Origin of the sequence: Burkholderia sp. MSMB1078WGS, assembly GCF_001528895.1 — a bacterium.
Taxonomy (GTDB): Bacteria; Pseudomonadota; Gammaproteobacteria; order Burkholderiales; family Burkholderiaceae; genus Burkholderia.
This window is the reverse complement of sequence record NZ_LPDI01000016.1, coordinates 1-49,319: the sequence shown is the minus strand read 5'-3', so window position 1 is coordinate 49,319 and position 49,319 is coordinate 1. Positions and strand designations below refer to the sequence as shown.

Below are 49,319 nucleotides of genomic sequence, written 5' to 3'. Positions count from 1 at the left end.
CCGGCGGTAACCGACGGATCCTGCGCGCACGCGGCCAACAGCAACAGCAGCCCCGGTGCGAGTAAACGGCGATACATTGGTACTTTCCTCAAGTTTTATTGGCGCCGCAATTCTTCGAGCTATCCCATCCCCGCGAGCGTTTACCCGGTTGCGCGCGGCGCAGCGGATACAATCCGCGCACGCCGACACGCTGCCAAGGCTCTCTCAGGTTCTCTCAGGTTCTCTCAGGTTCTCTCTTCGAATCGTTCCGTCACTGCTTCATTGCTGCCGCTCTGCGCTGATCCGACTGTGCCGGCATCGATCTCCAAACATGACGCAGCAAACAATAGTGACGTGGTGAGCAATAATAATGGAGAAAAATGGCATGTCAAGGGCATTCGCGTGTTTGAAGTTTGCGTAGCGCGTCAGCTTTGATATGCTCTTCCTCGCCAAAACCCCTGGAGACCCCATCGAGATGTCCACCACCGAGCAGGCCAACGTTGATCTCATCACCGCCAACAAGGTGCGCGATCTCCTGAACCGGAACGGCATTCCGCCGCGAAGTCACAACACGACGATCGCGAACGTGCTCGGTCTGAGCTTCTCGGTCGTCACGCGCAAGATGAAAGGCCTGATCCCGTGGAACCTGTCGCAGTTGCAGGACATCGCGACGCACTTCGGCGTGCCGCCCGCGATCCTGCTCGACGACAAGGGCACGCAGCCGGCCGCGGCGGAGATGATCGACGCGACGTTCGTGATCGAATCGAAACGCTTGCGCTGCCGCGCAGCGATCTCGACGAAGGCCACCAGCCAGATCGAAACGGATTTCGTCGCGCTGCAATGGCAGGGCGAATGGATCGTCACCGAACGCGAGCATGCGCGCGAGGGCCGCACGTATCCGGTCGACGTGATCGAGCTGCGCTCGGCGCAGCCGAACGTGTATGCGGCGCGGATCGCCGTGGTCGACGATTCGCACGATGTCGCCGAAACGGTCTGCGAATATTTCATCGAGAAAGGCGTGAACGCGATTCCGTACTTCGACGGCGCGAGCTTCCGCAAGGCGCTGGAAGTCGAGGATTTCGACGGCTACATCCTCGACTGGATGCTCGGCGACCAGACGGCCGCCGAACTCGTGCGCAGCATCCGCTCGAGCGAGAACAGCGGCGCGCCGATCTTCCTGCTGACCGGCAAGATCTCGACCGGCGAAGCGAGCGAGGACGAGATCGCGCACATCGTGTCGCACTACAACGCGCGCTGCGAAGAAAAGCCGGTGCGCCTGCCGATCCTGTTCGCGGAAGTCGCCCGCGAACTGAAACTCACGCTGCCGGCCGCGGCGGCCACGAACTGAGAACCGGAAACCGACGCCGGGACGACAACCGGCTACACCAACCATCAGACCGAGGGGAAAGACATGCGCATTTCTACCATCTGGACCAAAAGCCTGCTGACGGCCTGCCTGCTCGGGATGGCCGCCGCGGCATGGGCCGCTTCGTCGTTCACGTTCACCGTCGACGGCAAGATCAGCAAGAGCAACCAGCAGGGGAAGACGACCTACGTCTTTTCCGAGCAGGCGCTGATGGCGCTGCCGCAGCATACGATCGTCACGTCGACGAGCTGGACGCCGAAGGCGACCTTCACCGGACCGCGCCTGTCCGACGTGCTGAAGACGGTCGGCGCGCAAGGCACGCAGATCGAATTCCGCTGCATCGACGAATACACGTTCACGATTCCCGTCTCCGACGCCGACAAGTACGGCGTGATCCTCGCGCGGACGATGAACGGCAAGGTGCTCGGCAACGACAACTACGGCCCGCTGTGGATCATGTATCCGCGCGACCAGTATCCCGACGAGCTGAAAACGCCGCTCGGCGAAGCCAAGTTCGCATGGCAGATCATCGGTCTGACCGTGAAGTGAAATGACGCGGCGGCGATGGAAAAATAGAAAAATCATCCTGGTCCTCGGCTCGCTGTGGATCATGGGATTCGCCGCGTGGGCGTTCCTGCTGTGGGATCTCCTCGCCACCTCGGTCAACGAGGGCGTGCTCGAGGGGCCGCGCGAAGGCGTGTTCTGGACCGCCGCGCAGTACCGCAACGTCTACACGCGCTTCGACCGGCAATTGATCCTGTACGCGACGCACGAGGACGAAGACTTCGATCACGTACAGGTGCAGCTCGACAGCCTGTCGGTGTCGTTCGGATTCCTGCAGCGGCCGTCCGAAGTGTCCGAATACTGGCTGCGCATTCCGCGCGCGCGCAACGAGATCGACGCGCTCGGCGAATTCATGATGCGCCTGAAGCGCGAGGTGCCGCAGCTGCGCGACGCGCCGACGCAGGCGCGGCAGGTAATCGACGAAGTCAATGCGTACTGGCCGAAGGTCAACGGCCTCGCGAACTACTTCCGCGCGATCGAAATGGCGCAGCGCGATTTCACGTTCCATCAATTGAAGGACAAGCAGCGCGCGATCCTGATCCTCGGCATCGTGCTCGGCGTGATTCTCTGCGCGTTGTTCCTGCTGCTGCTCTATACGATGCGCACGCGCGACGAGCTGCTCGAACGGCAACACGCGGCGCTCGACGCGGAACGCAAGGCGTCCGACCGCGCGTTCGAGATGATCGAGGCGAAGAACGCGTTCCTCGGAATGGTCAGCCACGAGCTGCGCACGCCGCTGCAGGCGATCTGCGGATCGATCGAGATCCTGCTCGCGCGAGCGCAGTCCGACGCGAACCTGAAGACGATCCGGCGGCTACAGAATTCGGCGCTGTCGCTCGAAGCGCTCGTCAAGGACCTCACCGACTACATCAAGCTGCGCTCGACGAAGCGCATCGCCGAACTGGATACCGTCGGCGTCGCGCCGCTGCTTGCCGAAGTGCTCGAACCGCTGCGCGAGAAGATCGTGGCGAAACGGATCTCGGTCACGCAGCTCGTCGAGCCGCCCGGCCTCGCGATCCGCTCCGATCGCAAGCTGCTGCGGCAGGTGCTGTCGAACCTGATCGAGAACTCGGTCAAGTACACGGTCGGCGGCTCGATCACGGTGGCGATCACGCTCGCCGATGCGCCGGCCGGCCAGCAGGTGAGGATCGCCGTACGCGACACCGGCGCCGGCATCGCGAAGCAGCATCTGTCGAAAATCTTCGAGCCGTTCTATCGTGCGAACGACGCGGTCGGACTGCACGTCGACGGGATCGGCATGGGGCTCGCGGTCGTGCGCGAAATCGTGACGACGCTGCGCGGGCATGTGGACGTGCGCAGCGTGGTCGGCGAAGGCAGCGAGTTCGTCGTGACGCTGCCCGTCGAAGTACCCGGCGTCGATACGGGCGCGGGCGGCAGCGCGGCCGACATGCCCGCGCTGCCGCCGGTGCTGGCGCACCTCGGGCGGCGCGCACTGGTGGTCGACGACAACGACAACGCGCGCGAAACGCTCGGCGCGATGCTGTCGGCGCTCGGCATCGAGGCCGATCTGTGCGGCACCGGACAGGAAGGTGTCGCGCGCTTCGGAACGGGCCGCTACGACCTCGTCGTGCTCGATCTCGAACTGCCGGACCTGAGCGGATTCGACGTGGCGCGGCGCATTCGCGCGGTGGCGGAACCCGACGACGACGGCCGGCATCCGGCGATCCTCGGCGTCAGCGCGTATGAATCGGCAGCGCTGCGCGAAAACCAGCGGGTGTTCGACGCGTTCCTGCCGAAGCCGGTTCACCTGCGCGAACTCGGCGCGCTCGTCGAGAAGCTGCTCGCCTGAGCCGCGCCAACGCGGCATCGCGCGTTCGCCGCTTTGCCCTGCTACGCGCCTACTCGCCGATCAGATGCAGCACGACGTCGCGCCGGTGCGCCGCGCGCCGATGTTCGAACAGATAGATCCCCTGCCACGTGCCGAGCACCATGCGCCCGTGCTCGACCGGAATCGACAGTTGCACTTGCGTGAGCGCCGTGCGCAGATGCGCGGGCATGTCGTCGGCGCCTTCGGTGTCGTGCTCGTATCGCGTGTCGTCCTCGGGCGCGAGCGTCGCGAAATAGCGTTCGATATCGCGCTGCACCGACGGATCCGCGTTCTCCTGGATCAGCAGCGACGCCGACGTGTGGCGACAGAACACGGTGAGCAGGCCGGTGCGGATCGCCTGCTGGTCGACGAATGCTCGTACCTGCGGCGTGATTTCGACGAGGCCGCTGCCGCGCGTATCGACGCCGACATGCGTGATGGCCTGTTGCATTGCCATGACCTCAGCCCAGCGCGGCGAAGCCTTCGGCTTCGATCTGCTTCGCGTCGGCGGGGCGCACGACCCGCGCGACTTCGACCCCGTCGCGCAGGAATACCAGCGTCGGCCACAGCTTCACGCCGAACGAGCGGCCGAGCGGACGGCCGGGGCCGTCCTCGATCTTCAGGTGCCGCACGGCAGGATGCTCGGAGAACGACGCCGTGATCGCGGGCTGCGCGCCTGCGCAGATTCCGCACCAGTTCGCGCCGAATTCGATGACGGTTGCGCCGCTCAGTGCGTCGACTTCCGCGCGGGTCGGCGCGTTGGCGGTATAGCGTTGCTCGGTGTCCATCGGGCCCTCGTGTGCGTTGGCGGAACGTGACTGCACGCGCCAGCCTGATGCGTGCAGCCTTCGATTTCCTACTGTAGCGGAAAAGCCCGCGCACTGCCGGCCGGTCCGGGCGGGCGCCACCGCGCCTTTGCGTACCTTTCGGAATGACACGACAAGATTCGGAGCGCCGCGCCGTCGCGACGGGATCAGCATGTGAACCGATCCCGTCAGCGAAGGACTCAACCATGAATGCGCCGCATTGCGTCACCGAACCAAACATTCTCTACTTCGGCACGCCCGTCGTGCTGGTCAGCACGCTGAACGAAAACGGCACGGCCAATCTCGCACCGATCTCGTCCGCGTTCTGGCTCGGCTGGCGCGGCGTGATCGGAATCGCCGCCAGCTCGCAGACCACCCGCAACCTGTTACGCACCGGCGAATGCGTGCTGAACCTGCCATCGTCGGCGCAGGCGGACGCGGTCGACCGTATCGCGCGCACGACGGGCACGTACCCGGTGCCCGATGGCAAGCGCGCGAAGGGGTACGTATTCGAACCCGACAAGTTCGGCACGGCTGGGCTGGCCGAAACGGCATCGCAAACCGTCGCGCCGCCGCGCGCGCTCGAATGTCCTGTGCATCTGGAGGCGGTCGTCGCGGCCACGCACGGGATCGGCGACGACATGCCCGACTTGCGCGGCCGCATCCGCGTGTTCGAGCTGCGCATCCAGCGCGTGCACGTGCATCCCGACCTGCTGATGGACGGTCATCCGGACCGCATCGATCCGGACAAGTGGTCGCCGCTGATCATGAGCTTCCAGAAGTTCTATGGGCTGGCACCGCGACAGGTGCATGCGTCGCGGCTCGCCGAGATTCCCGAACTCGCGTATCGCAGCCCCGACATCGAGCGCTCGCGCGACGCGGGCATGCTGACCGGTACTGGGCGGTAATGAAGCGCGCGCGCGAATTCCGGTGAATCCGACACGCCGCCCTGCTTCCGCACACGTGGCCGATACCGCTGCGCCGGCCCAGCACCCTTTCACACGGCCGACCCGATGCATCGCCGTGCTGATCGCGCAGATCGACACAGCGATCGTAATCTCGCGATCGAACCGATGGCACGCGTTCGGCGCCCGCGTCGGCGCGCTGCGACTTGGCGCGGCACCGCCCTACGCGCCGCCCTCCCGCACCGCTTCCGCATGGATGACATGACCCACCTGAAGCACTCGATTCGACGCGTACGGGCAGCGCACCGACACATCATGGATCGGAAACCGGCCAGCGCATGCAACGCCGGCTCTGAGCATCGGTTCAGCTGTAGCTGGCCACCGCGGCCGACGCCCTTGACATCCTGCGCCTTGTAGCTCAGGCGCCGGCAGGTATGCGCCGCTGCGGCCGAATCTGCCGGGAAGGCGGGCGCGGTGGACCTGGCCGACTTGCCGGTCAGCTACTCAACGAAGCGCAGGCCAAGGCGCTGTTCACCCGCGTTGGCATCATGTCCGTCCGCGAGCGCGTCGTCCGGACTACAACGCGATGGGTGTCACGCTCGGCCGGCATCCGCTCGCGCTGTTGCGCGTTCGCCCGACACGGTGCCGATGACCGCGACAGAGTTTTGCTAGCCGACTCTACACACCGGCTCGCCGGCATACACGTCAATGCTGGCGGCCATCTTTGCGTCTACGGCGCTGACGTGATGATGGCTCGACTACGGACGTCGATAAACGAGGTGAGTCCAAGCGGATTTTTAACGCCTATGCCGTGAGCCGGGCGCATACGTGGAACAAGCTTGTCATCGAACAAAACATCAGACAAATCAATAGCCTTGCAGCTACGCAACACTTGTTGACCTTCCTTTCCTTTCAAATGATAATGCGTCGCGTTACGGAATTACGAACTATTACATACGACAGGGTGGACGATGAGACGAGTATTGCAACCGGCACGACGCGCCGTTCTGGCCGCCGCCGCGTGCCAGCCGATCCTGGTGGGTGCGGTCTTCGCAAAGGAAAGCGCGCCGGCGCCGGCAAGCCCGGCCGCCGACGTGCTGCCGGCCGTGTCCGTCAGCGCGAGTTCGATTCGCGATCCGGGAGAAGGCTACAACCCGTCCAGCGCAGTCAGCGCGACCAGGATCGATGCGCCGCTGCGCGATATCCCGCAGACGGTCAACGTGGTCACGGCCGAAGTGATGCGCGATCAGCATGCAAACTCGTTGCAGGACGTCCTGAAGAACGTGGCCGGGGTTGGCTTCTCGACCGGCGACGGTCAGCGCGACCAGATGACCATTCGTGGCTTCTCCGCGATCGCCGACCAGTTCGTCGATGGCATTCGCGACGATGCACTGTATTTCCGCGATCTCTCGAACGTCGATCGGGTTGAGGTCGTCAAGGGCCCCGCCGCCGTTCTTTATGGCCGAGGTTCTTCAGGTGGACTAATTAATCGTGTGACGAAAAAGCCCGGAGTCGACGTCACCAATCTTGGCATCAGCTACGGTTCGTGGGCCGATCGCCGAGTCGAAGCCGATGTCGGACGGGTGCTCGCAAACGGCGCGGCCGCCTTCCGGATAACCGGCGCGCACGAAGAGGCCAAGAGCTATCGCTCGCAGCAGTTTCTGAATCGCACGGCGGTCGCACCGTCGTTCGAATTTCGCATCGCGCCCAAGACGACCGTGTTGCTGCAAGCCGACTACCTCGAAGATCGCCGTGTGACGGACTTCGGCATCCCGGCCTACAAGGGACGACCGGTCGACGTGCCGGCATCCGCCTATTACGGTGCGGCGAATGCCGGCGAGGTGGACTACACGCGGTCGCGTGTCTACTCGAGCACCGCCACGATCAAGCACGAGTTCAACGAGCAGTGGTCGATCCGCAACGCCACTCGCTACTACCACTATTCGCTCGACCGGAACAACACGCTCGTCGGCAGCGTCAACGAAGCGAACCGGACCTTTACGCTGAATCACGGCAACGTCTATCGTGAGGAACACGGCTGGTTCAACCAGACCGATCTCACGCAAAAGGCCACGCTGTTCGGCATGAAGCACGAGTTGCTGTACGGGATGGAATTCGGCCAGCAGAACAAGGATCTCGTCAATTATTCCGCTCCCGTCACCGGCGCGAACGGAAAGCCGATGAACTTCGACCTGTTCACGCCGGCCTTGCCGACGCTGCCGCTCCACACGTCGTCCACGCCGGCCGCCAACAACCTCGGCATCTTCAAGACGCTGGGGTTCTACACGCAGGACTTGATCAGCTTCAACGATCAGTGGAAGGCGCTGCTCGGCATCCGCTACGATCGCTTCGAGCAGGAAACGATCGACCGACGTCCCAAGCAGCCGGGGCTGTCGCGTACGGACACGGCATGGAGCCCACGCCTGGGCCTGGTTTGGCAGCCGACCACGACGCAGTCGTATTACGTGTCGTGGAGCCGCTCCTTCCAGCCTTCCGGCGAGGCGTTTTCGCTGGCGGCCAACAATGCGGAACTCGCTCCGGAAACCACGACCAACACCGAGATCGGCGCGAAGTACGACTGGCTTGGCGGCAAGGCCACCACGACGATATCCGTATTCCGGCTGGATCGCAGCAACATCAAGGTCGCCAATGCGACCAGCACGGCACTGATTCCGATCGGTGAGCAGCGGACCGACGGTATGGAACTCAGCGGGGCCGCGGAACTCGGCCACGGCTGGCGCGTTTTGGCAGGCTATGCGTACCTGGATGCGACCGTCACCAAGTCGACCGCGGCGTTGCAGGACAAACGCGCAACGCTCACTCCGCGCCACTCCGGCAACCTGTGGCTGACCAAGAATCTCGGCAGCGGCTTCGGCGTCGGCGGCGGCCTGAACTTCGTCGGCGCGCGCATGGCCGATCCGCAGAACACTGTGACCTTGCCGGGCTACGTGACGGCCGACATGATGGCTTGGTACGCGCACGGGCCGATGTCGCTCCAGTTGAACCTCTACAACCTGTTCAACAAGGGCTATATCGTTTCGGCACACGGCTCGAGCCCCAACCTCAACATGCCGGGGGCGCCGCGCAGCGTCATGGCAACGTTGCGGTACGAGATGTAGAACCCGAACGTGCCCAACGGGGAATGATGGTGCGGCTGGGCGCGACATCCGATCGCGAGCAAGCTCGTCGACCGAAACGAGCGCCTCGGGGGCGCTGCCTGCAACGTCGAGGGCGTTTTGTTGACGCGCTCTACACGCCGGCTCGCCACCGCGGCGACCGAGCCGGCTCAGCCGGGACGCATGCGATCAAGCTCCTCGACGGAAATTGAAACGACTTCGAGAAGGTGCCGGACAATGTCCTCGGCGGACATTCCGGCTTCGCCATATTCGCGAACGTCCATATGGCGGGGTTGATACGAGCCATGCTCTCCGTTCACGATGTAAATCGTAGCTTCCGCGTCACCCGGCGTAAAAACGACTTGAATCGTCGTATTGCTCACGATCGCTTGCATGCTTATGGTGCCCATCGTGTCCTCCGGTCGTGCCTCGGGTACGTAGTATGCTCCATCGTCCAGGAGATTATTTCGCGAATTGGGCTTGGCATTCGCAATGCGCTGCGAGCTCGGTGACGCCGAAGAGTGCACCGTAGCTGATCAGATAACATACGGTCGGTCACCTCGACCTATGATCAAACCCCCAACCGACCGAGTGCTTCAAGTGATTCGACCGACCCCAGTATTCAAGGACAACCTCGCGCAACTGCCGGCCATCGACGGCATCGCGCACATCGATCTCGTCGGCGCGAACGGCGACGTGGTCGCGACCATCGAGAACCAGCCGGGCAAGCAGGGCTCGCTCGCGGTGTACCACTATCTGAAGCAGGCATTCGGCTCCCTCGACGCGAAAGCGGCCGAACACGGCCTCGCGGTGTTCGCCGAGCATACGGCCGACGCGCGCAATCGTCCGGGCGCGCACCCGAACGTCGATCGGCTGCTGGCGATCGTCGGCGGCGGCGAAGCGCTGCGCATCGACATCGTCGCGAAAGGCTGAGCTACGCAGCGATCCGGCACGCCGCCGCTTCTTGCTGCGGGGCGCGCCGGACCGCTGCGCGCCCGGCTGTGCCACACGAAAGCAGCCCCACCGTGCCCGAGGCCGAGCGACACCGAGGCCCGACCGCATCACACCGGAATTGCCCGACTTCGGCCCTTCACCGGTCAGCAGTTCAACCGGCACACGATCCCGATGCCGTCACCCGGCGTTGCCGGGAATTCGCGCGATCCCCCTTCCGAAACCGGCCCGTCTCCGAGTCTCGACGCAGGCCCCACTAGGCGAGCGAACGTGATCGCCGGCGGGATCTCGCGCCGCACTTAATCCGTGCGCAGAGGATCCGCGTTCCGGGCAGCACGCCGCCAGTGCCGCCCCCTTTGTCGCGTCGAGCGCTGACGAACCTCTCCAATGCCGCGCCGAAGCAGGCCGGACACCGCATTCGCGGCATTTCGCGCGTGCTGGCATACATATTGCCAACAACGACCCTGACGCCGCGACGCGGCGCCTCGCGATGTTCCGACCGATCCCGCCGGTGTCCGACCGGCAATTCGCAGAGGTCTTCACCATGACGCGTTTGCGCACCTCCCTGCAGAGCGGCAACTGGCGCTCGCTGCTCGCGTGCTTCCTGTATTTCGATACCGGCTTCACGGTCTGGGTGCTGTACGGCCCGCTCGCGCCGTTCATTGGCAAGGACATCGCGATGTCCGCCGCACAACAGGGCTTTCTCGTCGCGGTGCCGGTGCTCGCGGCGGCCATCCTGCGTGTGACGCTCGGCAACCTGTACCAGTCCGCAAACGGGCGCAGCATCGCGCTGATGGGCGTCGTGCTGTCGGCGCTGCCGTCCGTCGTGTTGCCGTGCGTGCCCGGCACGCCGTCGTATGCGCTGCTGCTCGTCCTCGGCGTGTTCCTCGGCATGGGCGGCGCCAGTTTCGCGGTGGCGCTGCCGATGGCGGGCAGCAGCTATCCGCCGAAGGTGCAGGGGCTCGTGCTCGGCCTCGCCGCGGCGGGCAACATCGGCGCGGTCCTCGACGGCTTCATGTTTCCGCACATCGCGGCGGCAGTCGGCTGGAAGCTGTCGACGGCCGCCGCACTGCCGCTGCTCGCGATCGCGGGCGTCGCGATCGTCGCCTGGGCCGACGACCGCGGCGAGAAGTCCGGCAGCGTGCCACGCGCGCTCGGCGCATTCGCGATCACGCTCGTCGGCCTCGTCGCGCTCGTGCTGGCCGTGCACGGCGGGCTGTTCGGCGTCGGCAAGACCGGCGTCCTGCTGTTGCCGGTGATGGGCGCGCTGCTCGCGATCGCGATCCTGCCCGCCCGCTATCGCGCGGTGCTCGCCGAGCGCGACACGTGGGTCATCATGCTGATCTACAGCATCACGTTCGGCGGCTTCGTCGGCATGTCGTCGTATGTCACGCTGCTGCTGACGTCGCTGTACCAGATGCCGAAGATCGACGCCGGCCTGTTCATGTCGCTGCTCGCGTTCCTCGGCGCGATCGTGCGGCCGCTCGGCGGCTTCATCGCGGACCGCGTCAGCGGCGTGCGCGCGCTGATCGTGCTGCTCACCGCGATCGCCGTCGCCGATTTCGCGTTCGCAGCGCATGCGCCGCGCTCGTGTTGCTGCGCACGCAATGGCTCGCGTGGGCGATGCCCGCCGATGCGCGCGCGGCCGGCGTACCGGCCGTGCCGGCGCCCGGCATGACGCACGTCGCCGAGTGAGAGCCGCGGCCGGCGCGATCGCGAAGCCATACCGCGCCGGCCGTCTCTCGCGTCACGGTTGACTGCCCGCGACGGCGTTCCTAAACTGATCTCCCTTTCACGCCTCGTCGGCGAAAGGGTTTCCCGTGATCGATCTCTCCACGCTCGTGCTGTTCTCCGGCGCGTGTCTCGCGCTGACCGCCACACCCGGCCCCGACATGCTGCTGATCGCGTCCCGCAGCGTGAGCCAGGGCCGCCGCGCCGGCTTCGCGACGCTCGCGGGCATTCAGGCCGGCACCTACTGCCATGCGCTCGCGGCGGCGCTCGGGCTGTCGCAGCTCTTCGTCGCGGTGCCGCTCGCGTATGACGTCGTGCGCTTCGCGGGCGCTGCGTATCTGCTGTATCTCGCGTGGAAAACGTTCCGTTCGGATGCAACCACGCTGTCGCCCATCGCGTCGCAACGTCGCCGTTCGACCGCGGTGATCTTCCGCCAAGGGCTGACGACCAACCTGCTGAACCCGAAGATGGCGCTGTTCGTCCTCGCGCTGTTTCCGCAGTTCGTGCGGCCCGATCACGGCTCGATCGCCGTGCAGATTCTCGTGCTTGCGACCGTGCTCAACCTGATCGGGATCGTCGTGAACGGCGCGGTGATTCTCTCCGCGAGCCGGCTGAGCCGGCGGATCGGCGCGCGCCGCCGGCCATCGAAGGTGCCGCAATATCTGCTCGGCACGGTGTTCGTCGGTCTCGCCGCGCGGCTCGCGGTGGCGGGGCGCCACTGACGCAGGCAGCAGAGAGGTGATGACGCGGGCATATCAGCCGCCACCGTGCGCCGCCTCTGCTTCACGTGCGCGGGCGCGCAGGCACCGAAGCCTTCAGCGCGTCGCGCCCAGCGCCACGCGCAGCCGTTCCATCAGTTGCGTGTAATGGCGCAGCACGTCGTCCCTGGGCATGACATTCGCGGTCGAGAAACGCTCGGACCACGCCGGCTTCCATTCATACGAACCGTGCACACTGCGGTCGCCGTCGGGCGCGTGGATCAGCGAGCGGATCCGCGCGTCGCGGCCAGGCCCCGTATGCATCTCGAACAGCGCATGGATGAACGTGTGATACGCGTCGTATACATCGTCGTCGAACAGGTAGCGGTAGATGTGGAACGTGCGGTCGAGGTCGCGCTTCGCGCGGATCACGTCGTCCGGCGAGATGTCCTTCCAGTAGCCGATCCACGTATAGAAGCACAGCAGCGCATTGAGCTGCGGCGCGACCGTGTCGTACAGCGCGAGCCGCTTCTCGATCAGCCGCTGGTTGGTCCACTGTACGAGTTCGAGCCGCTTCAGCCGGCGCGCGACGAGCCAGCCGAGACACGCGACCGACAACGGTGTCAGCACGCCAAGCACGAGCTTGACGATTTCCAGCGAATTCCACGGCGTATTGAATGGCTGCATGTAAGGCTCGACAGGAAGAAACGCATTCGCTCCGACGTATGACCGGCGCGCCGCGCCGTTTGGCCGATCGCGTCGGCATTGACCGTTAGTTGCTTGCACATCGAACAATGCGCGGCCACACGAACAATCCGTGCGACGCGACTCACCCCATCAGTTTATCCGGCGATTGTCACCGCGCGATGACCGCGCTTCGACGCGCCGCCGCGTGGTCGCATAGAGTCAGGTCGGGAGCGCCGACGTGAGCTTGACCTTCTGCATCGGAATGTCGGTCTTCACGCTGAGCACGCCTGGAATGCGCGTCAGGTATTCCATCTGGAAACGCCGGTAATCGTCAATGTCGGCCGCGACGACGCGCAGCAGGAAATCGCAGTCGCCGGCCATCAGGTGGCATTCGACGACTTCCGGCATCTGCTGGACGGCCTCGGCGAAACGGTTCACCGATTCCGCGTCCTGTCCCTTCAGCCATACGCGCGTGAAGATCGTCAGCCCCTTGCCGACCTTCGCCGGGTTCAACACGGCCACGTATTTCTCGATCACGCCGGCTTCCTCGAGAAGCCGCACGCGCCGCAGGCACGGCGACGGCGACAACCCGACCTCGTGCGCCAGCTCCACGTTCTGCATGCGGCCGTCGCGCTGCAGCGCGCTCAGGATCCGGCGGTCGATGGCATCCAGTTTCATTTGGCATCTGATTCCAAAAAAATCATGTATCAAGCGTTCGATGCCAAATTCTGCGAAATATCTGGCGACAACGCAATCCGATTCGAGTCAAAAAAGCAGACAATCCCTCCCCCGAAGGAGGAGTGATGAGCAGTAGCGTTTCAACGTCGTCCGGGCTTCGCGACAAGCCCGCGTATCTTGCCGAGATGGGTCGCGGGTTGCGCGCGGCGCTGCCTGTCATGCTGGGTTTCGTGCCGTTCGCGCTCGTGCTGGGCGCACAGGCGGCGCAAAAGGAGCTGAGCCTGTTCGAGGTGCCGATGATGACGGGCCTGAACTTCGGCGGCGGCTCCGAATTCGCGGCGATCCATCTGTGGACATCGCCGCCGCACATCGCGCTGATCGTCGCGATGTCGTTCCTCGTCAATTCGCGCCACATCCTGATGGGCGCCGCGTTCGAGCCGTATATCCGGCGCCTGCCGCGCCGCCGTGCGTTCCTCGCGCTGTTCTTCATGTGCGACGAGAGCTGGGCGATGTCGCTCGCCGACGCGCGCTCGCGCTCGGCCGCGCACATCAGCGTCCCTTACTACGCGGGCGTGTGCTCGGGGCTCTACCTGACGTGGATCTCGATGACCACGCTCGGCGCGGCGGTCGGCCCGACGATCGGCAACGTCGAACAATACGGCTTCGACATGGCGTTCACGGCCGTGTTTCTGGTGCTGCTGCGCGGCATGTGGAAAGGCGTGCGCGCGAGCCGCCCATGGTTCGTGAGCCTCGTCGTCGCGGCGGCCACCCATCTCGCGCTGCCCGGCGCGTGGTATGTCGCCGCCGGCGCATGCGCGGGGCTGATCGCCGCGCTGCTGTGGGAGCCGCGCGATGCCTGAGCTTCCGGATTTCAGCACGGTCGCGACGATCGTGCTGATGGCGTCGACCACCTACCTGTCGCGCATCCTCGGCTACGTGCTGCTGCGCAACCGCACGCTGAGCCCGCGGATGGCGTCGGTCATGGAGAACGTGCCGGGCTGCGTGCTGATCTCGGTGATCGCGCCGGCCTTCGTGTCGACGCGCCCGGCCGATCTGCTCGCGCTCGCGATCACGCTCGTCGCGGCGACGCGCCTGTCGATCCTGCCGACCGTTATCGTCGGCGTCGTGTCGGCCGGCCTGCTGCGCCATCTGCTCGGCTGAGCGGGTCCGGCCGCCACACCGGCAACACACGCGATGCGCCCGTTTCACGTCCGCGCCGACCGGCGCCACGGGCGCGACACGACGATCCGCGCGCCGGAGTGCTAGCCTTGTGGCTTGCGCCATGCCGCACCCCCTCTCATTGCCCTTCGCGAGGATCGTCCCGATGCCAGAAACCCGCCCGCTGTTCGACCGTGTCCTGCTCCACCAACGACGACGGATTCGACGCTCCCGGCCTTGAAATACTCGAACAGGTCGCCACGCAACTCGCGCGCGAAGTGTGGATCGTCGCGCCGGCCGAAGATCAGAGCGGCACGTCGCACTCGCTGAGCCTGCACGAACCGCTGCGCGTGCATCGCAAGGGCGAGCACCGCTTCGCTGTGCGCGGCACGCCGGGCGATTGCGTCGCGATCGCGGTCAGCCATCTGATGAACGGTGCGCGGCCCGACGTCGTGCTGTCCGGCGTGAATCGCGGCGCGAACCTCGGCACCGAAACGGTGTTTTCCGGCACGGTCGGCGCGGCCATGACGAGCATGCTGGTCGGCGTGCCGGCCATCGCGCTGAGCCAGGCGTTCGCCGATCGCAACGCAGTGCCGTGGAACACGGCGCGCGCGCATGCGCCGGACGTCATCCGCCGGCTCGTCGCCGCCGGCTGGGACAGCGATGCGTGCCTCAACGTGAATTTCCCGGCGCGACCGGCCGGGGACGTACGCGGCCTGAAGGTGACGAGCCAGGGTGCGGGCACGCTGCAGGGCGTCGAGATCGTGTCGGGACGCGATCCGCGCGACATCGAATATCACTGGCTGAAGCTCGCGCGCGCACCGCGCGAGGACGATGCGAATTCGGAAACGGTCGCGCTGGGCGAAGGGTATATCGCGGTCACGCCGCTGAAGTTCGAGCGCACGCACGAGCAGGCGCTCGCGCGGCTGCGGTCGAACCTCGGCTGATCGCGCGCGCCTTCGAACGGCCTGGCGGTTGCGCGACATGCGTTGCCTGCGCGCCGCCGCATCCCCGCATCCCCGCATCGCCGCATCGCCGCATCACTGCATCACTGCATCACGTCAGATTCAACCCGCCGTCGAGCATCACGATCTCGCCCGTCACGTAGTCGGAGGCGACGAGCATCGCGACCGTCTGGGCGATATCGTCCGGCGTCGCCGCGCGGCGCATCGGCGCGTGCTCGCGCCAGAGCTGCTGCGCTTGCGTCCAGTCGGCGGTCAGCGGCGTATCGACGAGCCCCGGCGCGACCGCGTTGACGCGAATCGCCGGCGCGAGCGTACGCGCGAGCAGCCGCGTCGTGTGATTGAGCGCGGCCTTCGCGGCCGCATACGGAATCGACGCACCCTTCGGCCGCACACCCGCATGCGAACTGACGTTCACGACGCACCCGGCCCGCCCGTGCGACGCCGCCTCGCGCAGCGCGGCCTGCGCTTCGGCGACGAGCCTGAACGGCGCGATCACGTTGATCTCGTGCATCTCGCGCCACACGTCTGGCGTGGCCGCCGCGAGGTCGTCATGCGGAATCACGCGGCTGGCGCCCGCATTGTTGACGAGCACGTCGAGCCGCCCGTGCACGGCGAGCGCATCGCGGATCAGCCGCACGCGCTGCGCATCGTCTGCGAGATCGGCCTGCACATAGGCCGCGCCGAGTTCACGCGCCATCGCACGCCCGGCGTCGGCCGAACTGCGCGAATGCAGGATCACGGCGTAGCCGTCGGCCGCCAGGCGGCGGGCGACAGCCGCGCCGATCCCCGACGTCGAGCCGGTGACGAGCGCGACCGGCTGGTGCACACGCAACGCGCGCGGCTCGGCGGCAGCTTCGGTGTCGGGAGCCGTTTCGGCAATCGGGGAAGACATCGGCGGGAGCGGCGCGTCCATGGCGTGAACCCTGTCAGTGGCGTTCCCGCATCATAAGCGCGACGGGGCCGCGAGAAGCAAATTCGTCCTTTGGATCACTGCCAACGGTACATGAGCCAGAACACGAAGCCCGCCACGGCCCCCAGGCCCACGAACGCAAGAAACCCGAAAACGACCGCCAAGCCGCCTTTGAAAACATCGTCATCCCGGACGGCGGTGTAAATGAAATAGATGGCAATCCACGTCAACAACCCCGTGACGCTGCCGCACAGGCACGATGAAAACACGGACACGCGCCAGTATTTCATGACCAGCAGATATTGCGGGATCCCGAACGCTGCAGTACCGAGGTAGGCGATTGGAACAGAATATTTGAGCGACCCGGGATCGTGGGTCAAACGCGCCCACACCAGGCCGGGCACGAGCGCCGCGAGCGCAAAAGCAAGAAAAGGGATCTGACTCATCGAGGTAGGCGGCCTGCTGCTGCAACTCTTCCCCGGAGATGACGTGCAATCGGGCGTCACCGCTGTTTCGGCAGCTCGACGTACTCTTCGAGTTCGCCGGCGATATAAAGCCGCTTGCCGATGCGCGGGTATTCGCATACGTCGTGTTCGAGCCGCTGCCCGCCGACGAGCAACTCCAGCGGCGCATCGCCAGTGTTCTGCACCGTATGCGCTTCGCCGCCGCGCGGAAATCCCAGAAAATCGCCGGGACCGATCTCACTGGCGCGCTCGCCGATCGTCACCGTGCCGGTGCCGGACAGCACGTACACGAATTCTTCTTCGTACAGGTGGCGGTGATATTCGGCCGATTCGTGACCGGGCATCAGCGTGAGCAGATGAACGCCGAATTGCGTCAGGCCGGTCAAGTCGCTGAGTTGTCGCTTCAGACGAACGGCATTGGGATTGAGCGAATGCACCTCGCGCGTCGGTTCCATCTTCGCGATATCGGCGGCTTTCAGCAGTTCCCGGGGAAAAGGAGTCGACATGGGGATCTCGCAAGCGTGAATGCTTCGGTTGAACGCACCGCGCCGACGCGGCCGGTGCAGCGGCTATTGTCCGACATTTTCGCGCTTGCAGACATAACGCAGCCCCGCAGGCCGTGTCGCCCCTCATCGCATGCAGTAAAGTTGCATACGCAACCATTTCAACCGCGGACGAAGCGCGACACTCAACCCACGTGTACGCCGCGCAGCTTCGTCAGCAACGCGACGAGACGATCGATGTGTGCATCCTCGGTGCGCCACGACGACACGCTGATCCGGAACGCCGGCCGCCCCTGCCACACGGTCGTGCCGAACCACACGTCGCCCGACGCCTGCGCGGCTTCGACGATCGCCGCCGTTTCCTCGTCGGTGCCGGCGCGCACGAGCACCTGGTTCAGCACGACACGATTCAGCACGTCGTAGCCGGCCGCACGCAGGCCGTCCGCGACGCGTGCCGCCTGCGCGCAATGCCGCTCGACCATCGTCGCCACGCCGGCGCGGCCGAGCGAGCGCAGCGCGGCCCACACGGGAATGCCGCGCGCGCGCCGCGAGAATTCGAGGTTCAGGTTCTTCTGCGCATCCTGCGCGCCGCTCAGATAGACGGCGTCGCTGTTCATCGCGGTGGCGAGCGCGGCCGCATCGCGGCAGATCACCATCGCGCCGTCGTACGGCGTGTTGAGCCATTTGTGGCCGTCGGTCGTCCAGCTGTCGGCACCGTCGATGCCGTCCGTCAGCGTGCGCTTGGACGACGCCCGCGCCCACAGGCCGAACGCGCCGTCCACGTGCACCCACGCGCCGGCCGCCTTCGCGGGCGGAATCAATGCCGCGAACGGATCGAATTCGCCGGTGTTCACTTCGCCGGCCTGCACGCAGAGAATGGTCATGTCGTCGAGCGGCGGCAACTGCGCCGGGTCGATCCGGCCATGCGTATCGACCGGCGCGACGACGATGCGCTTCATCCCGAAGCCGAGTACGCGCAGCGCCTTCTTCACCGTGATGTGCGCGAGCGCGGAGATCACGACTTTCACTTCCGGCGCGCCGATCAGCCCATCCTCGTCGATATTCCAGCCCTTGCGCGCGAGCAGCGCGCGCCGCGCGGCCACCAGCGCGACGAGCGTACAGGCCGTCGCGCTGGTGCCGAAGCCGACCGCGCTGCCTGCGGGCAGCCCGAGCGCATCGACGACCCAACGCGCGGCCTGGCGCTCGAGCGTCGCCGCCACCGGCGAATTCGCATACGACGACGCGCACTGGTCCCACGCGAGCATCAGCCGCTCGGCCGCTGCCGCGGCCGGCAGCGTCGCGCCGATCACGAAGCCGAAGTAATTCGGGCCGTTCGATGCGACCGTCGCGGGCGTGCCGCGCTCGTCCAGCAGGCGCAGCACGTCGTCGGCCGGGCGGCCCACGTCGGGCAGCGGTTCGTCGAACGCGGCGAGACCGGCGAGCGCTGCCGCATCGGGAAACGCGCGCCGCTCGTTCGTTGCGGCCAGATACGCGTGCGCGCGCCGATCGGCGTCGGCCAGCAGTGCAAGTTCGTCCATGTCGGTTGCCTCGGTCAGGGTCAGAGTTTCGAGAGATCACGGCCAAGCTGCTGCAGCGCGCCGTCGATCCGCTTGTAGTACGTGAACTTGCCGACGCGGGTCGCCTGCACGAGCCCTGCGTCCGCGAGGATGCGCATGTGGCGCGTGGTCGTGGCCGGCGCGATGCCGAGCTTCTCGGTGATGTACGTGCAGCACACGCCCAGTTCGTCGAGATCGCCATGCGGTTGCGGCGGGAAATGCTTGCGCGGCTGCTTGAGCCAGCGCAGCACGGCCAGACGGCTTTCGTTGGCCAAGGCGCTGATGCGGGTGACGTCGTCCATGAGGTGCGGGTTCGGTTACGTTTTGAATATTAGCTAAATGACGAAATGCGGGCAACGGGTCTGAACGACGGTTTCGGCCCGCGATGCCGCCCGCCGTTGCGCCCCCTCGCGCATTCGATGCGATCGCAGTGAGACCGGCGCCGCAACGGCTCGCAGGCCGCGCGGGCCACGTGCTTTCACGCCAGCGCCTGCGCGAGTCTATCGATCAACGCCCGCACGCGCCGCGGCTGCGCGACGCTTCCCGGATAGACGATCTGCAGATCCACGTCGCCCGGCGAGAACGCATCGAGCACCTCGACGAGCGCACCCGACGCCAGATCCCGCTCGACGTCGACAAGCGACTTCAGCGCGACGCCGTGCCCCGCGATGCACCACGCGCGCACGAGCGCCCCGTCGTTGGCGACGCGCCGCCCGCGCACCGCCACGCGCTTCAACGCGCCATCGATGCTGAACGGCCATTCGGCATACAGCTCCTGGCCGAAGCGCATCACGATGCAGTCGTGCAGGCCGAGATCGTCCGGGTGCATCGGCCTGCCATGCGCGGCGAGATACGCGGGCGACGCACACACCACGCGCCGCGCCCGACCGAGCGAGCGGCTGCGCAGCGAACTGTCCGCCAGCGTGCCGCGGCGGATCGCGAAATCGAGCCCCTGCCCGACGAGATCGACATACCCATCGCCGAGATGCAGGTCGACCGTCACGCCCGGATGTTCGGCCAGAAACGCGTCGACGACGGGCACGACGCGCTCGCGCCCGAGATCGGCCGGCGCGCTCAGCCGCACCGGCCCCGACAGCGTCTGCACGCCCAGCCGCACACGGCTTTCGAGTTCGTCGGCCTCGGCCAGCAGGCGCCGCGCGCCATCCACCAGCGTGCGCCCCTCGTCGGTCAGGTTGATCGCGCGCGTCGTGCGCGTGAGCAGCGCCGCGCCATAGTGGCGCTCGAGCGCCGTCAGCCGCTCGGACACCGTGGCCGGCGACAGGCCGACCTCGCGGCCGGCCGCGGCCAGCCCACCCTTTTCCACGATGCGCAGGAACAGCGCAAGGTTGTCGAGCAGCATTGTTCGCTCCTTCCGAAGGATATTTTCGTCATCTTCGGGATTATCGGGAAAAGGCGCAAACGATACATTGGTCGCCTGACGATCGACGCGCGGTCGTGCCGCGCTCACACGACGAGAGAAAACGCCCATGGAATACCGTACGCTCGGCCGCTCCGGCCTCAAGGTCCCCGTCCTGAGCTTTGGCGCCGGTACCTTCGGCGGCACCGGCCCGCTGTTCAGTGCATGGGGCAATACTGGCGTCGACGAAGCCCGCCGCCTGATCGACATCTGCCTCGAAGCCGGCGTCAACCTGTTCGACACCGCGGACGTGTACTCCGACGGCGCGTCCGAGCGCGTGCTCGGCGCCGCGCTCAAGGGGCGCCGCGACCAGGTACTGATCTCGACCAAGACCGGCCTGCCGACCGGCGACGGCCCGAACGACGCGGGCACGTCGCGCGCGCGGCTGGTGCGCGCCGTCGACGATGCGCTGCGCCGTCTCGACACCGACTACATCGACCTGCTGCAACTGCACGCGTTCGACGCCGGCACGCCGGTCGAGGAAGTGATGTCGACGCTCGACGATCTGGTGCGCGCAGGCAAGCTGCGCTATATCGGCGTGTCGAACTTCGCCGGCTGGCAGATCATGAAGTCGCTCGCGGCGGCCGACCGGCACGGCTGGTCGCGCTACGTGGCGAACCAGGTCTACTACTCGCTCGTCGGTCGCGACTACGAGTGGGACCTGATGCCGCTCGGCGCCGATCAAGGCCTCGGGGCGCTCGTGTGGAGCCCGCTCGGCTGGGGCCGGCTCACCGGCAAGATCCGGCGCAATGCGCCGCTGCCCGAAGGCAGCCGCCTGCATGAAACGGCCAGCTACGGGCCGCCGGTCGACGACGAACGACTGTACGACGTGGTCGATGCGCTCGACGCGATCGCGGAGGAAACCGGCAAGACGGTGCCGCAGATCGCGTTGAACTGGCTGCTGCAGCGCCCGACCGTGTCGTCGGTGATCGTCGGCGCGCGCAACGAGGAACAGTTGCGGCAGAACCTCGGCGCAGTCGGCTGGGCGCTGACCGATGCGCAGATGGCGAAGCTGGACGCGGCGAGCGCGGTGGAAGCACCTTATCCGTACTTTCCGTATCACCGGCAGGAAGCGTTCGCGCGGCTCAATCCGCCGATGCGGGGGTAAGTGGCCACGGCGACGCGGCGCGACGGTCAGCGCCGCCGTGGTCCGCCGCGGCACCGGAAAGCGCGACCGCCATGAGCCTGCCCATCGCGCCGCGAACTTCCTATCGTAGCGGCCTGCGACGTTCCGGTAATTCGGCCCCTGTACAACGGGCCGCCTTCACGGCATTTTTTCGTCGACCGTCATCCGATGGTCCGTCAGAAATCAACCTGTTTGATCCTGATGTCCGCACGCGGAGGGTCGAACTCGATGTCTCCGGCATCAGGCTCCTCGGCGGCGCCGAGCCGCATGACCTTGTCGGTCGGCCCGATGACCGAACGCCGGTGCGTGATCGCGATCACCGTGACGTCACGGGCCAGCAGCCGCACGTGCTCCATGATGTCGCGCTCGGTGGCTTCGTCGAGCGCGGAGCTCGCCTCGTCGAGAAACAGCACGGTCGGCTTGCCGTACAGCGCACGCGCGATCGCGATGCGCTGGCGCTCGCCGCCCGACAGCTTCAGCCCGCGTTCGCCGACCGTCGTGCGGAACCCGTCCGGCAAGCCGTCGATGAACGGCAGGATCGCCGCCTTCGCGGCCGCCTCGCGCAAGCGCCGCTCGTCGCGTGGCCGACCGAGCAGGATGTTGTCCTCCAGGCTTTCGTTCAACAGCACGATATCCTGCGGCACCACGGCGACCACGCCGTACCAGTCGGCACGGTCGATCGCCGCGAGATCGACGCCGTCGACCAGAATGCGCCCACTGGTCGGCTCCATCGACTTCAGCGCCAGCTTGAACACCGTGGATTTTCCCGACCCCGTCTCGCCCACGACGAACGTGATCGCGCCGCGCTCGGCGACGAAGGCGACATCGGTCACGCCGCGGCCGTTGCCGTACGCATAGCCGACGTGATCGAACACCACGCGCCCAGCGCGCGGCACGAACGTCGACGCATGCGACACCTGCCGCTCTTCGGGTGCCGCCCACATCGCCGCGAACGGCACGAGCGTCGCCCGGGCGCGCGCGATTTCGTCGATGGCCCGCGCAATCATGTCGAACGGCTGATTGAGCTGCAGCAGCAGCGTGTTGAACAGCACGATGTCGCCGATCGACAGCATGCCGGCCGCGTGACGCGGCAGAAGCAGCCAGAACGTCACGGCGAACTGGATCGCGAGGCCGAGGCCCAGTAGCGCGAGATAGCCGACGTGCCGCGCCACGTAAGCACGCCAGTTGTCCCGCACGATCCGCGCCTTGTCCGCGAAACGCTCGTTCATCCAGCGGTGGCTGCCAAAATGCCGGAGCGCTTCCATCGCGTTGATCGCGCCGCCGACGAACCGCACATTCTCCTGTCCGGCCTCGACCGCACGATCGAGGAACGCACGCGAGCGGCGCGCGGACACGACTGCGATCACCACCGCGACCACGCCGTACGCGGCGGCGATCGCCACCACCTCGAGATCGATCAGCGCGCCGAGCGTCACGAACGTCAGCACGATCTGCAGTACGCCGGGAATCAGGCCCATGAGGCCGAGTTGCACGAGCACCGCCAGCGACGAACGCCCGCGCGCGTTCGCGTTCTGTATTTCCGCCGGATTGTGTTCGACGAAGAAGGCCGTGGTCTTCTTCAGGATGCGCGCGAAGAAGCGCGTGCTCAGGACGAATCCCAGATTTTCCGCGCTCATGAACGCCAGGTACTGCACCACGCGTTGCAACGCGCTCGAGACGCCCAGCAGGACGGCATAGAGCAGAAAGCCGGGAAGTAGCGCGCCGAGCGCGCCGCGATGCGACAGCGCATCGATCAGGCGCGAGAACAGATAGGGCGCGGCAACGGCGCTCGTACTCGAGAGCACGACGACCACCGCCACCGCCAGCAACATCCAGCGATCGGCTTTCCAGTAGGCCTGCAGGACCTCGGCGATCGGATTCGGCACGTGGTGTTCGTTCATGGCGCGAAGAACCGGGCGCGGTGCGGCCCGGTTGGCGACAGGCGGGCAAAAAGTCTAACAGAATCGCCCTGACCGCCTCAGTAGCCCCAGAGATACAAATTTTTCGCTTTCGGTAATTTTTGTGTCCCTCCGGCTACAATTTCAACACACCAATTTGTAGCAGAGGGGCTACAATAAGAACGAGCTTGGTAATTTCTGATGCTTGAGGGCTACAAATGACTACGCTTGCCGATGTCGGAGAGATGCTGAAAGACGCTCGCCACGCAGCGGGTCTTTCACAAAGAGAACTGGCTGAGCATGCCGGTGTCGCACGGACGACGCTTGCACGCATGGAAACGCTTGCCCGAGGCGACATGAGCGTATCTGCGCTCGTTCGCCTCCTCGAGGCTGCAGGATATGATCTGAGAGCGGTCAAGCGCGGACACGGGCGCACGCTGGACGACGTGCTGGCCGAACAACGCGCGATGGGAGACGCGTGACATGCGCCTTCATATATACGTCAAAGGCAAACTCGTTGCCCATCTCTACCGCCAGGCGGACGACTATGCGTTGCGCTACACGGCAGATGCGAGTGCCGCCGATTTTGCCAGTCTGATCATGCCCGTTCGCAACGATGCGTGGGTCTGGCCTCGCGATCTGCATCCTTTCTTCCGGCAGAACCTGCCGGAAGGGTTTCTCTTTCAAGTGATTCGCGAAGAGTTCGGCCCCTATCTCGACGGAACGGACCTTTCGCTTCTGGCCATCATCGGCGGCGCCGGCATCGGCCGGGTAACCGTCGCGCCCGAAGGCGGCGCACCCGGCGGCGAACTTGACCCGCTCGACCTGAAGAGCCTGCTGCACGAGGACATCACCACCGCGCGCTTTGCGGAACTTGTACGGTACTACGCGCGCGCGGCAATTTCAGGCGCCGTACCCAAATTCCTTGCTCCTGAACTCCCGTCGGCTCAAGCACCGATAGGCAAGCAAACGCTGCGCACGAGCCGACACATCATCAAGGGGTCCGACGAGCAAACGCCCTATCTTGGTTTCAACGAACATTACTCGATGCAGGTGCTGGCAAGACTCGACGTCGCTCGAGTCGCGAAGACCACGATGTCGGACGACGGTCGCGTGCTCGTCGTTGACCGGTTCGACATCGACGAGCAGGGCAAACCGGCGTTTGGCCTGGAAGACGCTTGCAGCCTGCTTGGCCTGCCGCCGCATGAAAAGTACCGCCCGTCAACCGAACAGGTTCTCAACGCGACAAAGCCCTACATCGGCGCCGCCAACTGGCGACGAGAAGCCGAGCAGCTCGGCTGGCAGCTCATCGCCAACTACGTCGTGCGCAACGCGGACTGCCACGCCAAAAACATCGCGCTTCTCTACTCGAACATCGACGACGTCGTCTACACGCCCGCCTACGACATTGTCACCACCGCGGCCTACCCGCGCTTCGCGAACAATCCTCCCGGACTGAGCGTCGAGGGTCGCAAAACGTGGGTGCCCGGGAAGACGCTGGAACGTTTCTTCAACACTCGCCTCGGCATCCCGTCGAAGCGATATCGCGAAATGGTCGAGGCGCTGTGCGACTCGGCCGTATCAACAGGAAAAGATATCGTCGAAGCGGCAAAAAACGAGACGCGGTGGCATTGGATAGCCAAGCAGATGCTGCACGCATGGAACGAAGGGATGGGATCGCTCCGTAGCGCCAAACCACAGGTGGCACTCAAAGCGCTCACGCCGATCATCGAGGCCGCTGGTTTCTCGGATGCAGATCGGGCCGATAACGCGAGAAAGGTCATTGGCCGATCAGAATTGCTGGCAAATCACGACAAGGGAAACTGATAACCGCCCAGGATCAGCCAACAGGAGCAAGCCCGGCTTTTCTCACCCCACCGGCCGCGCCTTGATCCACAAAAACAGCGGTACACGCGCCCACTGCTTCAGTTGATCCGTATCCGCATGATCGGGCGGCGGCTCGCGCAGCGACACGATCGCGAACCCGGCCGCTTCCAGCGCCTCCATATACGCCTGCAGCGGCAGCGACCAGCCCGCGAAATGCATCGACAGCCCGTCGCGCGTTTCCACGCCGTCGAAATGCTCGCGCCCGAAATAGCTGCCCGTCAGCACGAACGGCGCATCGGGCTGCGGCCCGGCGAAGCCGCCGCGATCGCGGAACGGATGCACGAGCGAGATGAACAGCGTGCCGCCGGGCTTCAGCACGCGGCGCGCCTCGTTCAACGCGCCCTGCATGTCGTCGAGATCCATTAGCACGTTGTACGCCATCACGAGATCGAAGCTGGCCGCGTCGAACGGCAGCGCGGCCGCGTCGGCCAGCCGATAGCGATGCGCGGAATCCGCGTGACGCGCGGCATCGAGCATCGCGGCACCGCGTCGCTCGCGGTCACGTCGTAGCCGAGCGCTTTCAGTTCTCGACTCACGCGGCCTTCGCCGCAGCCGATCTCCAGCGCGGCGCCGGTGCCCCGACCAATGTAGGCCGCGAGCCCCGCGCGATATTTCCAGAACGCATCGTGGCCCGGCTTGCCGGCCCAGCCGATCCATTGGTCGGCGACCCGCGTCCAGTGTTCGGCAATGGCTTTCGTGTCGGTCATGCGTGCTCCCGCCCGGTATGCGTCGTTGGCTCAGGATGCGCATGGTAAGCCGAAGCGGCGCACGCGTGCACCGATTACCCCGTTTGGCCAGTTTCCGTTTCAGGTCACGGCGTTCTACAGTTACGAGAACGCCACCCGCGCCGCCGCGCATCGCCCACGCTCGACGATGCGCACCCGATTCCGAGGAAAGCCATGCCGAGTATCTTCGCCGCGCCCGCCGATGCCCCGCCAAGTCCCGTCGCGGCGGAAACGCGCATGGTGCACGACGTGGCGACGCTGAAGCTGTCCGATTACCGCTCGGCGGACGGCGCGTCGTGGGTCATCTCGACCATCACGCCAGCCGCGGACAGCGGCGCGAACGTCACCGGCACGACGTATTTCGACACCGCGAAAGGCCGGACCGTTGCGGTACCCGACGCGCGCCGCCGCTATGCGAATCGCGGCACCTGGCAGGTCGTCGCGAGTTCGAGCCCATCGGTGCCCGCTACCGGCCGCTACGACTGGCTCACGCTCGCGTGGTTGCCGATCAACCGGCGCCCGCTGCCGCAAACGCCCGAGCACCTGTATTCGCCGTTCATTCGCGGCGGCACGATCGTCTATCGGTGGAACCCGGCCGCGGAAGGTGGCGAGCAGTTCGGCAACGTGCGGATGATCTTTCCCGAGTGGGCGCAGCAGGTGGCCGACGCGTTGCGGTCCGCGCCCGCTGCGGTGCAGGACGGCGCGTCGTCGGCCACCCTACCGGCGCTCGATCGCGTGAAAGCAGGCACGAACCCGATGACCGCCGTGCTCGACTTCGGCGATGCGCTGCGCGAGGAACCGGTGGAACGGATCGTTGCACGGCTGCCTGCGCTGCTGCGGGTGCAGGACCGGCACGAACTATCGGCGATCGTGTTCCTGTGCCTGTCCGCGGCGCGCCATGAAGACCGGCCGCGCTTCGTCGAAACGATCGACGCGACGATCGCGGCAGTCGACGACGGCGCACGCCTGCTGGCGATCGCGTATGGCGCGTTCGCCGCGGGGCGAACGCAACCGGTTCCATTCCGCGACAGGACGCTCGATATGCTCATCAACGATGTATTCGGTGCGCTGAAACAGCGGACGGCGGCACTCGGTGTGCCGGTCGTGCAGGGGTCGCCGTGGTACGAATTCTTTACCGCGTATCGGCTCGGTGGAGCGGGTTCAAGCAACGTCCGGTAACGAAGGACCTCGCTCGCAAGTGAACGCCCTGTGCTCGCATCTGGCAGCATTCCTATTCCGTTGAATCAGCCGATATGCACCGGAGCGCGGCCGCGCCCACCGACCGCCACAAGGCATTCACGCACGCGCGCGCGCATGACGATGAAAAAGCGGCCGCTCGCGAGCGGAGCGGCCGTCAAGGAGAGATCCCTATACGGGATACCGGCGGACACCACACCAGACCGGCCTTTGTATTGTCGATCAACGACATGCCGCTGAACATCGGACCGGTCCGATTCGCTGCATCGTGGCGCGAACGTCACGCAGCCCCGAGCAACCCGCGCGCGTATCACGAGCGGCAACACGCCGTGACGTTCTCGAAGGGAACCCCTGGACCCGGCGACCGGTCGAAACGCCGCACGACCGTCGACGGCTTCGTCGCCGCGGCGGACGATCCCGTCTCCTGCCCCACTCGATCACGTCCATTTTTCCTCTCTCATGCTGAGCATCGGTCCGTTCTCGATCCGCGTCGTCGCGGTAGCCGTCGCCGCGCTGCTGGCGTGGCTCGTCGCGCGCTTCATCCAGCGTCCGCCCGACGGGTATCACAAAACCGCATCGAGCCTGATCCTCGACGTGCTGCTGCTCGGGTTGATTGCCGCGCGAGTCGGTTATGTCGCGCAATGGTGGCCGGACTATGCGGCGGCGCCGCGCGCGATCGTCGCACTCGGCGACGGCGGCTTCGACGCGCGCATCGGTATCGCAGCCGCGCTGGTGTTCGCCGGCTGGCGCCTGCGCCGCCTGCCCGCGCTGCGTCGGCCCGTGCTGGCCGGCATCGTCGCGGGCCTCGCGGCATGGGGCATCGCGCAAGGCGCGCTGGCGACGTGGCAGCGTAGCGCGCCGCCGCTTGCCGCGATGCCGCTCCAGGCACTCGATTCGACGCCCATGTTGCCGGCGAGCTTCGTCGGCAAGCCGGTCGTCGTGAATCTGTGGGCGACGTGGTGCGCGCCATGCCGGCGCGAGATGCCGATCCTCCAACAAGCGCAGCACGACCATCAGGGCATCACGGTGCTGATGCTCAACCAAGGGGAAAATGCGCAAGCCGTGCGTACGTTCCTCGAGCAGCAGGGCCTGCACTTCGATCACGTATTGCTCGATCCTTCGCTGCACGCGATGCACGCGTACGGTTCGCGTGGGCTACCGACCACGCTATTCTTCAACGCGAAAGGAGAACTCGTCGAATCACACATGGGCGAGCTGACCGCCGGGCGACTGAAGGACACCGTCACGCAACGCTTGAGCCGGTAACGCGCGGCGCGCCGGCCGCGGCCGCCCGCGCCAGGCTGTGACGATTCGCCTCCCATGCCTGCTACTTGATGTCACCCTCAGGGAATCGTGCTTCGTCATGACGCGCTCCTCATGATTACGTTAGCCTGCCTGCAAGCCGATTGACCGTACCAGACCAAGGGGGAAAAGCTGCGCGCCGGAGCAAGCCGTTTCCCACCCTGACGCGCGCCGACTGAACGATAACCCGTTGAGTGATTTCGTCGCCTCGCGTATGTCCGGCGCACGCACGATCGCGATCAATCCCTTTCCAATGGCGGATCGATCTCGTGGTGCTCACCGCCCCTACTCCGCTGTCGTTCCGGGGCATACGAACTGCGCGGCCGTTCGGACAATTGGGCGCGCCGCGATTGCGCGACAGCGCTATCCCGCGGCAGCGCTTCGGGATCCAATCGCCGCACCGGCATGCGCCGCACGAACTCCACAACGCGCATCGCCATGGCACGGTCTTCAGGCTCGACAGAGTTGGCCAATGCGTGCGCAAGCTCGCGCCAGACGCTCAATGATTCGATATGCGCGCGCCACAGTGAGCGTTGCGCCCTCTCGCTAATCATAGGCTGGTAAAACCGCGGAGCAACGCCGCGAGAGGCCATCCGAACAACGGCCTGTTTCGGCAAGCGCTGCGTCTGGCCGCGCACCAGTCTCGGCGTCGCATTAGCCTCCACGCCCTGTTCGCGCAACTGTCGAGCAAACTCGTCTCGCCAGTGCCGCAGATCCTGCCTGCGCGGATTCATACGCCGCCCGTCAGGACCACGCACCTGAACGCACAGATGCACATGAGGATGTGCTTCGTCATCATGCTGGGCAAACACATACGGTCGTCCATCTCCAAAAATCTCCCGTGCAAACGCTCGGGCCGCATTGCGCACCGCCTTGCCGCTCGTACCGGGCGGCATCGACAGCATCACATTGAACGTTTCACGATGTCGGCTCTGTTCCGGTAGTCCCAAGCCGCCCCATTTCCATTCCTCGCACAGATCCTGCAATGCGGCATCCCCGGCGATCACACGTGCGTCCTGATCCTCTAGTCCGACACGACCGTGGCGCGAGATATATTGCAAGTGGCGGCGTACCGCACCCATGCCCTGGGCGCCCGAAGCGCGATTTGTAATCCGTACCATAACTTCGGGGGCACGCCGGAGCGTCAAAGCCAGCCGCTCACGCATGCGCTGTGCGTCGCATGGTAGCGGGCCGTGCGACAAATAGAGGGCGCGTGAGTGCCACAGCGGCTCGGGGAATAACCGATCTCCCCAATTGACCAGAAGCGAGTCGACATAGGCTTTAGGAAACGGCATATCAGTGGCTCCATCGGTCTAGATTACTTTGTAGATGTTTCACCACCGTGCGCAAGTGCGCGTCGATCATGCCGCGAAGCTGCTCCCAATCGAATCCCCTCATGCGCTCGCTAGCATCCGTGTGCCTCGCCAGTTCGTTCAGTCGCGTACGAATTGCAGCGAGTTGTCGATTCGACTCCGCGAGCAGCATTAGTTCGCGGTTTCCGAACTGTGGTTGATTTGTCAGGTGTGCCCGAACCAATGCGGCAATCCATCGATTCGGCGTAAAGCCGTGCAGATAGGCCTGTCCTTTGACGCATTCCAGTTCGGCACGCGCGAGCCCTACTCCGATTCGTACTTCGCGCTCGCTCAGCGGTTCGAGCAACCGTGCCATGTCCGGCGGCTCGACAGTAATTCCCACCGTCTCGGCCACGAGTCGGCGCAACCCTTCGCCCGGTAGCACGCCACGCTGCGCACACCAGGCCGCCCAGATGGGTTTGAGCGCACCCAGTTCAACAGCAACGCGTGTTCGAGTTCTCGATCCCATGTTCGTCTACCTTTCAGGTATCGCAGGCAACGCAAGCGCACGCTCGACTTCCCGCTGCTGCAAGCGCGCTCGCCTTTGTTTCGCTTGCCATGTTCGTGTGGACACCGCCTGCGGGACGAAGGCCCGCGGTAGGGGAGGCTCGCCCCCGTCGGCGCGAAATGCGTCGAGCATGCGCGCGGCGCCTTGCTTGACACGATCGAGCGAGCGGCCGCGGAAACCCTGCTCGCGCATGGCTGCCACGAACGTGGCAAGCTGGATTGCATGAATATCGGGCGTCGACTGGCGCAGCATTACGTCCCGTGAGTGCTCGAAATCAGCTACGCATACATATCGAGGCAGCGACACGTTAGCTGGTTCGTCGCAGCTGCCGGAGATATCGGTAGACCCGGGATCAACTTGAGCATCCATGCGCGGATTCCGTGCGGCTTGTTTGCACAAACGAGCGCGGGCTGCGTCGAACTCTCGTTGCCAACGCATGTGTGTCGTTATGTAGCTGGACAGATCGACCAGAGGTCTGCCAGTCGCACTGTGTCGATCGGGTTTAATCTCCAGTGGTAAATCCGGCTCGATCATGTTCGTGATCGGGTCTGCGCCAGTCTCGTGTGGTGACAACCAGTCACGTTCATCCATGACGAACCCGCCTATCGTTCGATCTGTAAGGCCAATCTATGTGGTGAAAATCCGAATACTGCGTATCACGCTATCGACTACCGCGGTGGGTCATCGGTATCGGCCCGATCTTGCGTGCGCGTCTTCGCTTGTGCGAGCGCAGTCGCACGCGCTGCTTTTACACGCTCCCATGACGCACTCTGCAATGCGTCGAGCTTCGCGTCCATGTCTTCGCCCAGTCCCATTTCCCGCGCCGATTTTTTCAGCGAGGCCACCGCACGCTCGAGCTGATCGCGCGCGCGGTCCCACGGATAGACTTTCGCTCGGTCGCCGTCGTAGCCAATTTGTACATCCGCGCCGTTTAAGCGATGATTTTCGTTCATCCATCGCAGCCGGTCCGAGACAAACGTCATCTGCGTCTTGGCGTGAAATACCACGCTTCGCGGCGCGACCTCTTGAACGAGATAATGTTCGGTATTGAACACCTCTCCTCGATACGGGCCGCCGTGTTCTCGTGGTGTCGCCATCCTTAACGTGGCACCAAACCGATGCTGGGCCAACGCCTTGACTTCCGCCGGCACCACGTCGAGCCCATAAAGCAACGCCCCGGGCGGCCGACGCGATGACTCGACCGCGCTCTCGCTCGACACAGACTCACGCTGCAGGCCGATCCCCGCATCAGAAGGTCTTGCCGTGTGCCCATTGTCTGGCGTTCGCACTGCTGTTTCCCCGTCACTTGAACCGTTCGGCATGGTGTGTTGTCCCGCCTCGCCCGCACCTGCGCCCTTGTCTGCCCTCGCGCGCGCCATATCCTGACCTCCCGCTAGGTTAAATGACATGCTGTTTGCCACCATGTTGCCCATACCTGCGTCAAGCGGTGCAAGTATGGGGCTGCCACGAACAGCGCTTCGTAAAAACTCGCCAAGAGCGCCGATTCCACTGAGCACCGCCATATCGTTGAAGTCTGTCGGTACCTGGTTGTCGATACCAGAGCCTTGCCTGAACTCGGGAGCCACCAATCTCGCCTGGGCATCGCGCGCCGCATGCACGGCATGCGCGTAGCCCGCACCGAGGTCGGCCAGAATAACGAGTTCGGCTTGCGGATACCGCGCGCGCCAGGCAAGCGCCACCTTGAGCAGATTGCCGCTCGATAAGGCGGCAAGCGAGTACCATCCGGTTGCTTGCCATGCCGACACAGCCGTTGCCACGCCTTCGGCGATCATGATCGGCACGCGTACCTCGCCAAGACTTTGCATTGGTACGGCTTCCCAGCAGCCACCAGCTTTTGCGCCACCCGCCAGTGCGGATTTACGTCCATCACGATCAATCAGCTCGAGCGTCGAGATTCGATCCCCAATGCGGACCGGCACGATCAACACGCGACCACAAAGTGGCTCATCGGTGCATTTGGGCACGTAGCCGAGCAACACGTGCAACTCCTCCGCTTCGAGCTCGCGTAGCCCGGGCACCGACTGGATCTGCTTGCGCGTCAGATAGGGGTGGTCAGGCGCGAGTGGGCGCGCCCATCGCCAGATCGCTCGCGCCTCACGCGCGACGGCAGCTCGTCTTGCCTGGCTTTTTCGCGTGCGTTCGGCCCCACCGTCGACCTTGGGGGCGGAACGCGTCGCGGTAGAACTCGTACGATTGCCAAGCACACGTGAGTCGGCTAGGTCAAACCCATGCCGACTGGCTAGCCAAAACAGCGACGCGAGCGTCTTCCCCCCATTTTGGCTCGCCGAACGCCACGTCACACGGGCGGCTCGCGCATCGTAATTGGATGCCGTTTGGCTCCATGCATCCCATAGATCGAAGCCTACGTCGCCAAACCCTTGCTTCACCGCAAACGCCATGTCGACCCAGGTCGTATAGTCGTCGGCCGGGATCGTGGACAAAGCGGCACGCACCCGCTCTGTCTCGCTCACGAAGGGACCGTTCATGGGTTTGCTCCACCCGCAGACACCTCGCTGGTACGGGCAGATGTCCGGGTACGGCGCGCACTTTGACACGAGTGCCCTTTGGCCGGTGCAGCCCCGGCCGTACCGGCTTTGTTATCCGACAAATGGCCTCGAGCGCGCGCTGTGTCATCGGTTGGCGCGCCAAACAACGCAAATTGCTGTCCCACGTATGCATCAACGTCCTCGCAACTGATATCGTCCAACGGTTGCGACAAGTCCTGCGGATCCCATGCCTGAGCACTTTCCAGATAATCAGGTAAAACGTGTGCAAGACTCGAGGTATGGGCATTGACTTCGTCGTCTGCCAAGTCCATTACCCGGTGCTCGATTTGAGCAGTAAATCCGGCGATATCTAGTGCCGGCACCATGGGCGCATCCATCAGACGTGACGTGAAGACCGGATCACGCCAGTAGCAAATCCGATCGGCCATAATTGGCCGGGTATTTTCAAGAAGGATGATCTCCTTGTCACGACCGAGCTCTTTGAGTTCCTGCGGCAACATCAACGGCCTGCGCTGTTCGGACAAGCTCTCACTTGTGCCACCTCGGCCCGCGAAGATGCCCCCTGAGCGGCTCGTTGTGCGCGAATGTGTCGTACGCGTGCCCAGCATCTCCGAGTATGCGTTGGCATCTGCCTGCTCGCGAGGTGCAAACAGGATCTGCATCGCATGATTCGTCACGAAGCTTCTCGCGTCGGCACGGCCGTAGACCGATTCGAGTTGGGAAACGGATTGCACAATCGAGAGCAAGCGCAGATCGTAGCCGGCCATGTAGGCCACTGCTCGCGCGAGGATCTGAATTTTGCCGATTGATGTCATCTCATCCAGCAATAGCAGACACTGATATTTCAGATCGGGATTGTTCTGCGGCAGCTCCTTGGTATTCAGATTCACGAGCTGAGAAAAGACCAGATTCATCAGCAGCGCTGCTTCGCTCAGATGGTCTGGCGTTACACCGAGATACACGGACATTCGGCGCTTTCTCACGTCTCTCAAGTCGAAGTCGTTCGCACTCGTTGCCGCATCGACGATCGGATTGGCCCAGATTGTGAGTGGCGCATTAAATGTCGCCAGGATGCTGGCCAGCACCTTTTCGTCGTTGGAGAGAAAGCGATTCAGCGCGTCAACACAGGCTCGGCTCAAACACTGTCGATCTCGCGCCAACACCCGTTGCAAATAGACCTTAAGCGGCATCCCGTTTCCCGAGGACTGGCGTAGTACCTCACCCATTGTCACCGGATAGTCCGGCGCATCGGCCACCTCCGCGTGGCGAGCATCGCGCCATTCGCACAGCAACAGTACGAGCGCGAGGAACAGATTGCGGGCCTGGTCTTTCCAGAATTCGTCGTGTCCACCCGCCGGGTACAACACATGGCTAATGGCCAGGATGTCGCCCACACGAAACACCCCGTCGCCGATTACGGATAGCGGGTTATACCGGTGCGTTCGGCCATCCTCCGCAAAGGGGTTAAAGAGATATACCGCGTGCCCGTGTGCGTGCCGAAAGCCGGCAGTTAGCTGAAAATTCTCCTGTTTAATGTCGAGCACCACGACAGAATCGGGATAGCTCAGCAGGTTCGGCACGACGACGCTAACACCCTTGCCCGAACGCGCGGGTGCCGCAAGCAACACGAACTGCTGGCCCGTGAAGCGCAGATAGCGACTACGCCAGCGGCCTACGACAAGCGCTGGGTTTGGTGGCGTGAGCAAGCCCTGCCTCATCACAATCCCGCCTTGCGAATATCAGCATCGGTGGCAAAACGCGCGTCGCCGTAAAGCGCCCGGCGCGCTGCCCGCTCAAGCCATACGTAGATGGCAAGCACCGGACTGCCAAAAGCAATGGCCAATCCGATGAAACCCGCACCGGCCAAACGCCTACCCATATTCGGCAGGCCGCCGTCTGACCACGCCAGAAGTGCATCGACCCATGCCGACCAATGCGCGCGAAGCGGATTGAGATGCAAGCTCACGTATAGCGTGCAGGTAGCTAACCACACGGCAACGCAAAGCCCCATCAACATCCCGATGACCACGCAGAGCGTGACAATCGTCGCGCGCCACGAGAACGAATGCCAGTCAGAAATCGGACGTGGCTGTCGCATCACGACTCCCTCCACTCTGATTATCCACCTGCCCGATTCTGCGCAGCGGATCGAACCACACTTCAGTCATCGCCCAGCGTTTGCCGATCTGAGCACCGTGCGAGTCGAGCACCGCCTGCGCCTGCATGTGCGCAACCACGTCGATCGTGAGAAACAGCAAGCGCTTAAGCGATGCAACGTCCCACGCCGCGGCCTCCGGGTGCTCTTTGGCCATTAACGCGAAGCGTTCGATGGCAACGCGCGCACTGGAGGCATGAAAGCTCGTCATCGACCCCGCGTGTCCGGTCGTCAGCAGCTTCAAAAAATCGTATGCTTCCGAGCCGCGCAACTCGGCAAGCAATACCCGATCGGGTCGCATGCGCATGGCGCTGGCAATCAAGTCGGCGGGCGTGATGCGGGCGCGGCCCTGCTCGCCCTTGCTGTACAAAAGATGCACGCAGTTGTCCAGATGCCGGATGAATAGTTCGCGCACGTCTTCGATCGTCACGATGCGTTCGCTCGAGGGCAAATATCGACACAAACTGCGCATAAAGCTCGTTTTGCCAGATCCAGTGTCACCGACAACGACGATGTTCTTGCGCGCCTGCACGGCGCCCTCAAAGAAAGTCGCAAACTCGCGTGCATCAAGCCGTTCGATGAGCAACTGGTCTGCTGCATGCAAAGCCGATTTCGCCGTATCGAGGTCGCTCGGACGATGCCACTGCGTCGTCTCAAAAAGCCCCTCGTCGCGATAGCACTCGAGCGTCTTCCCCTCGGCGGACGGTCGCCTAATCGTTACCGAAACCGAGCCTGATGGAACCGCCGGTGGTACGGCAATCTGGATGCGCGCGTTGCCCGGCAGCAGTGCTGAGAGCAATGGACGTTCGGCTGAAATGCCCTGATTCGTCAGGGTCGCAATCGCGACGGAAAACGCCATCAGTCGCTCGAAGTCGAGCTCCAAGCGCTCGTGCGCTTGCCAGCCTAAACGAGTTTCAGTTAGTACGCGCTGTGGGCGATTGATCACGAGCTCGGTGACTTCTGCATCTTCGAGCAATGGTGCAAACGGACGCATCAACTCCCTCACCGACGCGTCGTCGGGTAACACGGATAGTGCATCGGCTAGAGGAGCGGGCGCCACCGATGGCGTATGCACATAAGCGTTCATCGCACGCCCTCCGGTTCAAGGGTGTAGACGGAACTGAAATCAAGATCACGCGCGAGAACAATCGTGAATTCCGCGCCCTGATTCTGTTTGAGCGTGGGTGCAATATTGATGGTCTGATCGAGCACGCGCGTAGCCATGTCGTTGCCTTGTGCCTGCGTACTCTGATAAACGATTGTGCCGTTGGCGTTGCCCCCGCGCGTGGCCAGATAGCCGATTGCATCCTGGCTCAGTCCGAGCAGCATCGCCGCGCCCACACGCTCGCCCCAGTGATTGTCAAGTGCACCGGCCACGCCCATACGACCTAGCGCATCGGCCACGGGTGAGTCGATTTGTACGATCACGCCATGCGGTGTGACGATTCTGGCCGACAGAACGAATACGCGCTTTTGCCCGGGCGCGAGATTGGCACGATATTCGCAATTGATTTGCGATCCGCGCTCGATGAGCACAACGCGCCCGTCGTCAGAATAAATATTGCGAGTGACCGTGCAGGTCGAAATGCCGGCTTGTGTCGAATCGAACGCGGTGTCGCCCGCACAGTCGATCTTGGTGCCCTGACTGAGCAGCAAGCTGCGGTTGCCGATAAACGCGGCTTTCACCTTTGGCGTGCGGGTCGGAACCAGCGCCTGCGCCAGGCTCGAGAATGTTCCCTGATCGGCGCCACTGGCCTGTTCGCTCACGTGTGCCAGGACCGTTCCCGCCCCAACGGAGGCTGCTTCCTTCATGTTGCCAGGCTCACTCTCACGAGCGGCAACGACGAGCAACGGTGCATCGTAATAGCTGTGTGCCGGTTCGATGCGATCAACGGCTACGGCCGCGCGTGGCGCTGACACAGCCATCGATGGCACAGGCCCTGCACTTGCAGCCCCCGCAATATCCGCAAGTGACGGATCGATCTCGAATACCTTGTCGTGCGTATCCTGAGCAAGAACCGCATTGCGCCGAGCGCGCTCGGCAGCATCATGGCGGCTGAGCACGCCATGAACCGTCCACACGGCGCCGGCTAGCGCGAGCATGACAATCACGAGTGGGATAAGCCAGCCGGCTATCGAGCGACGATTCTGCCCATCTAGACTGGGTAAGCCGCGGTCCAGGACGGTAAACGAATCGGATCCTGACAAGTCGATTTGGTGCGGCTCGAGATTGTCGTGAGGGGATCTACCGTTGCGCGAAGTCTCGTCAATCATCCTCGCTGCTCCGCAAAGTACGGCGCACACCATCGACCGTTACACCGTGCCGAGGCGCTACGCCGTCAACGTCAAATGCGTCGTTCCACAGTCCGACCGTCTCCTCGCCTAGACGCAACACGAGACGCCGAGCCAGCTCATGAACGACGATCACATCGTGGTCCATATGCTTGTCCACAACGCGCTCACTATCGTCGTCTTCAACGCGAAAGACAGCGGGTATTCGGCGATTGTTCGGAATTCGGATATATGTGAAGCGACCGTCATCCCACGTCGCAGATGGTGCAATGTCTTCGGCATGCGGCATGACCTGCATCGAATAAGCGGTATTGCGCACGCTCGAAGGTTGGGAAAGGCGTTGTTGCAGACACGTCATGCGCGCCGCAATACGAGCGTTCGCTGCGTTGGCGTCGGGATACACAAAACTTACCCGGTACATTTCGCGCGTATTACCGAAGCGGGCTTTCAGCGGCAGCACGACAAGATCGAAACTGTAACTGCGTCGATCGGTCCGAATGACGAGATTCGTGTCGTGCGCCGCAAGCTTTGGTTTCAGATAAACGTCGTGATCACCCCGGTTGGCGACGACGTGCCATCCGTCACGATCACCTGGCGCGACCACAAGAATATGCTCGCCCGGATCCAGCGCGATATGCGTGGCGAAGCCGCGCTGTGCGACAACGCGCACCACGTCATCTGGCACGAAGCGTACTTGGCGCACCCGCGCATCACGAGTCCATTCCGGCACGATATGAGCATCGACGGATTGCGCCGCCACGCTTGCTAGCATAACTGTCGCGGACACGAGCACGTTCATCGCGTCCCTCCTGCAACCGCAGCCTGAGCAGGTGATATGTCTTCGGCATCCCGACTGTACGCAGTGACCTTGAAACCAAAGGGGTTTTCGATTGCCGTACGCTCGCGCATCAGCGTAGCTGGACGATACGTAAAAGCCAGCGTAATCACGAAACGTTGTGCGGGCTCGCCACTGTCGATACCATTCTTGAGAGTCGTGCGTTCGATATGCACGACTGCACGGCCGGGCTCGTCAGGCACCAGAGTGGTGGACACAACTCGAACACGGTACTGTACCGACGTGCCTAGGCGTTGATCTAAAGCGTCAGGTCCGCTGTAGATTTGGCGATATGCGCGTGCGACCGACTCGTCGCTCATTTCGAGGACACGGTCGTAGTCCATCTGCAGCAATCCCCAGTCATAGCGCTCTCGCGAGCGGACATAGACCGCGACCCAATGCCTGTCTTGTATCTCGCGCAGTGGAATGTGCTTTGCGTCAAGCACATCGATGAGTTGCGCTTCACCAGTGAGCTTGTCCACCTCAATCGGTAACGGCACCACACGGTAAAACGGCGTCATCACCGCAAGCGCGGCCACAGAGCCCATTGCAACGACAACGGCTGCGCCCGCCACCTGCCATGCTCGGCGTTCGGAGCGCGCCTGCAGATGCGTGAGCGACGTCTCAAAGTCGAGCGCGCGTCGGTAGTCGTCTGCGCCTTTCATGGGCAGTCCCCAACTGATGGCGCAACTTTGCCGAGCGGAATAGGAGACTGCTGATTGACCGGCACCCGATGAGAACCATCGGGCAGCTCCGGTTTGGGCGGCACACTGCCACACCCTGACAGTACTATGATCAGCATGCTCAACGTCATCGACGACCAAATCGGCTTCACGATCGTCCTCCTTACCGTCCGAATGTCGCCGGTACCATCTCGTCCTGAAGGCGGCGAGTGTTGCCAGCTCGCTTGAGAATCAGTTCGGACTGCTGCTGCGCGATTAGGCGGTCCTCGGTATCCGACAGCGCCTTGAAAAGCTGTAGCTTCGTCATTTCGTTGCCGACTGCGGTGCTCTCAGATTGAATGCGCGCCTGTAGCTCTGCGATGCCTTTCGCATCCTGGGTGGCATCGATCTGCCGCATCAAGCGCTCGATCCGGTCAAGCTCCGCCAGCTCGGTCTGATACGCTTGCAGACCGAGTGCCTTGTCCTGAAATGGCTTGTTCAGCGCGCGTTGGCAAATCTGCTGATCGATGCCGCGCTGGTCCTCGCAGTCATAGAGCTTGTTTTGCGCACGTAACGCTTTTGCAGGACCGGTGAGGCCCGCATACCCACCCTGTCGAATCGCTGCATAAATGTCTTGCCAATCAGCAGGCAGCGCATTGGCTAGTCCCGGTCGGTCAAGCAACGCGCCGAACCCGCGCGCACCGCTCATCGAGCGATACAGCGCGATTTCCTGCTGCACTTGCTGCTTTAACTGTCCGACCATCGCAATGGCCTGAGCCACGTTCCGTTCGTCATAGACGGAATAAATCTCCGCGCTTGCGGGCATGGCAATCGCACCGGCGAACGCAGTCGCAGCAATCAGGATGTGGGCCGTTAATGAGTGACGCTTCATGGTTTGAACCCCTCGTCAATCCTCGGTTTGATCGAGATGCGCACGTGCGGCGCGCTGATACGCTGGAGCTCGCACGGCCCCGGTTGTGCTAGCAAGCGCGCCGGCCTCACTTGTCCGGGCACCCGACGATGCACTTCGGGGCAAGGCACGCAGTCCGGACACGAGTGCGCCGCTCATCTGCCGGGACGCGTATCCCGCGACGAAGGCGCCAAAACCGGAAAGGGTCGCGCCTCCGGCAAGCCCAGAGGCGACGGCCGGCAGTTGCCAGCCGATCATGGCCAGTAGTACGGATGTCACGAACATGCCAAATGCCGCCGCCCATGGCGCGCTCGCCTCCAGTGCCTCGCGCGCGGCTGCCGCAAGCGCATCAGCAGAAGTCTCGGGCGGTACCGTCGTCACATGAAATGGCGCGAGATTGGCGGAGAATGCGGCAAGCGCGAGCCCCAGGAACGCTGCGACCAATATCTGAAGCAGCGCATAGTTCACCACCTTGGCCGTCCAAGCCTCAAAAAAGCGCGCGGTCGGGCCAAATGCAGCGCACGCGATAAATGCGGGTCCGAGCGCAAGCACGAGATCAAGCAGCATGCGCGCCATGAGAACTTCGACGGCCAACACCATCAGGAAAATCGCCCCGCCGAACGCAGCTACCAGACCGCAGGCCAGGTCACCGATGCCTGCGACAATGCCACTCATACTCAACCCCTCGTGGGTTGCCTTATCGAAATAGGCGTCAACCACGAGGTTAAGCTGCCGGTCATAGCAATCAAGCGTGCGGTAGATGCCGGCCGCACTTGTGTCTGATGCGCTTGCTTGCACGAGAGCCGCGCACCCCGCGTTGCCGGCACCAGCGTTGACTGCCGCGGTTTGAATTGCCTGAGCAACGCCGGTAGTGGCCCCGCTCACGGAGGTGACAACATGCGACTGATAAAGACCTGTGCCCAGTGCAAATGCGAGTGTGATTGCGACTTTCGTGCCTCGCCAGGCGAACGCAGGGACCGGTTCATGGGCCTCGCCGCGAACCACGGCCATGCCAAACGCGAGAATCCAGATCGTCACCCCAGTTGTCGCCACTGGTACAAGCGCGGAGGAAAGCGCCGACGATGCGTCTGTCACATACGTTTGCATACCATTTTCGAGCGTGCCGCCCACCGCACTGAAAAGCCCGTTCATCGCGTACCTCGCTCAGGGCCTACCACGGTGTTCACATGATCTGTTCCAAGCGAACTTGATCGCGCTCGGCGCGCGGCCACTGCATCATGGAAGTGCGGCAGCCATGCTTCCGGTAACTCACCCACATCGGCTCGAATCGCATCAAGCAATGCAACGTTATCCGTCGTACCAGACAGTACGTCGAGCACGTCACCCAAACCGGTTAAATCCAGCCGCCCGACTGCCGAACGATGGCCTTGCTTAACCAGAAATAGCCGGCTGTGTTCGCCCATGCGCCGCACGATGTTGAATTCGGCTTCGGAAAGCTTAAACCCATGCACGTAGTCGTCGTAGTCAGCTGTAGGGTTCGGTAGAAAGAAGAATGTGGCTGTTTGCTCGACAAGTGCGCGGGCAAATAGGACTATTGAGTACATCCGCGGGCGACTGCGTGTCGAATATACCCAGACCATTTAGTTTGCGAATCGTCTTTTGCTTGTCGTTTGCAAATTCTCTAAAAACCGGATCGCGTAGCCGCTTCCAGAACTCCGTCATCACGTAGATAAAGCGCCGTCCGTCCATCAAGCGCTCGGTCAGATGGAGCAACACCATCGTGAGGGGTGTGGACGCTTCGGGATCGTCGAGAAGCTCCGTATCGTCAAATCCGAGGAGACTATGGCTGTGAAAATCAATCCGGTCCACTGGATTGTCGAGCAACCAGCCGAGACGTCCACCGGCACACCATTTAGCAAGTCGCGCATGCAGACTGTTTTCGCCAACGTTCGGTAAGAGTTGTCGGACCATCGACAATCGTCGCAACGAGCGCTCCATGCGCGCGACCTGCTGGACGGCGCGGGAAATGTCGAGCTCCTCCTTGGCTGACAGCGCAGAGCCGCTATCGACGAGCTTGCATACGAGACGTTCCCAAAAATCGCGCGTAGCCTCGTCCGGTTCAAGCTGGAACGGATTCACACCGGTCGGCTCTCCCCGACGAAAGACCGTATATTTACCGCCCATTGCACGAATGCCGATCTCGGCACCGCGATCCTTGTCGTAGAGCACGGCGGTTACGCCATACTTCGTCGCCATGGCGAGCAAGAATAGTTCGAGCACCGTTTTACCTGCGCCGGCACGACCGATGATCTGCGTATTGGCCAAAGCCTTCTCGTCGATGGCGTCGGTCTTCTCAAGCGTCGCGTGAAAGTTCAGATAGAGCGGTTGGCCACTGGGCGTCTTCACGATTGTGATGGCCTCGCCCCACGGATTGCCATTGCGCTTTCCGGTTGCGAAATTATGCAGACTGGCCATTGCACAGAAATTGCGCGAAGTGAGCTTCGCATCCCGCGGCCGATATCGCCAATTGCCCGGCCACTGCGCGAACCATGCGGCGTCGGCCACCAGGTCGACAAGTGCGCTTTGGAAACCGGCGTCGGCCAGCGACGTCCGTGCTTGCGCGACATGGCGGACCACGTCGTTTAACGAGTCGCCCATTACAGCCAACGTGTAGTGATACTCGCCTAGCACAAAGTCACCGTTCACAAGGTCGTTTAATGCACGATCCATCGCTTCAATTTGGGAGACGGCCACGTCGTCGCCAGCGACAAGTTGATTGCGCTGACGCTCGAGCGTCTCCTTGGCACTTGGACGATCGAGAACAGTGAAGCTTTGCGTTTCGATATATTCGAATTCTCCATACAGCAATCCGTTGAGCATTCCTGGTTCGGTCTGCTCCGGATAATCCTTCAAATCGAGCACGGCCGCGTATCGGGTTTGCGCAGGCATACGGATTTCAAGCTTCTCCCGCTGAAACAGCAGCCGAGAGGTCGGCAGCGCTTCGTAGATTGGACCGGCCGGCACCGGCACCACTTCCCACGTTGCATTGACGAGATAGCCCAGCATCTCGAGCGCGGTCGAGTAACAGCGTGGCCGCCCCGTCAATGGATCGGGACGCACAACCACACCCAATGCGACAGGGGCCCAGGGTTTTAAACCCGATTCCATCTGCGAGGCGATATCTTCCATGGCTCGCAACGCGTCCTGCTGGTCGCGACGAATATCGTCGAGCGTACGACGGGCCGCACGGCTAAATGCCCGCCCCAGTGTCGTGCGATGTGGTCGGTAAACCACGCTCAGATACAGCTCGTTGACCATCATTCGGTATCCGGAAAAGCTCGCGTAGTAGCGCTCAGCCAACTCCTGACAAAACCGGTTGGAGTACGATGTCTCGAAGCGATCTGCGGTGCGCCGCCGTAGCCGATGTGTCCAAAGCGCGATGTGGCCGCCAGGAAGGTTACGTACGAGCTGATTGAATCCAATGTGGCGTGTAAGGATCTCTGCCGGATCGACCGCTTCGAACGCGATGCCGGGGATTTTCCAGATTTGCACGTAGTCGCCCTCGCACGTACGAATAACCCGGTCTGTGACGTGCGAGGAAAACGGAATAAAGTCGGCAAGTACCACTTCGCGTTGCGCGACTGCAGCCAGCGTTGATCGCATATTCATATCAGCCTCTGCGTTTGAATCGGATAGGCCCATATGCGTGAGCGCCCCAGAACGAACAATTGCGCTGACGCAACTTCATCCTGATACGCAACAGACGCTGGGCGAGCCGCTGATCGTCCTGGCGCGAGATCATTCGCATCGTCGCGAATACTGGAATGATCAGCAGCACGAGCCCAACGCCCGCGGGTGGACTGGCGATCAATACCCACACTGCAGGAATCAGCACGCCGCCGAGGACGATCAAAAGCGGCACGAGCGGTACCCCCCATAGCATTGCAGGCCGGGTGCAACCTTTGAAGATGGGGTCCGCGAGTGCGTCCATTGATCACTCCGTGCACACATCAGCTCGTCGGAATCAGCATGCCGGCGATCACCGTCGCACAGCCGACGAATAGACCGCCGATAAAGACGTGTGCAATATCACCAAACCGGGCATGTTGAAACATCATCTTGAAACCTGCCCAGATGATCGAAATCGAACACACCACCCCACCGACGCCGAGCAACGTATTCTGGATCGTAATCAGCAAGGTGCTAACCTGAGTAAGCTGTGCGCTTGCTGGCACAGTCGTCATGACAAGCGCACTGGCCACTAAAACTCGAAGAGGAAAAAGAGAAATTGTTCTGCATAATATATCTGCGATCTTTAATATGTTATTATTTGATAGGATCACTAAGTTTTTAAAATTACCCTGTCTCATCTTCTATCACCTTTTTCGTTCAGAAGATCACAGCATCGGTTGCTGACTCGCCATCTCGCTGACCGCGCACGGTCCTGTCTCGCGGGTTCTGGAGCGCAGAAGATGCCGGCGAAAACCGCGGTCTAATTTCCCTTTGTGAAGCTACGGGGCGCACGGGGATTACCGGAATCGGCTTTGCCTCTGAAGTCGGAGCGGGCACGATGGCTTGGATAGCGTTCGCAGTTGTCACCACACGTTGGACGTATCCCGTTCGGAAGCCGGTGATAAAGTCACCGCTTTCATAGCATGACAACGCTGCGCGCAGTGCCTGCTGAGGGTCCGCGTAGATAACACGTGCACGTGCGAAGCACTCGCTTAGAATCGTCGCGCCAGCGGCCAAGTTTTGGCAGACATCGAACACGTTTGATGCCGTTAGCCCATAGCGAGACCAGTTCGCTCGATTGATTTGCGTGAGGCCCGCACTATAGTTCCATCCGGTTGCCTCAAGCGCGTTGAGCGTGGCAATTGCTTCATCCTGGCGCCGCGGTTGTCTCGCCAGACGGCCATGGACAACGCCAATCGCGTACGGATTGAATCCAGATTCGACGCGCACAATAGCGGCTAGCGTCGGTGGTGCGACGGCAGGTGCGCATTGCTGAGCCAGTGCCATAAGGTCGTGTGCCATGATCGATCGCTCTCTATTGTTCCGCCGAAATCTCTCAACCATTTCGACATGTCACCGAAAACGGTTTCATCACAACCGCCGAAGCCGCCGTGATCGCGACGGCACATCGTTCAGGAGCTCGTTCGTGTTATGAGTCGCATACCGCCTCGGTCCTGAGTTGTACGCGAACCGTGGTGGGAACAGGAGGGAATTTATGCAGTAGCTGGCAAGAGCCCAAATCCGTCTTGTCGACGGATTCTCCCGTCGAATCGAGGCGTTGTGCTCAGCAAGTTAAAAATAGCGGATCGTCGCTATGAACCGCGCCGCGAGTAGTAGAGACTGGCCGACTCTGCCCCATGTACCTGAGCCATGTTTTCATGGGCAGTGACCACCGAATCCGGCATGCGTAATCGCCAGCTGGCAAGAGCGTAGTCCTCCACAGGGCGACTCGACTCGGACGCATTTTCACCATCGCGAGGGGTCACCGGCAGTTTGGTACTTTATTGTCAGCTATGCGAGACAACCAAGTGCCATTTCAGATTCCGAATGTAGAGCGGTGTGCTATTCGTCTAGCGCATTGCCAGGCCAGCGCTGTCAATAGGTCTTATCTTCGCTTGGCAAGTGTGTCGAGACGTTTCGCAATTCAATTCCACAGACAAAATCGGTGCCCGGCCTACATCGCCTTTGGCATTCGGTGGCGGCACGCCCGAACTGGTGCTGCGGGCGAATGAGCACGGTAAGCGCACCCCAGCCCATCAGCGGCTAAGTCCGCCGGCACTCGGCTCAGATGTCGTTCCTACTGCCCGCGCCAAATAAAAATCTATGGTCAGCCGGATTTTTGCAAGCGTGGCAGTACTGACCTAAGGTGGACTTGCTCGGATCTATCCGGGTCGAGGATAGAGATGTGCGATCGTTTGAATTGGGCGGCGATGCAATTCACCGGTCGGACGTGGGCACTATCGCAGCTTAATCCATTCAGGCGTGGTTCTCAGGGGCGCGGCATCGTCGCGATGACGTCCCGCCCACCGCCTTCAAACCAAGCGTCGATCCAACTGACTGAGCCTGGCTTATTCACTACTTGCGCGAGCGTGCCGAGGCGATTGCCAGGGTACGCGCGCAAATGGTTCGTCACGGCCCGCTCAATTCGCGCCGCACGATCTGACGGCCGGTGAAGTCGTCGGCGGGCGTGCTCACAAGTCACTCCAGGGTGGTGGCCGGCGGTGCGGCGGACGGTGCGGAAACTGTTGAAATCGTCGACTTCTGCTAATGGACGTTCGTTAAAATGCTCTCGTGTCCTTTTATTCCGCTAATGCGGGGTGCCGAAGAGCAAGTCGCGCAAGCGAGCAGCCGCAGAACGCTGGCGAGGTGTTTCCGCGAAGTGCGATCGATTCCAAATGGCGTTGAAGCCCCGGCTGCCGAGGCGGAAAGGTACACCGTTGGGCACAGACTTCGCCGGCGTTCGGTTACGGCTTGCGCAGCGCGATCAGGCCTTACGCGCGACGACACCCACCGGCGAAGCAGGCGCGCGTTTCGGTGCGGTCTTGTAGTGCGTGCTGTACAGCGCCGCGCCGACGAACACCAGCCCGCCGACCAAGTTGCCGAGTACCGTCGGAATCTCATTCCACAGCAGATAGTCGACGATCGTGAAGTGGGCGCCGAGCATCAGGCCGGACGGGAACAAAAACATGTTCACGACCGAGTGCTCGAAGCCCATGTAGAAGAACACCAGGATCGGCATCCACATCGCGATCACCTTGCCGGGTACGGACGTCGACATCATCGCGGCGACCACGCCGGTCGACACCATCCAGTTGCACATCACACCGCGCACGAACAGCGTGAGCATGCCGGCGGCGCCGTGCGCCGCATAACCAAGCGTGCGTGCTTCGCCGATGCCGCCGATCTTCTGTCCGATTGCGTTCGGCGCTTCCGAAAAGCCGAATGTGAAGATGATCGCCATGAACAGCGCGACCGTCAGCGCGCCCGCGAAATTACCGAAGAACACCAGCGTCCAGTTGCGGAACACGCCTCCCCAGGTCGCGCCGGGCCGGCGATCGATCACCGCAAGCGGCGCGAGCGTGAAGACGCCCGTGAGCAAATCGAAGCCGAGCAGGTACAGCATGCAGAATCCGACCGGAAACAGCAGCGAACCGGCCAGTGCGTTGCCGGTGTTGATCGTGATGCTGACCGCGAAGGCGGCTGCGAGCGCGAGGATCGCGCCAGCCATATACGCGCGAATCAGCGTATCGCGGGTCGACATCGACAGTTTCGATTCACCGGCGTCGACCATCCTGGTGACGAATTCGTTGGGCGTGAGGTAGGCCATGGTGTGCGCTCGTAAAGTTGGACTGGCAAAAAAAACGCGCCAGGCACTCGCTCGACATGCGAGTGCCTGGCGCGGACGCTGTTATCCACGTAATCGGCCGCCACGGTTAGACATGGCGTGATCGTCAGGCCGCCATTAGCCCGACGACCGAGATGTTCGCAATTTCCATACCAGTGACGGAGATATCTCGATGCAGGCTGGCCGAACGCGAAATGCCCGGGGGAGCATGCCGCAGCCGATCGCAGCGAATCGCACTCGCGCGGTGCAAACTGCACTTCGTGCATGCGCTTCGGGCGCCGCCGCGGTGCGTGAAGCGCGGTGCATTCCTGTCAGGCCGTGCCGTCGTCGTGCTGTGTCCGCGGCGCGCTTCGATGCGTACGGCGTCGCGCGGAAGGCTGCGCGTGCTCGTCGACGAATCGCTCGGGCGACGTCAGCGCGTCTTCCGCGATATCGGCAAGCGGCCGATTGCCGTCCATCGATGCTTTCTGCAACATCCGATACGCTTCGTCCTCCCGCAGGCTGAAGCGCGTCATCAGCGTATTTTTCGCGCGCTGCACCAGCTTTCGTTCGTAGAGCGCACGACGTGCCGCGTCGAGTTCGACCTCCGCGCCGGCCAATCGCGCCGATTGCGACTCCAGCAGGGATTTCAGGCTGGCGAGCGTCCACTGGTCGGAGCCGGAGAGGCGTCCCGGCAGTTCGTGAACCGCCGCGCGCGCCGACAACGGATCGCCGGCGAAGAACTGGGCGAGCGCCTGGATATGCGGGGGCGGATTGTTTCGCAAATGCGCCATCAGGTGCTCGGAGTCGCGCAGCGTTCGGTGCGCGTCGTCGATTCGCGCGTTGCACGTTTCCTGCACCTGCAGCGTCAGCGCAATCTGAAGGTGCCAGAGATCGTCGATGCGGGCGCTCGCGGCGTCGAACCATGCTTCACTCAGGGCGGTATCGAGTGCATCGCCGGCGTGCGCCGTGCACAGTACGCGGCGCAGCTTCTCAAGCGCCGCCATGTGCGGCTCCGTCATGCGGTTTTCCCACCATGCGTTTTGCGCCGCGCTTGCGAAGCTCGCGAAGACTTCGAGACTGCGCTCCTGAGCGGCGATCAGATACAGCAGGCGCTGCTGCTGGTCCGCCGAAAACGTGCCCGCCGCGAACATGTGCGCGCCGACAGCGCGCTCCTGTCCCGCCTCCTCCTTGCCCTCGACGACATGGACGAGGGCAATCAGCAAGCGCGACACCGACGGATCCGCCGCGCTGTCGGCAAACTGGAAAATCAGCTCCACCAGGCCGCCGATCACGGTACTGAACGCCTGGACGGAATCCGGCGCCGACAGCGCAAGATGGTCGACCTGTTCGCGCAGCACATCCAGCGATTCCAGGTCGAGCAGCACCCAGGCGATCAGCGACAGCAGGCGCGACGTCGAGCCACGCGCGGGCGTCAGCTCCAGATCCAGGCGCGCGCGCAACTGCACGACGAGCGGCGCCGATTCGCCGCGCGAAGCCGCGCGTTCGGCGACAAAGCGCTTGCCGCTCGACGCCAAATAGATGCTGGTGGCGCCGCGCTCGCGCTGCAGCGCATGGATCAGGCGGCCGAGCAGGTCGACCAATTCGATTTGCTCGGCCAGATGGCGCAGGGACGCGATTTCCTGATGCTTGGCGAGCAGCGCGAATTGCAAGGCGGTGGCGGGCATGGTGGATACTGACCGTCGACAGGGACTCGGTGCAGTGTAGTGCAGACAATAATTGTGATTTTTTTTGACGCCTTGCATGTCAAGATTCGTGACGAAGGCGAGGTTCGCAACAAGGCTAATTATCTTCCCGGATCTATGAGAATTTCCGGGTAGGACGGGATTGGGCTCTCTTCTTTCCGGCTGCATATTGCTCGCGCTAAGGCTAGATTCGTCCGAAATGCCCTTTTGATGCAGAAGTCAGTCGACCATCCAAGGGGCCTGTCAGGAATTTTGTGTTTAAGGCATAACATGCTCCCAAGGAGAGTTTATGCCTCGCAAACCGAAAGCCCAGCCGGTGGCACTGCCGGCGATTCCGGCCGAGCTGCTCGAACAGTTCGGCAACGGCCCGATGACGGCCGAAGCCATCAATGCCGCGACGCTAGCGCTCAAGAAGGCGCTGATCGAACGGGCACTGGGCGGCGAGATGAATCATCATCTCGGCTACCCTCCCGGTGCTGCCAAGCCGGCCAACGCCACGAATCAGCGCAACGGCAAAGGGGCCAAGACGGTTCTGACCGAAGACGGTCCGATCCGTATCGAGGTGCCGCGCGACCGCGATGGCAGCTTCGAACCCATCCTGATTCCCAAGCACGAACGGCGCTTCACGGGCTTCGACGACAAGATCGTCGCCATGTA

44 protein-coding genes and 5 pseudogenes are annotated in these 49,319 nt (G+C 63.2%); 17 read left to right on the top strand and 32 right to left on the bottom strand.

Annotation, left to right across the window (positions count from 1 at the left end):
* Positions 1-77 (bottom strand): annotated as a pseudogene (locus tag WT24_RS34140) (sel1 repeat family protein); the annotation flags it as partial.
* A gap of 377 nt (positions 78-454) precedes the next feature.
* Between WT24_RS34140 and WT24_RS03605 the strand changes: the two are divergent.
* From WT24_RS03605 to atsR, 3 genes are all read left to right on the top strand, one after another.
* Positions 455-1,327, top strand: coding sequence for a helix-turn-helix domain-containing protein (locus WT24_RS03605; protein WP_059793620.1), 873 nt, complete (start codon positions 455-457; stop codon positions 1,325-1,327).
* A gap of 63 nt (positions 1,328-1,390) precedes the next feature.
* Positions 1,391-1,894 (top strand): molybdopterin-dependent oxidoreductase, encoded by a 504-nt coding sequence (locus WT24_RS03600; protein WP_060031315.1) that lies wholly within the window; start codon positions 1,391-1,393, stop codon positions 1,892-1,894.
* Between the two features lies 1 nt (position 1,895).
* The gene (gene atsR, locus WT24_RS03595; RefSeq protein ID WP_060031312.1) at positions 1,896-3,719 is read left to right on the top strand and encodes a hybrid sensor histidine kinase/response regulator AtsR; all 1,824 of its coding nucleotides are present in this window, start codon (positions 1,896-1,898) and stop codon (positions 3,717-3,719) included.
* 49 nt (positions 3,720-3,768) lie between these two features.
* On the opposite strand, the gene WT24_RS03590 is transcribed toward atsR, so the two are convergent.
* Complete coding sequence (locus WT24_RS03590) at positions 3,769-4,188, bottom strand: secondary thiamine-phosphate synthase enzyme YjbQ (RefSeq protein WP_059793622.1); 420 nt, start codon at positions 4,186-4,188, stop codon at positions 3,769-3,771.
* Between the two features lie 10 nt (positions 4,189-4,198).
* A complete protein-coding gene (locus tag WT24_RS03585) occupies positions 4,199-4,525 on the bottom strand; it encodes a thioredoxin family protein (RefSeq protein WP_059793617.1) in 327 nt (108 codons plus the stop codon).
* Between the two features lie 224 nt (positions 4,526-4,749).
* Between WT24_RS03585 and WT24_RS03580 the strand changes: the two genes are divergently transcribed.
* Both WT24_RS03580 and WT24_RS03575 read left to right on the top strand, forming a co-directional pair.
* Positions 4,750-5,451: a flavin reductase family protein gene (locus WT24_RS03580; RefSeq protein WP_060031309.1), complete on the top strand. Its 702-nt coding sequence runs from the start codon at positions 4,750-4,752 to the stop codon at positions 5,449-5,451.
* Positions 5,452-6,419: 968 nt separating this feature from the next.
* Positions 6,420-8,567: a TonB-dependent siderophore receptor gene (locus WT24_RS03575; protein ID WP_060031306.1), complete on the top strand. Its 2,148-nt coding sequence runs from the start codon at positions 6,420-6,422 to the stop codon at positions 8,565-8,567.
* 167 nt (positions 8,568-8,734) lie between these two features.
* Here WT24_RS03575 and WT24_RS03570 read toward each other — a convergent pair whose 3' ends face one another.
* Entirely contained in the window at positions 8,735-8,959 is a 225-nt protein-coding gene (locus tag WT24_RS03570) for a hypothetical protein (protein ID WP_257127418.1), read from the bottom strand.
* Between the two features lie 205 nt (positions 8,960-9,164).
* Between WT24_RS03570 and WT24_RS03565 the strand changes: the two genes are divergently transcribed.
* The 3 genes and pseudogenes from WT24_RS03565 to WT24_RS03555 all read left to right on the top strand — a co-directional run bounded on the left by WT24_RS03565 (position 9,165) and on the right by WT24_RS03555 (position 11,968).
* A complete protein-coding gene (locus WT24_RS03565; protein WP_059500126.1) occupies positions 9,165-9,497 on the top strand; it encodes a DUF2322 family protein in 333 nt (110 codons plus the stop codon).
* Positions 9,498-10,059: 562 nt separating this feature from the next.
* Positions 10,060-11,100 (top strand): annotated as a pseudogene (locus WT24_RS03560) (MFS transporter); the annotation flags it as partial.
* A gap of 235 nt (positions 11,101-11,335) precedes the next feature.
* Entirely contained in the window at positions 11,336-11,968 is a 633-nt protein-coding gene (locus WT24_RS03555) for a LysE family translocator (protein ID WP_059500127.1), read from the top strand.
* 93 nt (positions 11,969-12,061) lie between these two features.
* Here WT24_RS03555 and WT24_RS03550 read toward each other — a convergent pair whose 3' ends face one another.
* Both WT24_RS03550 and WT24_RS03545 read right to left on the bottom strand, forming a co-directional pair.
* Complete coding sequence (locus WT24_RS03550; protein ID WP_059793607.1) at positions 12,062-12,631, bottom strand: hypothetical protein; 570 nt, start codon at positions 12,629-12,631, stop codon at positions 12,062-12,064.
* 219 nt (positions 12,632-12,850) lie between these two features.
* Positions 12,851-13,309: an Lrp/AsnC family transcriptional regulator gene (locus tag WT24_RS03545; protein WP_006486309.1), complete on the bottom strand. Its 459-nt coding sequence runs from the start codon at positions 13,307-13,309 to the stop codon at positions 12,851-12,853.
* A gap of 125 nt (positions 13,310-13,434) precedes the next feature.
* Here WT24_RS03545 and WT24_RS03540 point away from each other — a divergent pair, with 125 nt between their 5' ends.
* The 3 genes and pseudogenes from WT24_RS03540 to surE all read left to right on the top strand — a co-directional run bounded on the left by WT24_RS03540 (position 13,435) and on the right by surE (position 15,414).
* Positions 13,435-14,169 (top strand): AzlC family ABC transporter permease, encoded by a 735-nt coding sequence (locus WT24_RS03540; RefSeq protein ID WP_060031303.1) that lies wholly within the window; start codon positions 13,435-13,437, stop codon positions 14,167-14,169.
* Complete coding sequence (locus tag WT24_RS03535) at positions 14,162-14,470, top strand: AzlD family protein (protein WP_059500130.1); 309 nt, start codon at positions 14,162-14,164, stop codon at positions 14,468-14,470. Before WT24_RS03540 ends, WT24_RS03535 begins: the two co-directional genes overlap by 8 nt.
* Positions 14,471-14,633: 163 nt before the next feature.
* Positions 14,634-15,414: pseudogene (gene surE / locus WT24_RS03530) on the top strand (5'/3'-nucleotidase SurE).
* 109 nt (positions 15,415-15,523) lie between these two features.
* Here surE and WT24_RS03525 read toward each other — a convergent pair.
* The 6 genes from WT24_RS03525 to WT24_RS03500 form a co-directional block, all read right to left on the bottom strand.
* Positions 15,524-16,345 carry an SDR family NAD(P)-dependent oxidoreductase gene (locus WT24_RS03525; RefSeq protein ID WP_059793603.1) on the bottom strand — a complete coding sequence of 274 codons (822 nt, stop codon included), beginning with the start codon at positions 16,343-16,345 and terminating at the stop codon, positions 15,524-15,526.
* A 74-nt stretch (positions 16,346-16,419) separates the two neighbouring features.
* Complete coding sequence (locus WT24_RS03520; RefSeq protein WP_059793601.1) at positions 16,420-16,788, bottom strand: hypothetical protein; 369 nt, start codon at positions 16,786-16,788, stop codon at positions 16,420-16,422.
* A 56-nt stretch (positions 16,789-16,844) separates the two neighbouring features.
* The gene (locus WT24_RS03515) at positions 16,845-17,312 is read right to left on the bottom strand and encodes a cupin domain-containing protein (protein WP_059500133.1); all 468 of its coding nucleotides are present in this window, start codon (positions 17,310-17,312) and stop codon (positions 16,845-16,847) included.
* 182 nt (positions 17,313-17,494) lie between these two features.
* Entirely contained in the window at positions 17,495-18,847 is a 1,353-nt protein-coding gene (locus WT24_RS03510) for an aminotransferase class V-fold PLP-dependent enzyme (protein WP_059500134.1), read from the bottom strand.
* 20 nt (positions 18,848-18,867) lie between these two features.
* Positions 18,868-19,167, bottom strand: coding sequence for a helix-turn-helix transcriptional regulator (locus tag WT24_RS03505; RefSeq protein WP_059500135.1), 300 nt, complete (start codon positions 19,165-19,167; stop codon positions 18,868-18,870).
* A gap of 176 nt (positions 19,168-19,343) precedes the next feature.
* Positions 19,344-20,225 (bottom strand): LysR family transcriptional regulator, encoded by an 882-nt coding sequence (locus WT24_RS03500; RefSeq protein ID WP_059500136.1) that lies wholly within the window; start codon positions 20,223-20,225, stop codon positions 19,344-19,346.
* Positions 20,226-20,352: 127 nt separating this feature from the next.
* Between WT24_RS03500 and WT24_RS03495 the strand changes: the two genes are divergently transcribed.
* Positions 20,353-21,390: an aldo/keto reductase gene (locus WT24_RS03495; protein ID WP_060031300.1), complete on the top strand. Its 1,038-nt coding sequence runs from the start codon at positions 20,353-20,355 to the stop codon at positions 21,388-21,390.
* 194 nt (positions 21,391-21,584) lie between these two features.
* Here WT24_RS03495 and WT24_RS03490 read toward each other — a convergent pair whose 3' ends face one another.
* The gene (locus WT24_RS03490) at positions 21,585-23,309 is read right to left on the bottom strand and encodes an ABC transporter ATP-binding protein (RefSeq protein ID WP_082742082.1); all 1,725 of its coding nucleotides are present in this window, start codon (positions 23,307-23,309) and stop codon (positions 21,585-21,587) included.
* 215 nt (positions 23,310-23,524) lie between these two features.
* Here WT24_RS03490 and WT24_RS32065 point away from each other — a divergent pair, with 215 nt between their 5' ends.
* Together WT24_RS32065 and WT24_RS03480 are read left to right on the top strand one after the other, a co-directional pair.
* On the top strand, positions 23,525-23,788 hold the full coding sequence (locus WT24_RS32065) for a helix-turn-helix transcriptional regulator (protein ID WP_082742081.1): 264 nt from the start codon (positions 23,525-23,527) through the stop codon (positions 23,786-23,788).
* Position 23,789: 1 nt separating this feature from the next.
* Positions 23,790-25,133, top strand: a complete 1,344-nt coding sequence (locus WT24_RS03480) for a type II toxin-antitoxin system HipA family toxin (RefSeq protein WP_060031297.1) — start codon at positions 23,790-23,792, stop codon at positions 25,131-25,133.
* A gap of 42 nt (positions 25,134-25,175) precedes the next feature.
* Here WT24_RS03480 and WT24_RS03475 read toward each other — a convergent pair.
* A pseudogene (locus WT24_RS03475) lies at positions 25,176-25,900 on the bottom strand (class I SAM-dependent methyltransferase).
* A gap of 192 nt (positions 25,901-26,092) precedes the next feature.
* On the opposite strand from WT24_RS03475, the gene WT24_RS03470 reads away from it, so the two are divergent.
* Both WT24_RS03470 and WT24_RS03465 read left to right on the top strand, forming a co-directional pair.
* On the top strand, positions 26,093-27,097 hold the full coding sequence (locus WT24_RS03470) for a hypothetical protein (RefSeq protein ID WP_060031294.1): 1,005 nt from the start codon (positions 26,093-26,095) through the stop codon (positions 27,095-27,097).
* A 477-nt stretch (positions 27,098-27,574) separates the two neighbouring features.
* On the top strand, positions 27,575-28,381 hold the full coding sequence (locus WT24_RS03465; protein WP_060031291.1) for a TlpA disulfide reductase family protein: 807 nt from the start codon (positions 27,575-27,577) through the stop codon (positions 28,379-28,381).
* A 275-nt stretch (positions 28,382-28,656) separates the two neighbouring features.
* Here WT24_RS03465 and WT24_RS32060 read toward each other — a convergent pair whose 3' ends face one another.
* The 18 genes and pseudogenes from WT24_RS32060 to WT24_RS03385 form a co-directional block, all read right to left on the bottom strand.
* Positions 28,657-29,712, bottom strand: a complete 1,056-nt coding sequence (locus tag WT24_RS32060; RefSeq protein ID WP_059793587.1) for a relaxase/mobilization nuclease domain-containing protein — start codon at positions 29,710-29,712, stop codon at positions 28,657-28,659.
* A 1-nt stretch (position 29,713) separates the two neighbouring features.
* Positions 29,714-30,238: a hypothetical protein gene (locus WT24_RS03460; protein ID WP_060031287.1), complete on the bottom strand. Its 525-nt coding sequence runs from the start codon at positions 30,236-30,238 to the stop codon at positions 29,714-29,716.
* 6 nt (positions 30,239-30,244) lie between these two features.
* Positions 30,245-30,868, bottom strand: a complete 624-nt coding sequence (locus WT24_RS34135) for a hypothetical protein (protein WP_156441741.1) — start codon at positions 30,866-30,868, stop codon at positions 30,245-30,247.
* A 77-nt stretch (positions 30,869-30,945) separates the two neighbouring features.
* The gene (locus WT24_RS03450) at positions 30,946-32,784 is read right to left on the bottom strand and encodes a PriCT-2 domain-containing protein (protein ID WP_060031281.1); all 1,839 of its coding nucleotides are present in this window, start codon (positions 32,782-32,784) and stop codon (positions 30,946-30,948) included.
* The gene (locus WT24_RS03445; protein WP_082741935.1) at positions 32,781-34,523 is read right to left on the bottom strand and encodes a type IV secretory system conjugative DNA transfer family protein; all 1,743 of its coding nucleotides are present in this window, start codon (positions 34,521-34,523) and stop codon (positions 32,781-32,783) included. Before WT24_RS03445 ends, WT24_RS03450 begins: the two co-directional genes overlap by 4 nt.
* Positions 34,523-34,903, bottom strand: coding sequence for a hypothetical protein (locus tag WT24_RS03440; RefSeq protein WP_059793583.1), 381 nt, complete (start codon positions 34,901-34,903; stop codon positions 34,523-34,525). Before WT24_RS03440 ends, WT24_RS03445 begins: the two co-directional genes overlap by 1 nt.
* Positions 34,878-36,047, bottom strand: a complete 1,170-nt coding sequence (gene virB11, locus WT24_RS03435) for a P-type DNA transfer ATPase VirB11 (RefSeq protein WP_060031278.1) — start codon at positions 36,045-36,047, stop codon at positions 34,878-34,880. Before virB11 ends, WT24_RS03440 begins: the two co-directional genes overlap by 26 nt.
* Positions 36,044-37,234: a type IV secretion system protein VirB10 gene (gene virB10, locus WT24_RS03430; RefSeq protein WP_060031275.1), complete on the bottom strand. Its 1,191-nt coding sequence runs from the start codon at positions 37,232-37,234 to the stop codon at positions 36,044-36,046. Before virB10 ends, virB11 begins: the two co-directional genes overlap by 4 nt.
* Positions 37,227-38,051, bottom strand: coding sequence for a TrbG/VirB9 family P-type conjugative transfer protein (locus WT24_RS03425; RefSeq protein WP_060031271.1), 825 nt, complete (start codon positions 38,049-38,051; stop codon positions 37,227-37,229). The genes virB10 and WT24_RS03425 overlap by 8 nt, the downstream gene beginning before the upstream one ends.
* Positions 38,048-38,752 carry a virB8 family protein gene (locus WT24_RS03420; protein WP_059500150.1) on the bottom strand — a complete coding sequence of 235 codons (705 nt, stop codon included), beginning with the start codon at positions 38,750-38,752 and terminating at the stop codon, positions 38,048-38,050. The genes WT24_RS03425 and WT24_RS03420 overlap by 4 nt, the downstream gene beginning before the upstream one ends.
* 181 nt (positions 38,753-38,933) lie before the next feature.
* On the bottom strand, positions 38,934-39,641 hold the full coding sequence (locus tag WT24_RS03415) for a type IV secretion system protein (protein WP_059500151.1): 708 nt from the start codon (positions 39,639-39,641) through the stop codon (positions 38,934-38,936).
* 15 nt (positions 39,642-39,656) lie between these two features.
* Complete coding sequence (locus WT24_RS03410; protein ID WP_059500152.1) at positions 39,657-40,811, bottom strand: type IV secretion system protein; 1,155 nt, start codon at positions 40,809-40,811, stop codon at positions 39,657-39,659.
* Positions 40,808-43,289, bottom strand: a pseudogene (locus tag WT24_RS03405) (VirB4 family type IV secretion/conjugal transfer ATPase). The gene WT24_RS03410 and the pseudogene WT24_RS03405 overlap by 4 nt, the downstream one beginning before the upstream one ends.
* Before the next feature lies 1 nt (position 43,290).
* Positions 43,291-43,611, bottom strand: coding sequence for a type IV secretion system protein VirB3 (locus tag WT24_RS03400; RefSeq protein ID WP_059500154.1), 321 nt, complete (start codon positions 43,609-43,611; stop codon positions 43,291-43,293).
* Between the two features lie 19 nt (positions 43,612-43,630).
* Entirely contained in the window at positions 43,631-43,990 is a 360-nt protein-coding gene (locus tag WT24_RS03395; RefSeq protein WP_060031268.1) for a TrbC/VirB2 family protein, read from the bottom strand.
* A 19-nt stretch (positions 43,991-44,009) separates the two neighbouring features.
* The gene (locus tag WT24_RS32055) at positions 44,010-44,657 is read right to left on the bottom strand and encodes a lytic transglycosylase domain-containing protein (RefSeq protein WP_373557221.1); all 648 of its coding nucleotides are present in this window, start codon (positions 44,655-44,657) and stop codon (positions 44,010-44,012) included.
* A 1,459-nt stretch (positions 44,658-46,116) separates the two neighbouring features.
* Positions 46,117-46,959 (bottom strand): formate/nitrite transporter family protein, encoded by an 843-nt coding sequence (locus WT24_RS03390; RefSeq protein ID WP_034204814.1) that lies wholly within the window; start codon positions 46,957-46,959, stop codon positions 46,117-46,119.
* Positions 46,960-47,288: 329 nt separating this feature from the next.
* Complete coding sequence (locus tag WT24_RS03385; RefSeq protein ID WP_060031266.1) at positions 47,289-48,644, bottom strand: nitrate regulatory protein; 1,356 nt, start codon at positions 48,642-48,644, stop codon at positions 47,289-47,291.
* 307 nt (positions 48,645-48,951) lie between these two features.
* Between WT24_RS03385 and WT24_RS03380 the strand changes: the two genes are divergently transcribed.
* Positions 48,952-49,319, top strand: a 368-nt coding sequence (locus WT24_RS03380; protein WP_179949304.1) for a transposase, incomplete at its 3' end; no start/stop codon positions are given.

Coding starts and splice junctions, on each gene's coding strand:
- WT24_RS03460 (WP_060031287.1), bottom strand. CDS start 30,238: ATGGGATCGAGAACTCGAACACGCGTTGCTGTTGAACTGGGTGCGCTC.
- WT24_RS03510 (WP_059500134.1), bottom strand. CDS start 18,847: ATGGACGAACTTGCACTGCTGGCCGACGCCGATCGGCGCGCGCACGCG.
- WT24_RS03425 (WP_060031271.1), bottom strand. CDS start 38,051: ATGAACGTGCTCGTGTCCGCGACAGTTATGCTAGCAAGCGTGGCGGCG.
- WT24_RS03495 (WP_060031300.1), top strand. CDS start 20,353: ATGGAATACCGTACGCTCGGCCGCTCCGGCCTCAAGGTCCCCGTCCTG.
- WT24_RS03575 (WP_060031306.1), top strand. CDS start 6,420: ATGAGACGAGTATTGCAACCGGCACGACGCGCCGTTCTGGCCGCCGCC.
- WT24_RS03410 (WP_059500152.1), bottom strand. CDS start 40,811: ATGAACGGGCTTTTCAGTGCGGTGGGCGGCACGCTCGAAAATGGTATG.
- WT24_RS03590 (WP_059793622.1), bottom strand. CDS start 4,188: ATGCAACAGGCCATCACGCATGTCGGCGTCGATACGCGCGGCAGCGGC.
- WT24_RS03490 (WP_082742082.1), bottom strand. CDS start 23,309: ATGAACGAACACCACGTGCCGAATCCGATCGCCGAGGTCCTGCAGGCC.
- virB11 (WP_060031278.1), bottom strand. CDS start 36,047: ATGAACGCTTATGTGCATACGCCATCGGTGGCGCCCGCTCCTCTAGCC.
- WT24_RS03445 (WP_082741935.1), bottom strand. CDS start 34,523: ATGAGGCAGGGCTTGCTCACGCCACCAAACCCAGCGCTTGTCGTAGGC.
- WT24_RS03480 (WP_060031297.1), top strand. CDS start 23,790: ATGCGCCTTCATATATACGTCAAAGGCAAACTCGTTGCCCATCTCTAC.
- WT24_RS03535 (WP_059500130.1), top strand. CDS start 14,162: ATGCCTGAGCTTCCGGATTTCAGCACGGTCGCGACGATCGTGCTGATG.
- WT24_RS32060 (WP_059793587.1), bottom strand. CDS start 29,712: ATGCCGTTTCCTAAAGCCTATGTCGACTCGCTTCTGGTCAATTGGGGA.
- WT24_RS03605 (WP_059793620.1), top strand. CDS start 455: ATGTCCACCACCGAGCAGGCCAACGTTGATCTCATCACCGCCAACAAG.
- WT24_RS03500 (WP_059500136.1), bottom strand. CDS start 20,225: ATGCTGCTCGACAACCTTGCGCTGTTCCTGCGCATCGTGGAAAAGGGT.
- WT24_RS03520 (WP_059793601.1), bottom strand. CDS start 16,788: ATGAGTCAGATCCCTTTTCTTGCTTTTGCGCTCGCGGCGCTCGTGCCC.
- WT24_RS03415 (WP_059500151.1), bottom strand. CDS start 39,641: ATGAAGCGTCACTCATTAACGGCCCACATCCTGATTGCTGCGACTGCG.
- WT24_RS03440 (WP_059793583.1), bottom strand. CDS start 34,903: ATGCGACAGCCACGTCCGATTTCTGACTGGCATTCGTTCTCGTGGCGC.
- WT24_RS03450 (WP_060031281.1), bottom strand. CDS start 32,784: ATGAACGGTCCCTTCGTGAGCGAGACAGAGCGGGTGCGTGCCGCTTTG.
- WT24_RS03470 (WP_060031294.1), top strand. CDS start 26,093: ATGCCGAGTATCTTCGCCGCGCCCGCCGATGCCCCGCCAAGTCCCGTC.
- WT24_RS03395 (WP_060031268.1), bottom strand. CDS start 43,990: ATGAGACAGGGTAATTTTAAAAACTTAGTGATCCTATCAAATAATAAC.
- atsR (WP_060031312.1), top strand. CDS start 1,896: ATGACGCGGCGGCGATGGAAAAATAGAAAAATCATCCTGGTCCTCGGC.
- WT24_RS03550 (WP_059793607.1), bottom strand. CDS start 12,631: ATGCAGCCATTCAATACGCCGTGGAATTCGCTGGAAATCGTCAAGCTC.
- WT24_RS03505 (WP_059500135.1), bottom strand. CDS start 19,167: ATGGACGACGTCACCCGCATCAGCGCCTTGGCCAACGAAAGCCGTCTG.
- WT24_RS03390 (WP_034204814.1), bottom strand. CDS start 46,959: ATGGCCTACCTCACGCCCAACGAATTCGTCACCAGGATGGTCGACGCC.
- WT24_RS03465 (WP_060031291.1), top strand. CDS start 27,575: ATGCTGAGCATCGGTCCGTTCTCGATCCGCGTCGTCGCGGTAGCCGTC.
- WT24_RS03385 (WP_060031266.1), bottom strand. CDS start 48,644: ATGCCCGCCACCGCCTTGCAATTCGCGCTGCTCGCCAAGCATCAGGAA.
- WT24_RS03545 (WP_006486309.1), bottom strand. CDS start 13,309: ATGAAACTGGATGCCATCGACCGCCGGATCCTGAGCGCGCTGCAGCGC.
- WT24_RS34135 (WP_156441741.1), bottom strand. CDS start 30,868: ATGGATGAACGTGACTGGTTGTCACCACACGAGACTGGCGCAGACCCG.
- WT24_RS03420 (WP_059500150.1), bottom strand. CDS start 38,752: ATGAAAGGCGCAGACGACTACCGACGCGCGCTCGACTTTGAGACGTCG.
- WT24_RS03400 (WP_059500154.1), bottom strand. CDS start 43,611: ATGGACGCACTCGCGGACCCCATCTTCAAAGGTTGCACCCGGCCTGCA.
- WT24_RS03570 (WP_257127418.1), bottom strand. CDS start 8,959: ATGCAAGCGATCGTGAGCAATACGACGATTCAAGTCGTTTTTACGCCG.
- WT24_RS03525 (WP_059793603.1), bottom strand. CDS start 16,345: ATGGACGCGCCGCTCCCGCCGATGTCTTCCCCGATTGCCGAAACGGCT.
- WT24_RS03515 (WP_059500133.1), bottom strand. CDS start 17,312: ATGTCGACTCCTTTTCCCCGGGAACTGCTGAAAGCCGCCGATATCGCG.
- virB10 (WP_060031275.1), bottom strand. CDS start 37,234: ATGATTGACGAGACTTCGCGCAACGGTAGATCCCCTCACGACAATCTC.
- WT24_RS03585 (WP_059793617.1), bottom strand. CDS start 4,525: ATGGACACCGAGCAACGCTATACCGCCAACGCGCCGACCCGCGCGGAA.
- WT24_RS03600 (WP_060031315.1), top strand. CDS start 1,391: ATGCGCATTTCTACCATCTGGACCAAAAGCCTGCTGACGGCCTGCCTG.
- WT24_RS03580 (WP_060031309.1), top strand. CDS start 4,750: ATGAATGCGCCGCATTGCGTCACCGAACCAAACATTCTCTACTTCGGC.
- WT24_RS03540 (WP_060031303.1), top strand. CDS start 13,435: ATGAGCAGTAGCGTTTCAACGTCGTCCGGGCTTCGCGACAAGCCCGCG.
- WT24_RS32065 (WP_082742081.1), top strand. CDS start 23,525: ATGACTACGCTTGCCGATGTCGGAGAGATGCTGAAAGACGCTCGCCAC.